Source organism: Agrobacterium larrymoorei, assembly GCF_005145045.1.
In the GTDB taxonomy this organism is placed as follows: Bacteria; Pseudomonadota; Alphaproteobacteria; order Rhizobiales; family Rhizobiaceae; genus Agrobacterium; species Agrobacterium larrymoorei.
This window is the reverse complement of sequence record NZ_CP039691.1, coordinates 484814-542484: the sequence shown is the minus strand read 5'-3', so window position 1 is coordinate 542484 and position 57671 is coordinate 484814. Positions and strand designations below refer to the sequence as shown.

Genomic DNA, 57671 nt, shown 5'->3' with positions numbered 1-57671 from the left:
CCAACAAGCTACAGATCGTCAAATCCAACGTGATTGCGGGCATCAAGGCTTACGAAGACACCAAGACGGACCCGGACAGATTGATGTCGATGGCCTTTGCCATCGCCATGAACAATGTGAAGATTTGTTCTTCCGAAACCATCCTCGAAATCATCAACCATGCGATGCTGATCTGCGGCATCATGGGTTACAAGAACGGCACGCCGTATAGCGTCGGGCGGCATCTGCGCGATGCGCATTCCGCGCAATTGATGATTTCCAACGACAGAATCTTGAGCAATTCCGCCAATCTCCTGCTGGTTCAGAAGCAGGACACGAGCCTTTTGGGATAAGACCATGGACATGCAAACATCGTTTCTCGATCGCCTGTTCGACAAGGGCCTGCTGATCGATACCGGCGTGGACGGCCTGTATGGTCGCAGCGGCCAGTTCGAAGACGTCATCACCGCTTTCGAACGCCTGATCGACAAGGTCGGCGGCGGTGACAAGGCCGAAGCCATCCGCTTCCCGCCCGGCATCAACCGCGCCTATTTCGAAAAAAGCGGCTACATGAAGAGCTTTCCGCAGCTTGCGGGCACCGTGCATTCCTTCTGCGGCTGCGAGCTCGATCATGTCAGCCTGATCAAAAGCATGGATGAAGGCACGGACTGGACGAAAGACCAGAAGATTACCGACATCGTGCTGACACCAGCCGCCTGCTATCCGCTGTATCCGACCATCGCCAAGCGCGGAAACCTGCCTGAAAATGGTGGTCTCTACGACATCCAGTCCTATTGCTTCCGCCACGAGCCTTCCAAGGACCCGGCACGCCAGCAGCTCTTCCGCATGCGCGAATATGTGCGCATGGGCACCGAGAGCGACGTGACCGAATTCCGCCAGATCTGGATGGATCGCGGCGTCGAGATGATGGAAAAGATCGGTCTCGAGGTGAAGATCGATATTGCCAACGATCCGTTCTTCGGACGCGCGGGTAGGATGCTGGTCAACAATCAGCGCGATCAGAACCTGAAATTCGAACTGCTGATTCCCGTTACCTCCACGACCAACCTGACGGCCTGCATGAGCTTCAACTACCATCAGGATTCCTTCGGTACGAAGTGGGGTCTGAACCTTGCCGATGGCGAAGTTGCCCACACGGCCTGCGTCGGCTTCGGTCTGGAACGCATCGCGCTGGCGCTCTTTGCCAAGCATGGTCTGGATGTGGATCAGTGGCCGCAATCGGTTCGCGAAACGCTCTGGGGCTGATGTTTGCATGACGGCAATATTTCCGGGCTTGAACGCTGAAAACTACACCCCTCACCCGCTCCATGCGTCTGACCGGATGTGGCCGGAAACCAATTGCTATGTCGATCTCTGGATCGAGCTTCTGGCCTCCAGCGGACTGCCGCCGGAGGCCATGCTCGGCTTCACGCTGACCCAGGATTTCGAGGGCGATCAGTTCACCTTCTTCAAGGTGCCGCTGGAAGACCTCGAAGCGCTCTATGGCATCCGCGTCACCGAACTGGCGATTTTCGACAGCATCGAAAACCACGTGGAAACCCAGCTGGAACGCGGGCGCATCTGCCTGATCGAGATGGACAGCTTCTACATGCCGGATACGCAGGGCGTCGGCTACCGCAAGGAGCATGGCAAGACGACGGTCGCCATCAACCGCATGGATAGCGAGAATCGCAAACTGGAATATTTCCACAATGCCGGTTACTTCGCGTTGGAAGGCGATGATTATGCGGGCATTTTCCAGCATCATCTGAAAGAAGACGAGCCGCCCTTCCTGCCCTATACCGAATTCGTGAAATTCGCCGAGGAGCCGGTGTCCGAAAAGCATCGCCGCGCTGTGGCAGAACGCCTGCTGACGCAACACTTCGCCAAGCGCCCGAAACAGAACCCTATCCGCGCCTTCGCAAAAGTGTTTCCAGCGCAGGTGGAGAAAGTGGCAGACCGCCCTTTCGGCTTCTTCCATAAATACGCCTTCAACACGCTGCGCCAGATGGGTGCGAATTTCGAACTGGCCGCAAGCCACCTGCAATGGCTGGGTGGCGAGCATGCCTTCAACGATGCCCCCGCACAGGCTCTGAAAATTTCCGAAGTATCCAAGACCGTGCAGTTCCAGCTTGCGCGTGCGGTAACGCGCCGCAAATTCGATGCTCTGGCAACCGTTCTCGATCCCGCTGCGGATGCCTGGGACGAGTTGATGGCAAAGCTTGGAAAAAACCTCGATAGCGCCAGCGAGGCCGCGTGATCGCGCCGGTCCACCATTCCGCCCGTCCCGGCCAGTTGCTGACGGAAGGCTGGACCCTGACGCTGACTGAGGCCGATGCCTATTCTCGTCCGTCAGATATTCCACTCGATGCCGAAGCCATCACGGCACCTGTGCCGGGAACCGTTGCCGAAGCACTCGAGGCTGTCGGAAAGTTCGATCGCTTCAATCCGAAGCCGCTCAACGGCCTTGATGCATGGTATCGGCTGACGCTGATTTCCGATGGCCCGGAACGCGCAACACTTCATTTCGACGGGCTTGCCACCATTGCCGAAATTTATCTGAATGGTGAGGTCATTGCCAGCAGCACCAGCATGTTCGAAGCGCAGGAAACGCCCGTTCAACTGACAGGCGCTGACGAGCTTGCCATCTGCTTCCGTGCGCTCGCCCCACGGCTTGAAAGAAGCGGCCCCCGCGCCCGCTGGCGCCCGCAAATGATGAATACGCAGGGCCTGCGGATGATCAGAACCACGGCACTGGGTTACATGCCCGGCTGGTGTCCTGAAATTCACGCCGCTGGCCCCTGGCGGTCGATCCGGCTGACACGAGGAAATGAAGCTACCTTCGAAATCAGGTCGTTCCGAGCGGAACTGACCACGGATGGCGCGGGCGTCATCAAACTTTCCGTCGAGGCTGCGGCCTCTACGAAACAGATCGAAGTTGAGTGTAACGGCCATAAAGCCCTTCTCTCGCCTATCGCAGATGGCCTCTTCGAAGGTGAGTTGAGACTGGACGGCATCGAGCCTTGGTGGCCAGCCACCCACGGCAAGCCGACCCTGCATGACGTCACGCTTCGGCTGGACGGGAAAAGTCACCCCATCGGCAAAACCGGCTTCCGCCGCGTCGAGATAGACCATGGCGCAGATGGCAAAGGTTTCGGCCTGAAGATCAATGGAGAGCTGATCTTCTGCCGGGGTGCGGTCTGGACCAATGCGGATATCGTACGGCTTCCCGGTAATCGCAAGGATTACGAGCCCTGGCTGCGGCTTGCGGCAGAGGCGGGCATGAACATGATCCGCATCGGCGGAACCATGGCCTACGAGACAGCCGATTTCTTTGCGCTTTGCGACGAATTCGGCCTCATGGTCTGGCAGGATATGATGCTGGCCAATTTCGATTATCCTGCCAAGGACGAGGCCTTTCTCGCCCATATCGAAACCGAAACCACGCAGCTTCTAGCAAAGACCGCGCTTTCTCCCTCTCTTGCCGTTCTGTGCGGCGGCAGCGAAATCTATCAGCAAGGCGCGATGCTCGGGCTTTCGGAAGCATTCTGGAAAGGTCCGCTGACGGAGGAGATACTGCCGAATTACGTGCAGCAGCATCGCCCGGATGTCGTCTATGTACCCAACTCCCCCTTCGGTGGCGCGCTCCCCTTCTTTCCCAATGAAAAGGTGGGGCACTATTACGGCGTAGGAGCCTATTGCCGACCGCTGGACGATGCGCGCCGCGCGGATGTCCGGTTTGCCGGAGAGTGCCTCGCCTTCGCCAATGTGCCGCAACAGAAGACCCTTGAAGCCCATCTTCCGGTCAGGGCCTTCCATGATCCGGTCTGGAAATCCCGCATTCCCCGTGACCGTGGAGCCTCATGGGATTTCGAGGATGTTCGCGATCATTACCTGAAGCTGCTCTACGATGCGGACCCGACGACGCTGCGCCGCGAAGATGGCGAGCGATATCTGGACCTCTCCCGCGCGGCTATCGCGGAGGTCATGGAGGTAACTTTTGGAGAGTGGCGGCGCAACGGCTCCTCATGCCAGGGCGCACTGATCTGGACGTTGCAGGATCTGCTGCCCGGTCCCGGCTGGGGGCTGATCGATTCCACCGGCGAGCCGAAATCGACATGGTATGCCTTGAAGCGGGCATTCCGTCCGATGCAAATCATCCTCACCGATGAGGGCACGAACGGACTGGACGTTCACCTCCTCAACGAGACCGGACAAAGCCGAAATGTGATCGTGGAACTCGCCTGCCTGCGAGATGGTTTGCAGCCTGTCGTGAGCGGCAGACGGCAGCTCGAACTTGCCCCCCGCACCAAGATGACGCTCGCCGCGACCGACCTCTTTGGCGCCTTTTTCGATACGACCTATGCCTACCGCTTCGGCCCACCTTCGCACGACGTGACCTTGGCGAGACTGCGCGACGTGGAAAGTGGCGAGGTCGTTGCGAGCGCTTATCATTTCCCGCTTGGCCGCAGCGCTGCGATACACACCGCAACGCTCACCCCCATTGTGAGCCAGAAAGACGACCGATGCTTCCTGACGATCACATCGGATCGCTTCGCCCAATCGGTCCATGTCGCTGCGGAAAACCATCGTCCTGCCGACGACTGGTTCCATCTGGCTCCGGGAGAAAGCAGGACTATCGAGCTGTTTCACACGGGCAAGCGCCGCGAGGAAGAGCCACACGGAGAAATCCGAGCGCTCGGCTCCCGACAGTTGTTCCGTTTTTGAAGAAATGCGTTATAAGTCGGCTTAATCATACCTGCCGGTGACCCACTGGCGGGCGCAAGCATTCATCCCCATTTCTACGCAATACTAACCGTTCCCACCGGTGGTTTTGACGCAATCGAAAACATCATTTACCTTCCTGCCGATCCGGCAAGGCATAGAAGTCCTACATGGAAAAAAGTTTAACCCGCTATATCTGGAATCACACGAAGCGGCAGCAGCTTTTCATTCTGCTGATTGTCGCCTTGTCGATGATACCGTATTTCCTTGCATTCGATCTTCCCAAGCAGATCGTCAACGGCCCCATTCAGGGTGACGGTTTCGAAGGCGTCAATTCCACCCAGCTGTTCATGCATCTGACGGTGGACATTCCCTATTACGGCAAGCTCACGCTTTTCCCCGGCATCGAGCTGACGCGCCTGGGAATGTTGATGGGGCTGAGCCTGACCTTTCTGGCGCTCGTCATCATCAACGGCCTCTTCAAATATTACATCAACACATACAAGGGCCGTCTGGGGGAGCGACTGCTTCGCCGCATCCGCTTCCAGCTGATAGACCGCATTCTTCTCTTCCCGCCCTCGCACTTCAAGCGGGTGAAGGGTGCGGAAATTTCCAGCATGATCAAGGACGAGGTGGAGCCACTCGGCGGCTTCACCGGTGACGCCTTCGTGCAGCCTGCCCTTCTCGGAGGGCAGGCACTATCGGCGCTCTTCTTCATTCTGGTGCAGAATTTCTGGCTGGGTCTCATTGCAGCCTTCATGGCCGCCATTCAGGTCGGCATCATTCCCAAGATGCGCCGCCGCCTGATCGAGCTTGGCCGCCAGCGGCAATTGAGTGCGCGCCAGCTGGCAGGCCGGATCGGCGAAATGGTGGAAGGCATCGGCACGATCCATGCCTACGACACCTCGAATTACGAGCGCGCGGATGCGGCCCACAGGCTCGGTGAAATCTTCAAGATCCGCTACGATCTCTACCAGTGGAAGTTCATCGTCAAGTTCATCAATAACTTCCTGGCGCAGCTGACACCTTTCTTTTTCTATGCGCTCGGCGGTTACCTTACCCTGCGTGGCAGCCTCGACGTCGGTCAGCTTGTCGCCGTCATTAACGCCTATAAGGAGCTTCCCGGCCCGCTTAAGGAACTCATCGACTGGGATCAGGCCCGTCAGGACGTTCAGGTCAAGTATGAGCAGGTTTTCGAGCAGTTCGATTCCCCAAGCATGATCGACGGTAAAATTCAGGCGCTTTCGCCGGAAGCAGCAGCCGCCATCACCGGCCCCATCGTAGTGTCCGGCCTGTCGCTGGATGACGACAGCGGCACACGCCTGCTCGATCAGGCGTCACTGACGATCAATCCGGGAGAAACCATCGCCATCGTCGGCAGCGCCGGTGGCGAGGCGCTGGCGGATGCGCTGGGGCGCACGCTCTGGCCCACTTCAGGGAAGATTTCCATTGGCGATGCCGATTTCCATGAGTTGCCGGAATCCGTTACAGGACGGCGCATCTCTTACGTATCTGCCGACACCTACTTCTTCCATGCCAGCCTCAGGGACAATCTTCTCTACGGCCTCAAGCACGCACCTTTGAAAGCCAAGGAATATGAGGGCGCCGAGCTGGAGCATCGGAAGTGGGAAATCCGCGAGGCGAAGCTTGCCGAGAACCCGAATATCGACCTGCACGGAGACTGGATCGACTACGAATCCAGCCCTGCAGGCAGCGATGATCCGGACCGCTTCCTGAAAGCCATGCTGGATGTGCTCGATACAGTTCAACTCTCGCCGGATGTGCTGGAATTTGCGCTGAGATCCTCGATCGATCCCTTGAGCGACCTGCATCTTGCAGCGCGGATCGTGGAACTGAGACAGGTTCTGCGCAGCGAACTCGAACGGGAAAATCTCAGCGGGCTGATCGTTCCCTTCGAGCCGAACAGCTACAACACGGAAGCGACCGTTGGTGAAAACATCCTGTTCGGCACCATGCGCGATGCATCCACCGGCAGCCGCAAGATCATTGAAAGCGACTACTTCCGCTCTTTGATGCGGGGAACGGGCCTATCCAACACGCTGTTCGACATGGGTTACACGATTGCGGAAAACATCGTTGAAATCTTCAGCGATCTCCCGCCGGATCACCCGTTGTTCCAGCAGATGAACTTCATGACCGCGGAAGATATTCCGAGCTACCAGCAGATGCTTCAGCGTCTCCAGGGCAAAGGCTATGGCGATGCGAGCGAGGCCGAGCGCCGCGCCATGCTGCGGCTCAGCTTCTTCTATATCGAGCCGCGTCAGCGCTTCGGTCTTCTGACCGACGATGTGATGAAGCGCATCGTGGAAGTGCGCCACATGTTCCACGAAAAGCTGCCGGACGAGTTACGCGACATCATCGAGCCTTACGATCCGAGCAAATACGCAGCCTCCACCAGCCTGCTCGACAACATCCTCTTCGGCAAGATCAGCCACCGTTATACCGACGCTTCGCGCCGCATCACCCGCATCGTAGCCGATGCGATGCGCAAGCAGGGCGTCTATGATCGCGTATTGGCCGTGGGCCTTGAGTTCAACCTCGGCGCCGGCGGAAAGAGGCTTGGACCGCTTCAGCGGCAGAAGCTCAATCTTGCGCGTGCGCTGATGCGCCGGTCGGACTTCTACGTCCTGAACCGCCCGCTTCCCGGCCTCGACCATCGATTGCAGCAGGAAATCGTCGATAACGTCATGACGTTCCTGCGGACGGACGGCGCAAATCCCGCAATCCTCTGGGTTTTATCGAACCCATCGCTTGCCCGGATGTTCGACAGAGTGATCGTCGTCAACCAGAGCGCGATCGTTGCCGATGGATCATACGAGACTCTTGCGGAAGAAAACGGTACATTCAAAGAAATGATTGCTGCATGATAGATGCAGTGCAATCATATGAGGAACACGAGGTGAGACAAGGCGATGCTTTTCAAGGATGAAATTCAGATGCTGAAGCGCGTTCCATTCTTTAGCGAGATGGAGCCGTCGAAACTCAAGCTTCTTGCTTTCGCATCGGACCGCGTGTCCTACCACGCAGGCGACGAGCTGTTTCGTCAGGGCGATCTGGGAGACGCTGCCTACGTGCTTCTCACCGGCAAGGTGGATGTGCTGATCGACTCGCCTTCCGGGCAGATCAAACTGACGGAAATGAGCGGCAACGCCATCGTCGGTGAAATCGCCATCCTGTGCGACAGCGTGCGTACCGCAACGGTTCGTGCCTCTACCCCGGTAGAAGCGCTACGCATCGGCAAGGAGCAGTTCTTCAAGCTGATGTCGGACTTTCCGGACGTGACGATCAAGGTTATGCGTGTCCTGGCCGAGCGTCTGACACAGACGACCACGGAACTGAGCAAAGCGCGCGCGCATTCGAACGCATGAACGAAATCTTCTTCCGCTGCGTTACTATGCAAAAGAAAAATAAAAGTGGTGTTGGCGTAATAAAACTGAAATGCTGCACGGAGTAAGGACACGCCAGTCAATGGCGGTAGTAACGCGGAACCCAGCGGAGGAAACGTAGAACGGGTGCCCGCGGTAAGTTGGGGTGTATCATGGTGTTGAATTCCGACGAGGAACGTCGGGGCAATAAACAGGAATTCCGGGTCAAGATTTGGGGAGCGCGGGGAACGCTTCCTGTATCAGGAGATAAATTCCGCAAATATGGTGGCAACACGATCTGCATCGAGGTTCGGTGCGGAGACCACATTCTGCTTTTCGATGCAGGCTCCGGCCTTCATCCCGCCGGACAGGCGCTGAAAGCGGAAGGTGCTGGCAATGTCGACATGTTCTTCTCCCATTGCCACTATGATCACATCGTCGGCTTTCCATACTTCAAGCCCTTCTTCAAGCGTGAGAACGATGTGCGCATCTGGTCCGGCCATCTTGCCGGGCAGAAGACCACTCGCGAAATGCTGCGTGAGTTCATGAGCCCGCCATGGTTCCCGGCCCCGCTGGATATCTGCTGCGCACATATCGTCACCAGGGATTTCACCGCCGAAGACACGCTGTCGGTCCATCCTGATCTGTCGATTCAGACGGGAATGTTGACCCACCCGGGCAATGCCATCGGCTACAGGATCGACTGGCAGGGACGAAGCCTCGCCATCATCACCGATACGGAGCACGAGCCGGGCAAGCTGGACAAGGCGGTGCTGAAGCTCATCGACGATGTGGACCTTTTCCTCTACGACGCCAGCTTCAGCGATGCGGAGATGGAGCTTTACAAGGGATACGGCCACTCGTCATGGCAGCAGGCGATCCGTCTGGCCAAATCCGCCAATGCGAAGTCCGTCGGCTTCATTCATCACGCGCCCTTCCGCACGGATGACGAGCTTGACCAGATCGATGCGGATGCGAAGAAGGAATTTTCCGGCGCTTTCGCTGCGTTCGACGGGCAGGTCATAGAGCTGTGATTTTGAAAGCAGCTTGCGTGCCGCAGGTAATGTCAAAGAAGTGATGATACCTGCGCTCGCGCCAGCATGAATGTCTTTGGCTTTTATGTTCGCCTTGCGCTATGTGCCAGCGATCGATTTGCATGACCTCCTAAATCCCTCGCAAGAGACCCCTACCAAATGGGTATTCCGCAAGAAGATAGGACGTGGAATAATTTAACCCTTTGGAAGAAGTTTGTGAGGTGCGAATGGCGCAGCTGGTGTCAGAGACGTCCCTGAGACGTGCGCGGTTGCTCTCCGGCCTCACCATGCTGGCCTTTCTCGTCTGCCACCTGTCGAACCACGCGCTTGCGCTGATCTCCATCGAGACTGCGGAATATGGGCGCATGTGGTTCAGCATCGTCTGGCTGAACCCGCTCAGCAGCATCATTCTCTATTCCGCCGTCCTCACCCATATCATTCTGGTGCTGCGTTCCATCTATCTCAAGCGGTCTCTGCGCATGCCACTGAGGGAAGGCCTGCAGATATTTCTCGGTCTGCTCATTCCATTCCTGATCATCGATCACGCCGCAGGCATACGCTTTGCCCGCATGCTTTTCGATATCGATGATGGGTATAACGACGTCATCCGACGACTTTGGATCGTCTCTCCGATGGCGGGGTTGAAGCAGAGCATAGCGCTGGTTCTGATCTGGACCCATGGCTGTCTCGGCGTCTATTTCTGGCTGCGCTATCGAAGCTGGTACAAGAGGATCGCGCCCTATCTGCTGACGGTGGCGGTTCTTCTGCCGATCCTTGCCTTGCTGGGTTTCAGCGATGCCGGTCGGCAAATGGAACTGGACGTGCCCGCCGACCATCCGCATTCCGAAGCTGCGATGCGTTCGCCGACGGAAGTATCTGCGAGAACACCAGCGCGTCAGGCCATGATAGAGCAGATCACCTTCGGTTTTCGCATGGCATTCAGCACCGCCGTTGCTCTGACCTTCGCTGCCCGCGCCTTCCGGGGCTGGCGACAGAGGTCGCGAGGCTTTGAGATTCTCTATGAGGGCGGCGGTGCCCTGCGTGCACCGGCAGGCTTCAGCGTTCTGGAGGCAAGCCGTCTTGGCGGTATTTCCCATTTCTCCGCCTGTGGCGGCAAGGGCCGATGCTCCACATGCCGGGTGAAGATCCTGGAGGCGCACGGGCCACTGCCGGAGCCGGGCGATATCGAGAAAGCGACGCTGCAACGCATCCACGCGGATTCGGATGTGCGGCTGGGCTGCCAGTTGCGCCCTTCCGGCAGGGTCAAGGTCGCGCTGCTGCTGTCGTCTCATCAGCAGAACGACATTCCGGCGAGCGGCGAACCGATCCGCCCCGGTCGCGAAGAGGAAATAGCCGTTCTCTTCTGCGACCTTCGAAACTTCACGTCTCTTTCGGAATCGCGCCTACCCTACGACATGGTGTTCCTGCTGAACCGCTACTTTACCGTGGTCGGACAATCCGTGGAGCAGGCAGGCGGGCGCATCGATAAATTCATCGGCGATGGCGCGATGGCACTGTTCGGGCTGGAAGGAAATGCAGGTGCCGCTTCTGCGGATGCCCTGAAGGCAGCCGCCTATATTCTTCGCGATATCGATAAGCTGAACGAGGAGCTCGAGAAGCAATTTGCCGTGCGCCTGCGCGTTGCCATCGGCATCCACGCAGGCCCCTCCATCGTCGGTATCATGGGCTACGGGGCGGCGAAAAATCTCACCGCCATCGGCGACACGGTGAATGTCGCCAGCCGCCTGGAAACCGCCGCCAAGGAGTTCGGCGCATCCATCGTCATATCCGAACCGGCGATGGTGCAAACTGCCCACACACTGGACGCGCTTCAGAGCAGAACCATACCCATTCGTGGGCGCAGCTCCGAAATGAAAGTGTTCCTAATCTCAGAGGAAGAAAGCAAGCGTTTCCTGTAAATCGTCGGACGCGAGTGGCGTCAGATTTTCCTGTAAAGGAAATATCTGTCTCTTGGCACCGATGGGGGAACCGGCAGTGGGTTGAGGCTCGGCTCCTGAAGCGGGAGCCCGCTGACCGCGATGCCACCGGATGCCAGCATTCCCGCCACGATCTGCGGAAGCCATGTCAGCGTCACCGCATCCTTCTCGTCATAGCCGGTGCCAATATCCGCATGAACGAGCGCCGCTCCGATACCGACCCAGTCCTTTGCCGTCTGGTCGATTTCACCGATGACGAGATTGCCATCCTCTGGCACCGAAGATGCGTGCGCTCCCATGGCCCTGTCGAAGGCAACGATACGGCGATCGGGAAACAACTCGCGCAGATGATTGAATGTGCGACCATTGCCAAGCCCGATCTCCATGACCGGCCCATCGACAGGAAGATCGAGATCACCCTGGACATGATTGAGAATATCGCGCTGGGCGCTGAGGCGGCGGATGAAACTGTCCAGTCTGCTCATGAAAATCCTGTCCTATCAAGCCTTGAGAATATGGCCCGCACTGATGTTACGGCGCGCAAAGGCGTTGCGCGTATCGATAATCAGCGGCGACCAATCGGCCAGTTGCTGGTAATCGACGTTGTCGTGATCGGTCGCAACGAGCACGGCGTCATAAGCTGAGATGCTGTCCCTGTTCCAATCCGCCGATCTCATGCCCATAAGATGGCTGTATTCGCGGGTCTTCGGAATTTCCGCCACATAAGGGTCGTGAAACGCAACCTCGCCGCCGCGCTCGAGAATGAGCTCGATCAGCTTCAGTGACGGGCTTTCACGAATATCCGGCACGTTTTTCTTGTAAGCAAGACCGAGGACAAGCACCTTGGAACGGCTGAGCGCCTTGCCCCGATGCACGTCCAACGCCTCTGCCAACCGCCCAACGACATGGCGCGGCATGCCGGTGTTGATCTGCCCGGCAAGCTCGATGAAGCGCGTCGGCAGTTCATATTCCTTGGATTTCCAGGTCAGGTAGAATGGATCGATGGGGATGCAATGTCCGCCAAGACCCGGACCCGGATAAAACGGCATATAGCCGAAAGGCTTCGTCTTGGCTGCGTCGATAACCTCCCAGATGTCGATGCCCATGGCCTCGTAAACGACCTTGAGTTCGTTGACGAGCGCGATGTTGACCGCACGAAACACGTTTTCTGTGATCTTTACCGCCTCGGCTGTGGCATTGGTCGAGACCGGAATGACGGTCTTGACCACTGAGCCATAGAAAGCAGTCATCAACTCGGCGGCATCCGGTCCATCACCCGCAACCACCTTCGGAATGGTCGAGGTCTGGAAATCCCGATTGCCGGGATCTTCGCGCTCCGGTGAGAAGCCAAGGAAGAAATCCTCAGCCGATTTCAGGCCGGTCTTTTCCAGTATCGTCTTGACGATGCCATCGGTCGTGCCGGGATAGGTCGTCGATTCCAGAACCACCAGCTGCCCGGGGCGAAGGGTCTTTGCGATCTCACGGCAGGTGTTCTCGACATAGGAAAGATCGGGATCGCGATACTTTGTCAGTGGCGTGGGAACGCATATCGCGATGACATCGCAGTCGCCAAGCCTGGAAAAATCGCAGGTCGCCTCGAAGGTACCATTCTCGCAAGCGGTGCCAAGAATATCGTCCGGCACCGCTTCAATATAACTCTTGCGCGCTTCGACAGCCTCGATCTTGGCCGGATCGATATCGAAACCCGTAACCCTGAAGCCGGAATTGGCAATCGTCATGGCCAGCGGAAGGCCCACATAACCAAGCCCGATAACACCGGCCCTAGCCTTTTTCGACTGAATGAGTTCGAGAAGTTGCTGTGCGTTTGGAGAGGAAGTCAAAGCGTTTTGCGCCCCGCGCATGAAGGAAACATGCTCATCAGTTGGGCGAGAACACCCAAGGTGTCAAGGCAGGGGCATCTTAAATTCCGGTTGACGAAGTGTTGAGCGAAGACGCACAACTCGCTGCCATGAAAATCGCCTTCTACTGCCCGCTGAAGTCACCGAACCATCCCGTGCCCTCCGGCGACCGGCTGATGGCGCGGCTGCTCATGCAGGCGATGCAGCTGTCCGGTCACGAGGTCGATGTAGTGTCGGAGCTCCGAACCTTCCTGCGTCAACCTGACGGCGAAGAGGCAGATGCGCTGGGATGCGACGCAACAGGTGAAATCGAGCGGATTTCAGCGCTGTGGAGCCAGACAGCAAAGCCGGATATCTGGTTCTGCTATCATCCCTATTACAAGGCTCTCGATCTGCTCGGACCTGAACTCTGCAAGCGTTTCGGCATCCCCTACACCACTGCGGAAGCCTCATACTCGCCGAAGCGCAATGCCTCTGGATGGGCGGATGTGCAGGCCAAGCTGCTGGGCGACCTGCGCTTTGCAGCCGTCAATATCTGCTTCACCCATCGTGATCGCGAAGGTCTTATCAAGGCCGATCCAGCCATCCGCTCCGAGATGCTGCCGCCCTTTATCGACGCCTCTCTGTTTGAACATCAGACCCCGGCACCGGCCACAGGCCGCATGGCAACGGTGGCGATGATGCGGGCGGGTGATAAGGTCAGCAGCTACGCGGCGCTGGCAAAAGCACTCGAATTGCTGCCTCAGGCGCTGGCCTGGACGCTGGAGATCATCGGCGATGGGCCTGAACGCGACGCAGTGCACAGGCTCTTCGACGGCATCGCATCTGATCGGCTGGTTTGGCACGGCGAGAAGAATCCTCAGCAGATCGCAAATATTCTCTCTCACGCATCGTTGTATGTATGGCCGGGGCACGGAGAGGCCTATGGTCTTGCCTATCTGGAGGCGCAGGCGGCAGGCCTGCCCGTGATTGCGGAACACATAGCGGGTGTGCCGGAGGTCGTTTCTGACGGGAAGACCGGCATCCTGACCCCGCCGGGGCAAAGCCAGATATTTGCGGATGCCATCGCGTCCCTGTTGACGAATGCAGAAAAACGGCAGCGGCTGGCCGATAATGCACGCCACTTCGCCACACAGGAACGCTCCCTTCAGAAAGCGGCGGCGACATTGGATAAGATTTTGCAAGCGGTTCAAGGAAACAGGGCATGACGGAAAAACGGCTTCTCGAAACGCTCGATCAGCTCGCTAACGAGGGCAGAGTTGCCGATCTCTGGCTCCGCGACGACGATGCGACGCAGCCAACCTTGGCACTTGATCGTCTGCTGGCACTTTCGCAAACCTACGCCGTTCCCATGACCCTCGCCGTCATTCCCGAGCCGACGGGTGAGGCGCTGGCAAAGAAGCTGAGTGGCACGACCGACATCCACATCGCAGTCCACGGCTGGGCGCATAAGAACCATGCGGGGCCGGATGAGAAGAAGCGCGAGCTTGGGCTGCACCGTGGCAGGGACATCGTTCTTGGTGAACTGGAAGCGGGGTTTTCAAAATTACGGGCACTCCACCCGAGCCGTTTCGTGCCCATGCTCGTTCCGCCATGGAACCGGATCGATCAGGACATCATCGATGGCCTGAATGACATTGGCTTTACAGCACTTTCGGTCTATGGGCCGGAGAAAGAAAGTCCGATAACGCTTCTAAATACCCATATCGACGTCATAGACTGGCGCGGGACGAGAGGTGGCAAAGACCACGATCTGCTCTTTGCCGAAACCGCCGAGCGTATATCCGTTGCTCAGCCCGCTGGTCGAACGGCGGGCATCCTCACCCATCATCTCGATCATGATGAAGCGGTGTGGAGTTTTCTCGAGCGCCTGTTTTCCCTGACAGCCAATCACCCCGGCTGCCGCTGGCGTTCATCGAGAGAGCTTATCGCGAACCCGTCACCATGATTTCCAGGCGATCAGAAGCCCGTCATTTTCCGCTCCCGCTTTCGCACGGGCGTCCTCTACGGCGCTGAATGGCGCGCGATCTGGAAGAGCGGCTGCGACGAAATCTGCATTGGCGAGAGAAACGGAGCCTGCGCGTGCAACGACGGTAAAGATCAGCGGCCCCGTTGCCCACCAGGCAGGTGCGCGCGGCAGGTGCTGAAGAATATCCGGCAGTGCCTGCAAAATTCGCTCGAAGACCGGATGCCCCGCAGGCGCAGCGATGAAGGAATTGGCGAACAGCACGCTTCCTCTGCCTGTCTGGCGCGGCGTATCCTCGGCAAAGGCCGTCAGGCCGATCATCGGTAGAACATCGAAAAAGCTGGCATCATCGCGCGCCGGGTAAAAATCGCAGTCGAGATAAATGCCGCCGAAGCGGGACAGGATGACATAGCGCGCCACATCCACCGCGCCGGGAAAATCCTTCTCGGAAAGCATCCGCTGAAAGACCGGATCGGTGCTGATCCCTTCACGCGCCAGATCCTCCTCCCGCCAAAGCCGGTAGGTCAGGCCGTTGGCTTTCGCATGCGCCGCCCAAGCTTCGGTCGCGGGCGGAACGTCTCTGTCGCCGATCCAGATTTGATGAATGACACGCGGCACCGCTTCGCGGTTCTTGGCGGCAATGAGCTTCCTCTCCTCGGACGAAAATCGACCATAGGGCTCGAAGGTTTCCACCGGAGGGACCAGAAGATATTGATAGCCGGCTCGGCGAAGCACATCTCCCCTCGCCTTCTCAAGCCGCAGATGAGCGGAATGGAGCTTCCGCGGCAGGCCGAGCGCCGTCTGCTCACCCATAAAGTGCTGGTCACTCTCCTCGCTTAAAAGTTGGAGACGGCTTTCGGCCTCATCGAAATTGCGCTCAGCCACCAAATGCCGGATTTCTGCAAGCTTCGCATCAAAATAAGCCTTGTCTGGCATGGAGCGTTCCTGACCTTAATAAGTCCGACATATCTTCGAAATAGATGTTGTCCTGCAAGCATAAAGAACATCTCGGATGCCTGAAATTTTCATGGTTTCAAGAGCATGGACAGAGCTTGTAGCGTGCGATAACGTGAAGGTTAATGGCCGCGAAATAAGAAACAAGGCGGCAAGGGGTTCTTGGCATGAGTGCAGACGCAGATTTGCTTCGCATCGAAAATCTGCAAGTCTCTTTTTCCATTATGGGCGGAAAAATCGACGCCGTCCGCAATGCCAGCCTCCGCATTCTGCCGGGCAAGGTCACGGCACTTGTCGGGGAATCCGGCTCGGGCAAATCCGTCATCGGCCAGACAATCATGGGCATCCAGCCCCGCACCGCGAGTGTGAACGGGCGCGTTCTCTTTTCCGACCCGAAGCGCCCCGGCGAACGCCCGACTGATCTCTTACAGCTGGAGCCGGATGGAAAGCCCATGCGCGCCATTCGTGGCAACCGCATCGGCCTCATTTTTCAGGAGCCGATGACATCGTTTTCGCCGCTCCACACGATTGGCAACCAGATCGATGAGGCATTGCGCATCCACTCCGTTCTGTCGCCGAAAGAGCGGCAGGAGAAGATAGAGGAAACGCTGGATCTCGTGGGCTTCGCCAAGCCCGCCAAGATTTGCCAGATGTACCCGTTCGAGCTTTCAGGCGGCATGCGCCAGCGCGCCATGATTGCCATGGCGCTGATCTGTCGCCCTGCCCTTCTGATTGCGGATGAGCCGACAACAGCGCTCGATGTGACCATTCAGGCGCAAATCCTGAAACTGCTGCGCGACCTGCAAAGCCGGCTCAATATGAGCATGCTGCTCATTACCCACGATCTTGGCGTCGTTGCCAATATCGCCGACGAGGTTGCTGTCATCTATCAGGGCGAGATCATGGAAGCGGGCACGGTGGATGACATTTTCCGCGCGCCTTCGCACCCCTATCTTAAGGGCCTGATGGCTGCGGTTCCGCATTTCGACATGAAGCCCGGCGAGCGGCTGAAGGCGCTGCGTGAAGTGACCATCGACAAGGAAAGCCTGATCGGCAAGAAGACAGCGACGGTGGACAAGGCGCCTGGCGTCCTTCTGCGCGTCGACAACATCAGCAAGACCTTCACCACCCGCAAATCCAGCTGGTTCACCTCCGGCAAATCAAGCGCCACAAAGGCAGTGGATGGTGTCAGCTTCGATATCATGCGCGGTGAGTGCCTCGGCCTTGTCGGGGAAAGCGGCAGCGGCAAGACCACGGTCAGCAAAATACTGATGCGCGCCGTGAAGCCGGATGAAGGTTCGATCACTTTCCACAGCAAAAACGGCGATATCGACGTTCTGAACGCCAGGGATGGCGATCTACGCGAGTTGCGCACCCGAATTCAGATGGTGTTCCAGGACCCGATCTCGTCTCTGTCGCCCCGTATGACAGTCGGCAATATCCTGAGCGAACCGCTGGAAATCCATGGTCGCGGCGATTCGAAATATCGCTCTGCCCGCGTGAAGAACCTGCTGCGCGCAATTGGCCTTGGTGACAGCGCGCTGAACCGTTATCCGCACAGCTTTTCCGGCGGGCAGCGCCAGCGTATCGGCATCGCCCGCGCCTTGATGCTCGGACCGGAACTGCTGATCTGCGATGAGCCTGTTTCCGCACTCGACGTTTCCGTTCAGGCGCAAATTCTCAATCTCCTCAAGGATTTGCAGAAGGACCTTGGCCTTACCTACCTCTTTATCTCCCACAATCTGGCCGTGGTGGATTACATGGCAGACCGGGTTGCGGTAATGTGCGAGGGCAAGATCGTGGAGCTTGCGCCGCGCGAAACGCTGATGCGCAACCCTGTTCACCCCTACACCAAGTCGCTGCTGGCAGCCGTTCCCTTCCCCGATCTCGACCGCCCGCTGGATTTCAACACGATTGGAAAAATCAGCGCGACCGGCAAGTTCGACTGGGGCAAACAGTTCCGCGATGAACAGGATGGCAGTTTGATTACGGCCGATCTGGGCGGGGGGCATCTCGTGCTTGCCAATTCCAATGCGGATGTTCGGGAGTTACGTTCGTGATTACGCGCCGCACCACACTTGCGCTTCTGGCCTCCGTCTTTGCACCCTGGAAAGCGTTTGCCGCCTATACGGATGCGGATTTCTTCAAGGAAAAACGCGACAAGGGCGAATTGCCGCCGCTGGACCAGCGACTGCCGAAGAACCCGCGCGTCATCAACCTGAAGGAAATGGGCCGCGAGCCCGGGAAGCATGGCGGCACCGTGCGGATGCTGATCGGCGGCCAGCGCGATATCCGCCTGATGCCGATCAACAGCTATGCCCGCCTCGTTGGCTATGACGAGCATTTCGACTTCCAGCCGGATATTCTCGAATCCTACACCGTCGATGAAGAGCGCATCTTCACGCTGAAGCTGCGCGAAGGCCACAAGTGGTCCGATGGCAGCGAATTCACCTCGGAAGATTTCCGTTATTTCTGGGAAGATGTGGCTCTCAATCTGGAAATTCACAAGGGCGGCCCGCCCATCGAGCTTCTGGTCTATAGCAAGCCGCCTGTGGTCGAAGTCATCGACAAGCTGACGGTGCGCTATACCTGGGACGGTCCGAACCCGGATTTTCTGGCGAAACTTGCCGGGGCTACGCCGGCGCGCGTCTTCCTGCCCGCTGCCTATATGAAGCAGTTCCACATCAAGTATCAGAGCGAAGAAAAGCTCGCCAAGCTGATGAAGAAGAACAAGGTCGATGACTGGAGCAGCCTGCACATCAAGATGTCGCGCCAACTGCGCCCGGAAAACCCGGACCTGCCGACACTCGATGCATGGCGCGTCATCAATGCGCCACCTGCGGAGCAATTCATCTTCGAGCGCAATCCCTACTATCACCGCGTCGATGAGAACGGCTTGCAGCTTCCCTATCTCGACCGTTTCCTTCTGAACGTCACCTCGTCGGAAATCATCGCGGCGAAAACCGCCTCGGGCGACAGCGATCTCCAGTTCATGGGACTGGATTTCAACGATTACACCTTCCTGAAGGATGCAGAGGATCGCTATCCGCTGACGGTCAAATTGTGGAAGCGCAGCCAGGGATCGCGCGTCTGCCTGCTGCCGAACCTCAATTGCGCCGACGAAGGCTGGCGCAATCTCTTCCGCGACGCAAACATCCGACGCGCGCTGTCGGTCGCGATCAACCGGCACGAAATCAACATGGTCTGCTTCTATGGGCTGGCCAAGGAGAGCGCCGATACCGTGCTGCCGGAAAGCCCGCTTTTCCGCCCGGAATTTGCGACGGCATGGGCGCAGTTCGATCCGGATCTGGCCAACAGGCTTCTGGACGAGGCGGGCCTCACCAACCGCAACGACAAGGGCATTCGCCTGCTTCCCGATGGCAGGCTGGCCCATATCATCGTTGAAACATCCGGCGAGAGCACGCTGGAAACCGACGTGCTGGAGCTCGTGACGGACCATTGGCGCAAGGTGGGCATTTCCCTTTCCAGCCGTCCGACGCAGCGCGATGTCTTCCGCAAGCGCGCCATGGGCGGTGAAGTGATGATGTCCGTCTGGTTCGGAATGGACAATGCAATTCCCAACGCCGACATGCTGCCCTCAGGCCTTGCTCCCACGGGTGACGACCAGTTGCAATGGCCGGTCTGGGGCATTCACTATCTTTCCGGCGGTCGCGAGGGCAAGGAGCCGGATCTGCCGGAAGCCATTCGCCTGCTGGAGCTTTTCAAGAAGTGGCGTCGCAGTATCACCGATGAAGAGCGGAAGGCCATCTGGCTGGAAATGCTGACGCTCTACACGCAGCAGGTCTTTTCCATCGGCATCGTCAACGGCGCGCTTCAGCCTATCGTTCACACGGCGAAGATGAAGAACGTGCCGGAAAAAGCGCTCTACGGTTTCGAGCCGACCTCTTATCTCGGTGTCTACATGCCGGACGCGTTCTGGTACGACGGGAGCGCATGATATGCTCAGATATATCCTAGGGCGCCTGCTCGTCATGATCCCCACGCTGATCCTGATCTCGATGCTAGTCTTCACCATCATCGAGCTTCCGCCGGGAGATTACTTCGAAAGCTATGTTGCCGAAATGCGCGCCATGGGCGAGACGGCCAACATGGCCGAAATCGAGGAACTGCGCGTCCGCTACGGCTTCGATCAGCCCGCGCCCATCCGCTATTCCAGATGGGCAACGGGCATGCTCGTCGGCGATTTCGGTTACTCCTTCGAATACCAGCTTCCCGTCAGCGAAGTGGTGGGGGAACGGCTGTGGCTAACGGTTCTGGTGTCCTTCGTGACCATCATCGTGACCTGGATTCTGGCCTTCCCCATCGGCATCTATTCCGCCACGCACAAATACAGCTGGGGCGATTATGGCCTCACCTTCGTCGGTCTGCTCGGCATCGCCATTCCGAATTTCATGCTGGCCCTGATCCTGATGTATTTCGCCAATATCTGGTTCGGCACCTCTATCGGCCACCTGATGGACCGTGAATATCTCAACCAGCCGATGAGCTGGGACAAGTTCAAGTCCATCATGGAACACCTGTGGATCCCCGTCCTGATCATCGGCACGGCGGGAACGGCAGGCATGATCCGGCGTCTACGCGCCAATCTGCTGGATGAATTGCAGAAGCAATATGTCGTCACCGCACGCGCCAAGGGCCTGCATCCTTTCAAGGTGCTGACCAAGTATCCGCTGCGCATGGCGCTGAATTTTTTCATTTCGGATATCGGCTCCATCCTGCCCGCAATCATCTCGGGCGCGGAAATCACCGCCGTCGTGCTGTCACTGGAAACGACCGGCCCGATGCTGATCCGTGCGCTTCAGAGCCAGGACATGTATCTGGCAGGCTCGTTCCTGATGTTCCTCGCGTTCCTCACCGTCATCGGCGTGCTGATTTCAGATATTGCGCTCGCCATTCTCGATCCTCGCATCCGCTTCGGAGGTGGTAACGTCAAATGACTTCGTCCATTCCGAAGCCCGGCGAGCCGCTGCCGCATTACGTCTCAACCGCCCCTTTCGATCCGTATCTGGTAGAGCCAGCCACGAGCGGCCTTGCCATGGTGGGCAGGGCATCTCAATGGAAACTGATGTGGTGGCAGTTCCGCCAGCATAAGCTTGCGCTCTATTCCGGCATCTTCCTGCTGTTTCTCTATCTCTCCATCCTGATCTGCGAATTCCTCGCGCCCTATAATCTGCATACGCGTGATGTGGAAAACATCTACGCGCCGCCGCAGAGCATCCATTTCTTCCACGATGGCCAATTCATCGGCCCGTTCGTCTATGGCCGCACGATGAGCCTCGACATGGAAAATCTGCGCCGCGTCTATGTGGACGTGCCGACAGATGTTCAGAAGATCAGGTTCTTCTGCCGGGGAGATGGCTATCGCTTCTGGGGCCTGTTCGACAGCAACGTTCATCTGGTATGCCCTGCGAAAGACGGGCAGATGTTCCTGCTTGGCACGGATCGCCTCGGTCGCGACGTGCTGTCGCGCATCATCTACGGCGCCCGCATCTCGCTCACCATCGGCCTGTTCGGCGTCGCCATGAGCTTCGTTCTCGGCATCGTGATCGGCGGTCTTGCAGGCTATCGCGGCGGCTGGTTCGATCTTGTCGTTCAGCGCATCATCGAGGTCTTGCAGTCCATTCCCAGCATTCCGCTGTGGCTTGCGCTTGCCGCCATCATGCCCGTCACATGGAGCCCAATCCTCGTCTATCTCGGCATCACCCTCATATTGGGATTGCTGGACTGGACGGGGCTGGCGCGCGCCGTGCGCTCCAAGCTTCTGGCGCTTCGCGAAGAAGATTACGTTCTTTCAGCGCAACTGATGGGCGCCAGCACCAGCCGCATCATTGGGCGGCATTTGATCCCCGGCTTCATGTCGCATCTGATCGCCTCGGCAACGCTCACCATTCCGGGCATGATTCTGGGCGAAACCGCACTCAGCTTCTTAGGCCTTGGCCTTCGCCCACCGATCACAAGTTGGGGGATTTTGCTCACAGAAGCGAGAAGCGTGAGCGTGATTGCCCTTTATCCATGGCTTCTGATACCAATTCTCCCCGTCGTTCTTGTCGTTCTCGCCTTTAATTTCCTCGGCGATGGACTACGTGATGCAGCAGACCCATTCAAATAAGTGGACTGTATGTTGAGAGATTGGCCCCAATTCCATACGCGGTTCCTGCGCGGTAAAAAGAGGTTTTGCCTGTGACAGCTCGTTTGAACGATGCCCGCATTCTCATGTACAGCCATGATTCCTTCGGGCTTGGACACCTGCGCCGGTGTCGCACCATTGCCCATGCGCTGGTGGAAGATTATCGCGGCCTCAACGTCCTCATCATCTCCGGCGCAACCATCGCCGGTGCCTTCGATTATCGCGCCCGGGTGGATTTCGTGAAAATCCCCAGCGTCATCAAGCTCAGAAACGGCGAATACACATCGATGGATCAGCATATAGATCTTCAGGAAACCCTGAAGATGCGCCGCTCCATCATCTATCATACGGCGGAAAGCTTCCAGCCGGACATATTCATCGTCGACAAGGAGCCCATGGGCCTGCGCGGCGAAGTGGAGGAGACGCTGACCTACCTCAAATCCAAAGGCACGAAGCTGGTTATCGGCCTTCGCGATGTGATGGACGCGCCCCAGCTTCTCGAAGCCGAGTGGAAGCGCAATGATGTGCTGAAGAAAATCGAACGGTTTTACGACCACGTGTGGGTCTACGGCCCGCCGGATTTCCACGATCCGCTGACCGGTCTCGAAGTGCCGCAGCCTGTGCGCGACAAGATGGATTTTGTCGGCTTCCTGCAACGCTCCAAGACTCAAGGGGATGGCCCCAACAGGCATGAAGGCGATTATATTCTGGTAACGACCGGCGGCGGTGGCGATGGTAGCGAGCTGATCGATGACGTCATCCGCGCCTACAAGTTCGACAGGTCGCTGACGCAGAAGGCACTCATCGTTCTCGGCCCCTATATGCCCGCCGAACAGCGTCAGAAGTTCGCAAGCCACGTTGCCGATATTCCGCATATGGAAATCATCGAATTCGACAACCGTATGGAAGATCTGGTGGCGGGAGCACAGGCCGTCGTTTCCATGGGCGGTTACAATACCGTGTGCGAAATTCTATCCTTCGACAAACCGGCGCTGGTGGTGCCACGCATCGTGCCGCGCGAGGAGCAGTTGATCCGCGCAAGCCGCGCTTCCGAGCTTGGGCTGTTCGACATGCTTTCGCCGGAAGAGGCGGAAGACCCGGCACTGATGGCGCAAGCGCTGAAAGCTCTGCTGAAACGCCCGCCACCCTCTGCCAATGGCCGCAATCTGAAGTTGGATGGGCTGGAAAACATTTCAAGACGCATTGCCGAATGGCTCCAGCCGGACGATACGCAGAAAGCCATCTCCGCAATTGCATGACGGGAGACATCCCAAACCGAAAGAAGGTACGGCATCGTGACCGAACCCAAGAAAATCGTGGTGCTTCTCAAAGGATATCCGCGCCTTTCCGAAACATTCATCGCGCAGGAACTGCTTGAACTGGAAAAGGCAGGGCTTGAGCTGGAGCTCATGTCCATGCGCCGCCCGACAGACAGGAAGCGCCACCCGGTGCATGACGAAATCCGCGCGGGCGTAACCTACCTGCCGGAATATCTGCACGAGGAACCGCTCCGCGTTCTGAAGGCGCTGTGGGCCTGCCGGAAGAAGCCGGGCTTCGGCAAGGCACTGCGCCGCTTCCTTAACGACCTGCGTCACGATTTTACCCGCAACCGCTTCCGCCGTTTCGGCCAGGCAGCTGTGCTGTCGCACGAGTGGCCGCAGGACGCCGGTTGGCTGCATGTCCACTTCATCCACACGCCAGCATCGGTCGCTGCCTATACGCATCTGATCAGCGGCACGCCCTGGACGATCTCCGCGCATGCCAAGGATATCTGGACATCGAGCGATGCCGATCTCTCGCACAAGCTGGGTAGCGCCCGCTGGGCCGTGACCTGCACGGCAAGCGGCTTTCGGCATCTGCAAGCACTTTCCCCCGATCCGAAGAAGGTCCACCTGAGCTATCACGGGCTCGATCTCACCCGCTTTCCGCATTTCGACGGCGTGCGTCCAGCCCGTAACGGGTCCGACCCTTCCGATCCGGTGCGCATCTTAAGCGTCGGGCGCGCGGTGAAAAAAAAGGGCATCGACATTCTGCTTCACGCGCTCGCCGCCCTGCCCGCTTCCCTACAATGGCGGTTCACCCATATTGGTGGCGGCGATGAATTGGCGGCATTGAAGGCACTCGCAGACAAGCTTGGCCTTTCAGACCGGATCGTCTGGACGGGCGCGATGGATCAGAAGCAGGTTCTGGAACATTATCGGGACGCCGATCTCTTCGCACTTGCCTGCCGCATCACCGCCGATGGCGACCGCGACGGATTGCCGAATGTTCTGGTCGAGGCCTCAAGCCAGGCGCTGACCTGCATCTCCACCAATATTTCCGGCATCCCCGAATTTTTCATCGATGGTGAAAACGGGCTTCTGACGGAACCGGAAAATCCGGCAGCTTTTTCCAGGGCTCTTGAGCAGGCGATTTCAGACCCTGCGCTCAGGATGCGGCTTGGCAATGCCGCCGAAAACCGCGTTCGCACGTCTTTCGATCACCGCAACAGCATAACCGAACTGAAAAGCCTGTTCGAACAGGAATGGGAGAAAACCCCGTGACGACTGCCCGCACGAATCCGCGCGTTTTCTTCTATGTGCAGCATCTTCTTGGCATCGGCCATATTGCCCGCGCCAGCCGCGTGGCGCATGCTCTCGTTGCCAACGGTTTCGATGTGACGATGGTGACGGGCGGCACGCCGGTTCCGGGCTTCCCGGGTGACGGCATTCACCACATCGAACTGCCGCCGATTGCCGTTGCGGACGGCAATTTCTCTGGCCTTGTCGATGCCAGTGGCGCGCCGGTGGATGATGCTTTCAAGGACGGTCGTACCAGCATGCTGCTCGGCGCCTATAATGGCGCGATGCCTGACATTGTCATCATCGAAGCCTTTCCCTTCGGTCGCAGGCAGGTGAGGTTCGAACTGCTGCCGCTCCTTTCGGCCATCGAAAAGAGCATCAAGCGCCCGCTGGTCATGACCTCGTTGCGCGACATTCTGCAGGAGCGCGCAAAGCCCGGTCGCGACGAGGAAACCATAGACCTCGTGAAGAAGCACTTCGACACCGTGCTGGTTCACGGCGATCCCGATTTCGTTCGGTTGGAAGAGACCTTCCCCCTTGCAGAGCAGATCAGCCAGCGCATCGTCTATACCGGCCTCGTTGCACCGGCAAAACCGCAAGCCCCGCAGGAGCGTTTCGACGTCGTCGTCTCTGCTGGCGGAGGAGCCGTCGGCGCTAATCTGTTGAAGGCAGCACTCGCGGCAGCGCCAGAGCTCCCGGAGTTGAAAAGCTGGTGCCTCATCACCGGACCGAACATGCCACAGGCGGATTTCGATGCGATCTCTGCGCAAGCAGGCGATACCGTCTCCGTCTTCCGCTTCCGCAAGGATTTCGCCAGCCTTCTTTCAGGCGCGAAACTCTCCATCTCGCAAGCGGGCTACAACACGGTCTGCGATATCTTGCAGGCCAAGTGCCGTTCGCTGCTCATACCCTTTGCTGCCGGTGGAGAAACGGAACAGGGCGCCCGCGCATCGCGCCTGTCGAAGCTCGGCCTCGCCCATGTACTGGAAGAAGATGCAATCTCACCGCAATCCATGGCGGAGGCAATCAGGCAAACATTGGCTCTAGCCGAGCCGGGTGAAACAACGCTCGATCTGGACGGCGCGGCAGGAACGGCTCGCGCACTGCGCAAACTCTACGCAGAACACCAGCTTGAAGACTGACGGGTCGCCCGCGATCAATACACTGGTGTTCGGTTTCAATATTCAGACATAATGCATGTATTGATTCTGCATATTCTTTCCATTTGCGGGGCTTTTGACGCAGGCGGAGGAATGGCGTTAGATATGCGTAGACACAATCGCCAAACCCACATCCGTCATCAACTCTGTTGGATTTGATCGTCTCTGAGCCTTGCATTGACGGTAATGACGATCTTTCTCATTGTTGCGGCGATAGCGACAATGGGTGGCTTTCTGTTTTCGATCAGGCGTCTGTAGAAGGATGCGAATTGGCCTTTTCCCTGTGCTGCGCACATTGCGGGCATGAAAAGGGTCTTCTTGACCTGGGGCCGTCCGCCGCGTTGTCGTCGTCGGCCTCTCGCGCTTCCGCTCTCGCTTGGATGGGGTGCCGTTCCCGCCAGGGCAGCCGCCTGACGGCGATCCAGAGTGCCTAGGCTCAGGACTCATTAATCGAGCCAGTAGCAGCAAGTTGCTGCGATGAGGATTGCGGATAGGAAGGTGTGAGCGCATCGGTCGTATCGGGTGGCGATGCGCCTCCAATCCTTGATCCTACCAAACATGTTCTCGATACGATATCTTTGCCTATAGAGGACTTTGTCGTAGTGGGCCGGGTTGCGTCGCTTCTTACGTGGTGGGATGCAGGGTGAAATGCCTTTGTCTTTCAATCCATTGCGGAACCAGTCGGCGTCGTAACCACGATCTGCCAGTAATTCCTTGGCGTTGGGTAGGCGATCAAGCAGGTGCCGGGCACCCTGATAGTCGCTGGCCTGACCCTGAGTGAGGAAAAACAGCAAGGGCCGTCCCAAGCCGTCGGTGACAGCGTGTAGCTTGGAATTCAGGCCGCCTTTCGTTCGTCCGATGCAGCGGGAAAGAGCCCCTTTTTTAGCAGGCTGGCTGCGGTGCGATGGGCTTTCAAATGGGTGGCATCGATCATCAGCCTGTCGGGTTGACCTGCCTTCCCCGCAAGTGCCTCGAAGATTCGGTTGAAGACGCCGAGCCTGCTCCAGCGGACGAACCGGTTATAAAGCGTCTTATGTGGACCGTATTCCTTCGGCGCATCCTTCCATTGAAGTCCATGTTTCAACACGTAAATGATGCCGCTCACGACCCTCAGATCATCCACGCGCTCGATGCCGTGGGCAAGAGGGAAATAGGGCCGGATGCGGTTGAACTGAGATGGCGTCAGCAAAAACAAATCACTCATGGCAAGTCCTCCTACCATGAGTGAATCAAAAGATCGTCAAATTGGAAAGGATGATTAATTAATAGGGCCTGAGCCTAGCTCTGGAATAAGAGCAAGCAGGCTTGCGGCGCTGAGAAGCCCGACGCCGCTGACGGTCGTGCAGATTTGGATACGCCGACGAAGTCTCGCGCTTTTGGCGACGAGGGCGGAGATTTGCCTTTCGATCCCGTCGATCTGGCGCTGTATGGCGCTCAGCATAGCCTTGTACGACAGGGCGACTGCCTTGGCGCCGACTGCTTTCGAACGGTTATGCTCGGTAACCCTGAGTGCCACGAGATCGGCGCGGCGGCGCACCAGCGCCTGTAATTGCGCCTCATCGGGGTCTGGCGCCTGCCATAGCGGCAGGCTTTGCCACCGCTCTCGGCCATAGGCTGCCATGTGCCTGGCATCGATGGCATCGCTCTTGCCCAGCGTACCCATGGATCGGATATAGGCCTTCAGCTTCATGATGTCGGCGCGGTGACAGGCAAGACCTGCCTTTAGGCACTCTTCCAGGAGGAGGAGTTCATAGCCGCCGGTCGCCTCGCAGATGACGAAATCGGGCTGCTTCTGTTTCAGAAACGTTCGAATGCTGCGGCGATCGTTGGTGACGGCAAAGGAAAGTCCGCCGTCACTGACGACAAGATTATCTTTGGCGACATCGATGCCGAAGCATCGACGGGGTGCGGTGTGCAAAACGTCCATGATCCTGCTATCCTTTGCAGGCTTCGGATTGTTTGCGGGCGTTCAAATGCCCAATCAACTCTCCAAGCGGTGAAGCAAAAGGCGGCAGGGAGCCTTGATGACGTGGGGTGTGGTCCCAATCCTCGGACGGTCGCCTGTCGCCGGGACTGCGGGGTTTGAGCCCGCAGTCCCGCATGAACAATAGACCGATTTCAACAAACAATCCTCGGCCTTGTGCCGAGGATCCCTCGTCATCAACGAAATCAAACGGTTGTGGATCCTCGGGTCAAGCCCGAGGATGACGCCGAGGGATGAGTGCCATCAATAAGTGATCTTCTCCCGCCGGAAGCCGAGACCGATCAGGCGACCGGCGAGATGTGCGAGAAGGGGAAAACGCATGATGGCGCGCACGAAGGCCGGCGGGCCCTTCGCTTTCTTTGCCACATCCTGATCCTTGCGGTTCTTGCTGCGCATCATCAACTGCAGCCGTTGCGTCGCTCTAGTCGGAAAGGAGCGGCGTTGTTCGATGGCCGCCAGATCGGCATCGGATATGCTGCCCTTATGACGCAGTGCAGGCACGATGACATTGGCGGCAGCCACAGCATCCTGAATGGCCAGATTGACGCCCACGCCGCCTATGGGCGACATGGCGTGTGCGGCATCGCCAATGCAGATGAAGCCCGGCTTCCACCACTGTTTCAACCGGTCGATCCGCACGGTCAGAAGATGCACATCGTCCCAATTGCCGATTTCCTGAAGTCGCTCTTTCGGAAGCGGGCAGACTTCGGCCACACGGTCACGAAACGCCTCCAGTCCCTTTTCCCTGATCTCTGCGAAAAAGCCTTTGCGCACCACGTAACCGCACTGCCAGTAATCGCCGCGGTCGATCAGAACGAGACCCTGCTGCGGACCGGCATGGCCCATCGTCTCGGTAGGATCGCCCGCCTGCTTCGATAGCCGCATCCACAAGACCTCCGTCGGCACGCCGAAGCGCTGTATTTCAAGCCCCGCCTTCTCGCGCACGACAGAGCTGCGCCCATCGGCACCCACCACGAGGTCGGCCTTGACGGTCAGCTTGCCTCGCGGGGTGGAAAGCTCAAGCCCGTGCACTCTGCCAGCGCCCTGAATAAGGTCGATCACCGGCGCATTGAGCAGCAGCCGAAAATTCTCGTATTGCCCCGCCTTGCCCGCAATAAAATTGAGAAAATCCCATTGCGGCATGAAGGCGATGAACCTGTTCTTGACCGGCAGCCAGGAGAAATCCGCTATTGTCAGCTTCTCCGTCCCGATTTCAGCGTGAAGCTTTTCCGCTTTCGTATGCGGCAGAGCCAGAAACTCCTTGATGAAACCCAGTTGCTCGATCAGTTCGAGTGTGGACGGATGGATCGTATCGCCGCGAAAATCGCGCAGGAAATCGCCGTGTTTTTCGAAAACGGTGACATCGATACCCGCGCGCGCCAGAAGCAGACCCAGCATCATGCCCGCCGGGCCACCGCCTGCTATCGCAACCGTCGTTTCAATCGTCCGGTCTTCGCCTTCAGCTTCCATGGCATTGTCCATTTCATGAGGCCTTTTCGGCAGGCGGAAGCGGTGCATTCTTGGGATGCGGCGAGCCATTGACGAAACGGAACAACCACTGCTTGCGAGCAAAGAGAAAAGCCAGCAGCATGGCGGTCCAGAGGCCGAGCAACAGCCCCGCCGCCACATCGCTTGGATAATGCGCGCCGACGATTACCCGCGAAACGCCGATGACGAGGGCAAGCAGCATGAACACATAACGAAAGCGCGGAATCAGCATCGCAAAGGCACCAAAGAAAGCGCCAGCGGCAGCGGAATGGCCGGAGGGAAAGCTCTCATAGAGATTGTCGTTGCTGAACGGCGTGAAACTGTAAGCGCCCATCTCAACGAAAAGCTCGGGCCGCGCCCGTCCAATCAGGAACTTCAGGAGATGCACGAAGATGCTGGCGCTGCCGATGGTCAGGAAAAAATAGGAAAACAACCTCAATGCGGTGCGAACCCGTGCTGAATAGGGGTTGCTCATCACGAAGCGGGCGGCGATATAGGCAAGAATTGCAAATAGGCCGGTGCTGTAGAGCATCCAGCGGAAGGTACCGAAATCCGTAATGGCCTTGTTGAAACCGACGATGGAGCCGGGAAGCGCCTGCGCCCGTTGCGACAGGCCGGGATCGAAGGGAATGAAAACGAGAACCAGAACGAAAGTGGCAATGAAAATCCAGCCACTGGAAATCACAAATCGCTTCATTCAAACCCTCTGCCTTCGCCCTTACACTATGGAAATGTCGTTTCGCTAAAACAATATGCACCGAATTGTCACTCTGCATAGTTACATCGGCGTCAGCACGGCAAAGATGGGACTAAAACATAGGGCAAAGCTTTTTCCTTGTTCTACCCGTGTTTCGCTTGTAGAGCCTAGGGTGATAGATTTGATCAGAGCCGGACATCACATGACAGACAAGCAGGGCATCACCTCGCCTGAAAAACTTACCGTACTCGGCTCCACCGGCTCTATCGGAACGAATACGCTGGATGTCATTCGCCAACTGGGCGGGCGTGAGCGCTTCGACCTTCTGGCTTTAACGGGGGCTGGCAATATCGAGCTTCTGGCACAGCAGGCACGCGGTTTCGGTGCGAAACTGGCCGTAACGGCGGAAGACGAGAATTACCAGGCACTGAAGGACGCTCTCTCCGGCAGCGGTATCTCGGTCGCATCCGGCAGAACCGGATTGCAGGAAGCGGCAAGCGCCGAGGCCGACTGGGTGATGGCTGCGATTGCCGGAACGCCCGGTCTTGAGCCGACTTTGACCGCTGCACGCCGTGGCGCGAATATCGCGCTCGCCAACAAGGAGTGCCTCGTTTCCGGCGGCGACGTGTTCATCGGCACCGTTCGTCAGGGCGGCGGCAATCTCATTCCGGTCGACAGCGAGCACAGCGCGATCTTCCAATGTCTCGAACCGGCCAACAGAAACACGGTGGAACGCATCGTTTTAACAGCATCGGGTGGCCCGTTCCGGACTTGGGCGCGTGAACAGATGGCAGGCGTCACCGCCGAAATCGCACGCGCGCACCCCAACTGGTCCATGGGCCTGAAGGTCTCCATCGGCAGCGCTTCCATGTTCAACAAGGCGCTGGAGATGATCGAAGCAAAATTCCTCTTCGATCTTGAGCCGGACCAGATCGAAGTCATCATCCATCCGCAATCCATCATCCATTCCATGGTGGGTTACACGGATGGCTCCGTGATCGCACAACTCGGCTGCCCAGACATGCGCACCGCCATTGCCTACGCCCTCACCTATCCGGCCCGCGGCGAAATCGATGTCGAGCGGCTGGATTTCGCCAAGCTCTCACGACTGGATTTCGAAGCCCCGGATGAAGCCCGTTTTCCCGCGCTACGGCTTGCACGCGTTGCACTTGAACGGGGGGGAGTGCAAGGCGCTGTTCTGAACGCAGCAGACGAGACCGCGTTCCACGCATTCGTCGATGGACGGATCGGCTTCCTGCAAATGGCGGACACAGTGGAAGCCGTGATGGAGCGGATGAACGACGGCAGAAGCGCCAACACCATTGAAGACATCCTGGCGGCGGATGCGGAAGCACGCGCACATGCGCAGGATGTGATTCTGCAAATGCAGAAAGCTGCCTGAACAGTCCCCCACGACACAGACGAGAGAGCATCCAACTCATCACGCGGCGATGCGTGGATTTCGCATGACCTGCGTTCAACCTTAGCGCTTGCCATACCCTTCCTTTATCGTTATTGCAAATTTGTAATGTTATTACATGACAGATGAGGAACATATAATGATCACTAAGCGTGCCCTCGCACTCTCCATCGGCTCACTTCTTCTTCTCTCTTCGGTCGCAGTCGCACATGACAAACCCGCTGAGGCGAAGAAGGAAGAAACGCATAGCCATTCACACGACCACTCTCATGGCTCGAAGGATGTCTATAATGGCTATTTCGAAGACAGCGCGGTCAAGCCTCGCGCACTGAGCGATTGGGAAGGGGAATGGCAATCTGTCTATCCCTACCTTCTGGACGGCACGCTTGACCCGGTGATGGAACATAAGGCTGAAGGTGGCGGCAAGAGCGCCAAGGAATTCCGCGATTATTATGACATCGGCTACAAGACCGATGTAAACCGCATTTCGATTGGCGCCGAAGATGTTACGTTCTATCGTAACGACAAGTCCACGAAAGCGAAATATGCCAGCGACGGCTTTGAAATCCTGACCTATGAGAAGGGCAATCGCGGCGTGCGCTACATCTTCAAAAAGACGACGGGAGATGAGGCAGCGCCGCAATATATCCAGTTCAGCGACCACACCATCGCGCCGGAAAAGGCAGGCCACTACCACCTCTACTGGGGTAATGACCGCAGCGCCGTCCTCAAGGAACTGACCAACTGGCCAACCTATTACCCATCCTCGCTCAGCGGTAAGCAGATCGTTCACGAAATGCTTGAGCACTAAACGAAGAAGGGGCGCAGCCAGTAAGCTGCGCCCCTTTTTTTGACATCATGTCGTTATCAGGCGACCGCGCGGGCCAGCGCGCAACGCGCCCAGAGCTGGTGTATGGCGCCGACGAGGTGCTCCAGATCGGCGTCGCTGTGAAGCGGCGTCGGCGTAATACGCAGGCGCTCCGTCTTGCGCGGCACGGTCGGATAATTGATCGGCTGAACGTAAATGCCGTGATCGTCCAGCAGAATATCGGAGATCCACTTGCACTTGGCCGCATCGCCCACCATCACTGGAACGATATGGCTGGGATTGCTCATATGCGGAATACCGCTGGCATCTAGCATGGAACGCAATGTGCGCACACGCTCCTGATGACGCGCACGCTCGAAAGGGCTTGCCTTCAGGTGCTGAATGGAAGCAACGGCACCAGCAGCCAGAGACGGCGGCAGAGCGGTTGTAAAAATGAAGCCCGATGCGAAGGAGCGGATGAAATCGCACAACGCTTCTGAAGCGGCGATATAACCGCCCATCACGCCGAAAGCCTTGCCCAGCGTGCCTTCGATGATCGTCAGGCGATCCATCATGCCTTCGCGTTCCGCAATGCCACCGCCGCGAGGACCGTACATGCCAACGGCATGGACTTCATCGAGATAGGTCATCGCGCCGTACCTGTCGGCCAGGTCGCAGATTTCCTTGATCGGGGCGATATCGCCATCCATGGAGTAGACCGATTCGAACGCGATCAGCTTCGGCGCAGCCGGATCGGCAGCCTTCAGTTTCGCTTCCAGATCCTCCAAATCGTTGTGCTTCCAGATGACCTTTTCACAGCGGCCGTACCGAATGCCTTCGATCATCGAAGCGTGGTTGAGGGCATCCGAGAATATGATGAGGCCCGGAATTTTCTGCCCGAGCGTGCCGAGCGTCGCCCAGTTCGAAACATAGCCGGAGGTGAAGATCAAAGCGGATTCCTTGCCGTGCAGATCGGCAAGCTCACGCTCAAGCATAACGTGGTGGTGGTTGGTGCCAGAAATATTCCGGGTGCCTCCCGCACCCGCGCCACAGTGATCGATGGCGGCTTTCATCGCCTCTACCACTTTTGGGTTCTGACCCATTCCGAGATAATCATTGGAGCACCACACGGTCACATCTCGCTGTTCGCCATTCGACGTGTAGCGGGTCGCCCGTGGGAAATTGCCTTTTTGCCGCTCAATATCCGCAAAGACGCGGTAGCGACCTTCCGAATGCAAGCTATCCAGTTCGGTCTTGAAATATGCCTCGAAGTCCATTCCATGCTCCAGAATTCTAGCAGTCGTTGTCGGCCCGCCTCCTTGAACCGTCAACCCCATCGACGCGGATATCGCATCCCTGCGTCAATTCGCCTCCACTTTTGAACCATTCCAAGAAACATCTATAAGAGAATTGCCAAAGCGCAAAATTGATTCATGTCAAAGCGCCAACAAAAATTGGAACCTTTACCTAAATTAGTCGTTCAGTAGGGCACAATCGATTGGCGCGGGGAGCGTGCCTCATAAGGGAAGGCTTCCATAAACACATTCGAATTGTTAAACATCTGCAGCGGTCGGAGGTAGCAGTCGCCGCAGATGTGTATGGGACGCCTACCAAGAGCCATAGAGCTCATATGTAACGTTGGAGAGAGTTCATGAAAAAGGCTGTTATTTTTGCCGTGATCGGTTTGGCGCTTGCAAGCTGCACGCAGACTGAAAAGGGTGCAGGCACAGGCGCAGTCGTAGGCGGCATCGCAGGCGCTGCAATTACCGGAAACGTACGTGGCGCAGCTGTCGGTGCAGCTCTCGGCGGCGTAACCGGTGCGCTCATTGGCCGCGCCAACGAGCCGGGCTACTGCTACTATCGCGACCAGTACGGCCAGCGCTATACCGCACGTTGCCGCTAACGCGTGACAAAATCGCATCAGGAGGCCCCGGCAATGCCCGGGGCTTTTTTGTTTGGGGATGAAGTGGCCGTTTTGGGGTGCCCCTGCTGCACCATTTATGATTAGATCGTCATGTTAACGGACGATAAACGGGCTGGGGCAATAATAAATGCTCAACCATAAAGTAGCGTATGCCGAAAAGACGGACTGACCCAAGGAAGAGTAATGCGTACTGGAGGGCAGGCACCGCCTTGGCGGTTGCGGCAGCATTGACTGTTTCTCCGGGCTTCGTGCGCGAAGCCTTCGCTCTCAAAATTTTCGGCATCACTCTGTGGGGCTCCGATGAGGAAGAGAATCAGGTTCTCGACCCCGTGACTTTTAGCGTGACGTTGAATGCGCCGGGCGCGGACAAGAAACTTCAGGATGCATTGAACAACAGTTCCCTTCTGGTTTCCGAACCGGAGAAGCCTGCATCGGGCGACCTCGGCCTTCTCATCCGTGCGCGTGACGACCGCGAGCGGCTGATCGCAGCACTTTATGAGAATGCCCGCTATGGCGGCACTGTGAAGGTCACGGTCGCCGGGCAGGACATCGATTCCATTGCGCCAAATCCCACATTCAACCGCTCAGGCCCCGTCCCCGTCCTCATAGACGTCATGCCCGGCCCGGTCTTCACGCTCGGTACCGTGAAGCTCGAAGGAGATGTGACCGGGCGGAACCTGGACGAATACGGGCTCGTGACCGGCGGCGATGCCGGATCGCTCGCCATCATTCGCGCAGGCAACAAGCTCATAGACGACCTGAAAGCCGAGGGCCGCCCGCTTGCCAAGCTGACCAGACGGGAAGCCGTGGCCAACCACGCCAACAACACCGTGGACCTGACGATGGCTGCCGAAGGCGGTCCGGTTGCACCTCTGGGTGAGGTGGCGGTCAAGGGCCAGCGCACGGTCGATCAGGATTTCATCCGCAAATATTCCCGCCTCAATGGCGGCGAGCCTTACTCTCCCGAAAAGCTTCGCAAGGCCTCTGACCGGCTGCGCAAGCTCGGCGTGTTTTCCAGCATCACCATCAAGGAAGCCAGCGCACTGGCGCCGAATGGGACGATACCGCTGACCATCGAAGTCTCGGAAGGAAAGCATCGCTATTTCGGTCTCGGCGCACAATATTCCACGACCGAAGGCGCTGGATTGCAGGGCTATTGGGGCCACCGCAATCTGTTCGGAAAAGCCGAATCGCTTCGCATCGAAGGCGCCGTTTCTCGGCTGGGCGAAGCTTCGAATGTTCAGGACATGGATTATTCGGCGGGCATCACCTTCACGAAGCCCGGCATCTTCAATCCTGAAACCACATTTACCGCCAGCCTGAAGGCCAAAACAGAGCATCCCGACACCTACGACGCGCGCTCTGTCACGGCATTCGGTGGCTTTGCCTATGAGTTCAACGACTATGATACGGCAGGCGCGGGTCTGGAAGTCGAGTGGACGGATACGGACGATGCCTTCGGCAACAACCAGTACCTGACGACGTCGATCCCGCTGGAATTCGTGCGCGACATGCGCAACGACAAGCTTAACCCGACCGAAGGCTTCCGCGCGTCGATCTCGGCAAAGCCAAGCTTCGAGGCGCTGAACGGCACCTTCTTCACCTCCTTCGAAGCATCCACCACCGGCTATAAGGGTCTTGGTTCGGACGATCAGGTCGTGTTGGCGGGCAAGATCGCGGGCGGAGTGCTGATTGGTGTGGACGCGCTTCAGGACATTCCGGCAACGCGCCGTTTTTACGCCGGCGGCGGCGGCTCGGTGCGCGGCTATAGCTACCAGGAAATTTCGCCCTATAATGCCGATAATGAGGCGACAGGCGGTCGCTCCTATATCGTCACGTCGCTCGAAGCCCGCTTCAAGGTGACCGAAACGATCGGCATCGTGCCCTTTATCGACGCCGGTATCGTTTCTTCCGATATCGCGCCGGATTTTTCGGATATTCGCGCGGGCGCGGGTATCGGGCTTCGCTACGCAACACCCTTCGGGCCGTTGCGTCTCGATGTCGCCACGCCGCTGCAAAAATATGATGGCGGCAGCAGCTTCGGGATTTACGCCGGTATCGGCCAATCCTTCTGAGGTCGCGCGGCAACGCTGGCTGAGCGGAACACGTGAAATGCGTTCGAACACAATCCGTGGCAATCGGGGAGCCGGAACTGTCACCATCAAAAAGCGAAGTGTAGATTACCGCTCATGAATATGCTGATTCGATTTCTGAAGTGGTTCGTCTACATCGCGCTCGGCTGTGTGGCTCTCCTCCTGCTTGTTGTTCTGCTCCTTGGCTTCACACCCTTCGGCGCGAAATTTGTAGCGGATGAAGTCTCGAGAATAGCATCGTCCACGGATCAGACCATCACCATATCTCCGCCGAAAGGCTTGCTGACAGGCCGCCTGCGGCTGGACAGCGTAACCCTTGCCGACCGCGAAGGAACCTATGCGCAGTTAAGCGGCGTCGAACTGGACTGGTCGCCGCTCGACCTGCTTGGGGGCACGTTCCATGCCGAGCGGCTGACGGCTGCCGATGTAACGGTCGAGCGTCCGCCTCTCCCCTCCTCCCAGCCACAGACGCAAAGCTCCTCCGGCTTCTCGCTTCCGGTGGATGTGGCAATCGACAGGCTTGCGCTGCCCAACATCGCGCTTGGCGAAAAACTTGCGGGACGCGCATTCACGCTCAGCGCCGATGGCCACGGCTACGCGACATCGGATACGATCACCGCTTCGCTTTCGGCATCCCGAAAGGATGAACAGCGCGCCTCTATCAATGCCGACTTTGCTTACGTTCCCAATGAGAATGTGCTGAAGCTCCAGGCGCTTCTGGATGAGCCGGAAGGCGGCTTGCTGGCCAATATCCTGCGTTTGCCCGGCGCGCCCGCCGTTTCGCTCAATCTTAATGGCGAAGGGCCTTTGTCCGATTGGCGCGGCAAGCTCGTCGGTTCCGTTGCCGGAAGTGAAGTCGTCACGCTCAACGGGCACCATAGCCTGAATTCCGATGGAACGAGACGTCTTGAACTGAAGGGCGGCGGTGAGCCTGATCGGTTGCTGCCGCCGCTGGTACGGCAACTCTTTACCGGCGAGACGAAAATCGATCTTGCCGCTGCGATCTCCCCGCAAGGCCGGATCAGCGTCGAAAACGGCAATCTGGAAACCGGGGCGCTGATCCTGACCGCATCCGGTAGCATCGATCCGCAAGGACAAAACGATTTGTCGGCCAATCTGATCGGCACCAACGGTCCGGTCGATGTGCGCCTGCCGCTCGCCGAAGGTGAGGTTCAGGCGCTGGTGGATGGTATCGATCTAGCGCTTCGCGGCAATGCGGATGCGGCCCGGCTGAACACGGTCGTTTCGCTTCGCTCGTTGCAGCTGCCACAGGGCCGCCTCGAAGGCGTCAACCTGACAGCCACCAGCGATGACCTGAATATTGCAAGCCAGACTGGAACAATCCGCACGACGCTTGCCGTCCAGCAATCGGCGTTCACGGCACCGGATATCGAACGTGCGGTGAAAGCCCCGTTGAAACTGGTGGCGCCCCTGCGCGTTTCTCCGCAATCCATCGCTTTCGAAGGCGCGACGCTGGAAAGCGCAAGTATCGGCGGCACGGCAAGCGGCTCTTATGATCTAACCGCAGGCAGCGTTTCGTCCAATCTGCGCCTGTTCGTCATGCCCGCCGTCCTGCCGCCGGGCCTTGCAGAAAAATTCGATACGACCATCGCTATCGACGGTTACATCAGCAGCGTCATCGGTGGAAAAACGAGCGTCGAAAACCTTGTCGTAAAATCGGGCACGCTTGAAGCAAGTGGCAACATCGCGCTGGAAAATGGCAACGTTTCTGCAAAACTCGGCGGGCGGCTGCCTGCCTTGGAAAAGCTGACGCCGCAGGCTGCAGGCGCGCTCGGCTTTGCGCTCGAAGCCAACGGCCCGATCACGGCAGCCGATTTCACCGCAACGCTCACATCCGCACGCGCCACACTTGCAGGCCGCGCGCTCGAAGCGCTGAAGGTTTCCGCCAGTGGCAAGGCTGACGTGAATGCCCCGCAGGCGAAGTTCCAGGCAACCGGCACGCTGGACCGTCAGGTTATCGATGCATCTGCGGCGCTGGTCCAGACCGATAGCGGCACGGCCATTCCCGAGCTCAACGTCAAGGTTGGCGCAAATGTGCTGACCGGCAATCTGCAACTGACCCCGCAGTTCCTGCCATCCGGCTCGCTCAACTTCGATTTCCCGGATATTTCACTGCTCGCAGCGCTCGCTGCCCAGCAGGCAAGTGGCGACCTCAAAGGCGATGTTGCGCTGAGCAATGCCGATGGCAAGATCGCCGCCACAATCCGTGCCAGCGGTAATTCCTTGCGCCAGGGAACAACGACAATTGCCGGCCTTGCCGCAGATATCAAGGTGGATGACCTGCAGGCGCTTGCCATCAACGGTAACGTGAAGGCAAAAACGATCACGGCTGGTGCCGCGAATATTTCCGATCTCGCGCTTGGCATCGACCATACCGGAAATGCCACGACCTTCGATCTCAATGCTCGCTATGATAACGCGCCTCTGGTCCTGAAAGGCCGCGCGGATATGGGTGCTGCACCCATGACCATCAATCTGGATGCCTTCTCTGCAACGCCGCGCGGCATACCCGTTCGTCTTTCAGGTCCCACAGCCATTGCCGTCAACAATGGCGCGGCGCGCATCGCGGGCCTCACCATCCAGACCGGCAATGGGCGCGTAGAGATCAACGGCACGGCGGGATCGACGCTCGATATCACGGCGGCGATCCGCTCGCTGCCCGCCAACCTCGCCAATGCCTTCTCACCCGGCCTTGACGCCGCTGGCACCATCTCCGGCACCGTAACGGCGAAAGGCCCGACTTCAGACCCTTCCGTCGATTATGATCTGACATGGTCGGACGCAGCGGTCAGCCAGACCCGTTCGGCGGGCCTTGGCGCGCTCGGCATCAAGGCCAATGGCCGCTTTTCCGGTGGAACCTTGCGCATCGACACCAATGTCACGGGGCAAGGCGGGCTCTCCCTCTCCGGCGGCGGCACGCTTGGAGTTTCCGGCAACCAGCCTCTTTCCATGGCCTTCAAGGGAAATCTGCCTTTCGGGGCTGTAGCGGCGCAGACGGCCGCGCAAGGCTTTGACGTGGCAGGGTCCGCCGCCGTCGATATTCGCATCGAAGGCACAGCTGGCGCGCCATCGGTCACGGGGACGATTACCACGGACGGGACGCGCGTGACCGATGTTCGCCGTAACCTGACGATCAACAATCTCGGCGCCACCATTACCTTCAACAGGGATGTCGCCACCGTCTCGCGTCTGACGGGCACACTTGCGGGCGGCGGAACGATTTCCGGCTCAGGCACCATCGGCATCAATCCGGGCGGCGGCTTCCCCGCCGATCTGACGATTACGCTGAACCGCGCGACCTATAATGACGGTACGCTTTTCACCACTCAGGTCAGTGGAACATTGACCCTCAAAGGCCCGGTTCTCAACTCGCCCGTACTGGGCGGAACCATCACTCTCGACAAGAGCTCGATCACCATCCCGGAACGCCTTCCCGCTTCGCTGGCGCAGCTCGATGTGAAGCACAAGAACGCGCCGCCTGCGGTGCGCCGGCAGGATGCCAAGCTGAATGCCGACAAGGGAGGCAGCGGAAGCTCTTCCACCATTGCCCTCGACCTGCAGATCAATGCACCGAGCGGTATCTTCGTTCGCGGACGCGGTATCGATGCCGAACTGACGGGCAGTCTGACAGTGCGCGGAACGGCTGCCGACCCGCAGGTTTCCGGCGGCTTCGAGATGCGCCGTGGGCGACTGGAAATCCTCACCCGCCGCCTGGATTTCACCACGGGCGATATCACCTTCGGTGGCGGTCTGGTTCCGGTGCTGAACATGGCAGCCGATTCGACCGTCGGCTCCAACACGGTCACGGTTTCGGTGACGGGCAACGCGAACGATCCGTCTTTCGCCTTCACCTCATCCCCTGCTCTTCCGCAGGATGAAGTCATGGCCCAGCTGATCTTCGGTCAGTCCATGTCTAAACTCTCGCCCTTGCAGATCGCTCGCCTTGCGGATGCTGCGGGCCAGCTGGCGGGCGGTCGCTCCACCTCGCTCTTCGATAGTCTGCGCAGCAACCTCGGCATCGATGACCTCGACGTTTCGACCGACTCGGAAGGGCGTGCCCGCGTATCGGCAGGAAAATACCTGAACGAAAAGACTTATCTCGAGCTTCAGCAAAGCGGCGATTCCGGCGCAAAGGCCATCATCAACCTCGATGTCGGCAAGGGCGTGAAACTGCGAGGGGAAGCCGGGGGGAATGGAGAAGGGGCGGCAGGCATATTCTATGAAAAGGAATACTGACCATTTTTGTACGATACCTTACAAATAACGCCTGACGTTAATCAAATGGTTAGACCCGTTCGGAATTCAGATAATTTTAAACATGATCTTGTAGATGAATTGTTGTTGCCTTGAATCATTCCTGCGCATTTGGCGTTGAGAGATCTTGTACGCGCGCAACAGCACCATTCGCGTTGACTTGATTGGTCAACGGTGACGGAGTTCATCCTACATGCTGTCTTTTCCTGGAGCGCATGCAAAAGCAATTCTCACCGCATTGGGACGTTCCCAGGCGATGATCGAATTCGACATGACCGGCAAGATCCTCTCGGCCAATGAAAACTTCTGTCGCGCCATGGGCTACAGCGCGGAACAGATCATCGGCAAACATCACAGCATGTTCTGTGAAGCGGTCTATGTGCAAAGCGACGATTACAAGCAGTTCTGGAAAAACCTTGCCGCAGGCCAGTTCGATGCGCGTCAATACAAACGCATCGGCAATGGCGGACGGGAAGTCTGGATTCAGGCCTCCTACAATCCCGTCATGCACGGCGACAAGGTCCACAGTGTCGTCAAGCTTGCAACGGTCATTACAGATACGAAGCTCAAAGCCGCCGAGGATGCCGGTAAGCTGGAGGCGATTTCCCGCGCGCAAGCCATCATCGAATTCACGCCCGCTGGCGACATCATTACCGCCAACCAGAACTTCCTCTCGGCTCTCGGCTACGGCCTTGAGGAGATAAAGGGCAAGCACCACCGCATCTTTTGTGAAGATGAATTTCGCAATAGCAGCGCCTATGGCGATTTCTGGAAGAAGCTCAGCTCCGGGGAGTTCGTCTCCGCCGAATTCAAGCGCATTACCAAAAGCGGTAAGGCGATCTGGATTCAGGCCTCCTATAACCCGATCTTCGATGAGAGCGGTCGCATCTTCAAGGTGGTGAAATTCGCAACCGACGTGACCGAACGCGTTCGTGCCGTCGATGACCTTGCCCGGAGCCTCACGGCTCTCGCGGAAGGTGACCTCACGGCAACTATCGAAGTCCCGTTCATTCCCACTCTGGAGAAAGTGCGACAGGATCTGAATTCCTCCCTCACGAAGCTGCAGGGCGCGATGCGCGACGTGGCGGAAAGTGCGGGCGGCATTGCCACCGGATCCCGCGAAGTCAGCGAAGCCTCGGATAATCTGGCACGACGCACGGAACAGCAGGCGGCGGCGGTGGAAGAAACATCTGCGGCCCTCAACGAAATCACGCGGACTGTCGGACAGAACGCAGCCCGCGCCGAACAGTCCGGCCAGTTGGTCGCCAAGACCAAGGCGGATGCTGAACATTCCGGTGAAGTCGTCAGCAAGGCGATAGAGGCGATGGGACGGATTTCACAGTCCTCCAATGAAATCGGCAACATCATCAGCGTCATTGACGATATTGCCTTCCAGACCAATCTGCTGGCACTGAACGCTGGCGTCGAGGCTGCCCGTGCCGGTGAGGCCGGCAAGGGCTTTGCCGTCGTGGCACAGGAAGTGCGCGAACTGGCGCAGCGCTCCGCCCAGGCCGCGAAGGAGATCAAGACGCTGATCAACACCTCCGCCGAGCAGGTGAAGGAAGGCGTCGATCTGGTTGGGGAAACCGGAAAGGCACTGAGCAAGATCGTCACGCAGGTCGCAGAGATCGACGCCAATGTCGTGGCGATTGTCGAGACCGCGCACGAACAGGCAAGCGGCATCAAGGAAATCAACCACGCCGTCGAAGCCATGGATACCAACACGCAGCAGAATGCGGCCATGGTGGAAGAAACGACGGCTGCCAGCCACAGCCTTGCCCACGAAGCGCATGTCCTGCACGAACTGCTGGCACAGTTCAGATTTGGTAAACAATCTTCTGTTACGAATCATCGGATGAAGCCGGAAGCAAAAGCTCCGGTTGTTCGCGCACCAGGCAGGACGCCAAAATCCGGATATGCAAGTGTCGGTGCACTTGCGCTAGCCCCGACACATAAGGATTGGGAAGAATTCTGATGGCAACGATTAATTCTACAAACTTCGGCGGCGATAGCCTGGAAATCATAGCCTTTCGTCTGCACGATCAAGAGTTCTGCGTAAAGACCACCACGATCCGCGAAATCCGCGGCTGGGCGCCGTCGACCCCGATCCCGCACGCACCGAAGGACGTGATCGGCGTGATGAACCTGCGCGGCTCCGTCATCCCGATCATCGACCTCGCTTACAAGCTTGGCATGAAGAGCACCGTTGCCAATGAGCGTAGCGCCATTGTCGTTGCGGAAGTCCACAATATGGTCATCGGCATGCTGGTGGACCGCGTTTCCGACATCCTGACCATTCCTGCCATCCAGGTTCAGCCGGTTCCGGAAGTCTCCGCCTCTTTCGACAAGTCCTTCTCCGAAGGCATCATTGCCAACGAACACGGCATGATCTGCTTCCTGAACCTTGCCAAGATGTTCAAGGGCACAGATCTGGAAGATCTGGCCGCCTGATCGGCAGCAATAGTTGAATTTCATTTCAAGCGCCGCACGGAATACTTCCGGGCGGCGTTACTATTTTTGGCTTTCATTTAAATATGAATAAAAGTGCGAATATTCGCATATGTCAACGAAAGAGAGTTTTAATATTAATTTGCTCTAATAAACCCTGCAGGAGCGCTGAGAGACCCCTTTCGCGCACCACACTCCTGCAGCACGCGACATTGAGCAAAGCACTGCCGCGGCATTTTCAGCTGACTTTGGAGGGCAATCATGCTTTGGCTGGGAAAGAACGCGGACAATAAAAACCTTCTGAATGCCTTTTCGACATCGCAGGCCATGATCGAGTTCGATCTGGATGGCAAGATACTCGACGCCAACAGAAATTTCTGTGCGGCCCTTGGTTATGAATTGAGCGAGATCGTCGGCAAGCATCATCGGCTCTTTTGCGATCAGGATTATGTAAACTCCAAGGATTACGCCGCCTTCTGGCAAGAGCTTACCTCCGGCAAATTCAGGGCCGGCGAGTTCAAGCGTATGCGCAAGGACGGGCGCGAAATCTGGATCGAGGCGTCGTATAATCCAGTGATGCGCGGCGCCACGCCCTACAAGGTCGTCAAGATTGCCACCGACATCACCGAAAAGAAGCTGAAGGCAAAAGAAGACAACGGCAAGCTGGAAGCCATTTCACGCTCGCAGGCCGTTATCGAATTCACCCCGAATGGCGAAATCATCACCGCCAACGACAATTTCTGCAACGCCCTGAACTACAATATTTCAGAAATTGCCGGACGCCACCATCGCATGTTCTGTGAGCCGGGCTACGCCGCATCGGAAGCCTATGCCAATTTTTGGAAACGGCTGGCGGCAGGAGAATTCATCTCCGACGAATTCGTTCGCTTCGGCAAGAACGGCAAGGAAATCTGGATCCAGGCGGCCTATAACCCCATCCTCAATGACAAGGGTCAGGTTGTGAAGGTGGTGAAATTCGCGACCGACGTAACGCCCCGCATGAGCGCGATCTCGACGCTCGGCCACGCGCTGCGGGCGCTGGCTGACGGTGATCTTTGTCAGAACCTGGAAAAGCCATTCGTGCCGAGCATGGAGAAGCTGAGGACCGATTTCAACGAGGTTATCGAGAAGCTGCGCACGACGATGCAGACGGTTGCCCAGAATTCCGCAACAATCGCCTCGGGCTCGGCCGAAATACGCGTCGCTGCCGACCAGCTCGCTCGCCGCACGGAACAGCAGGCTGCATCGCTGGAAGAAAGCGCCGCTGCACTGGAAGAGATCACGACAACGGTTGCGGACTCCAGCAAGCGAGCCGATGAGGCAGGCCGTCTCGTCAGCAACACCAAGCGCAGCGCCGAGCTTTCCGGCAACATCGTTCACCGCGCCATCGACGCCATGGACTCCATTTCCAAGTCTTCCGGCGAGATCACCAATATTATCGGTGTCATCGATGACATTGCCTTCCAGACCAACCTTCTGGCTCTGAATGCCGGTGTCGAAGCCGCGCGTGCCGGTGAAGCTGGTAAAGGCTTTGCCGTCGTGGCACAGGAAGTGCGTGAATTGGCCCAGCGCTCCGCAAGTGCCGCAAAGGAAATCAAACAGCTTATCAATACATCCAGCCAGCAAGTCGCCAATGGCGTCGGGCTTGTGGGTGAAACGGGGGATGCGCTGAAGCAGATTGCCGAGCAGGTGGGGCAGATCGACGCCAATGTCGCGGCAATCGTAGAAGCCTCACGCGAGCAGGCAAACGGCCTTGCCGAAATCAATGACGCCGTCAACCTGATGGACCAGGCAACGCAGAAGAATGCGGCCATGGTGGAAGAAACCACTGCTGCAAGCCATGGTCTGGCACGAGAAGCGGAAACGCTTCGCCAACTGCTGACACAGTTCAATGTCGGCTATGCCCCCGGCACGGTCGTCCAGAGCGTCCCTACCCCTGCGGAATCGCCGGTTCACAAGCTGGTTGCCACGGCAAGGGGTGGCATGGCTGCTGCTGCGACAGCAACCGCTGCCCAATGGACAGAATTCTGATCTACCATAATTCCTGATGGACATAAAAAAGGCGGCTCGATGGCCGCCTTTCTTGTTTGATACGTCGTTCGATCAGCTGAACAGAACGAAGGTCTTTTGCAGCGTGATCCAGATACCCCATACGATCGGGATACCGACGACGGCCCAGGCAATTGCAGCCTTGGCGTCGAAGCCGCCCTTGCCGATGCCGAAGGAACCGGTCGGGCCACTGTTGGCGGCAGTCGTCTTTGCCTGAAGGGCAGCGACTTCTTCATCCGACATGTACCACTTGTCAGCCAATGGCTTGACCATGAGGTTGGCGATGAGGCCGAGCACCAGCATGCCAGCGAGAATATACATGGTGAAGTCGTAGACCTGAGCGCGCGGAATGCCCGCTGCGATCTGGGCTTCACGAATGTAGTTCACCACGACAGGACCGATGATGCCAGCCGTTGCCCATGCCGTCAGCAGGCGACCGTGGATAGCACCCACGAACTGCGTACCGAAGATATCCGCAAGATAGGCCGGGATCGTCGCAAAGCCACCGCCATACATCGAAACGATGATGCAGAGCATGCCGACGAAGAGAGCCTTGTTGCCGATGCCCGCTGCCCATGGAGCAGATGCATAGAGCACGATGCCCAGCGCAAAGAAGGTGAAGTAGGTGCCTTTGCGGCCGATACGGTCGGACAGCGACGCCCAGAAGAAACGACCTGCAATGTTGAAGACCGAGAGAAGACCGGTGAAGCCCGCAGCAATTGCCGCGATCTGTGCCAGCTGCTCAGGTGTCAGATCCGCGAACTTGACCTCGGGAAGACCGAGCAGCGAGCCTGCGAAGATTTCCTGCAACATGGGCGACGCCATGCCGAGAACGCCGATACCTGCCGAAACGTTGAGGCAGAGTACGAGCCAGATCATCCAGAACTGCTTGGTCTTGTGCGCGTTGTTCAGGTGAACGTGGCGCGTCGTGATCATGGAGTTCTTGGCGGCAGGTGCCGTCCAGCCTTCAGGCTTCCAGCCTGCTGGCGGAATGCGATAGCCGAAGGCGCCAGCCATCATGAAGACGAAATAGATCGCCGCCATGACGAGGAAGGTCTGCCATACGCCGATGGAAGCATCCGTGCGGAAATGGCGCATCAGCGCATCCGCAAGCGGTGCACCGATCATGGCGCCACCACCGAAGCCCATGATGGCCATGCCGGTTGCCATGCCACGACGGTCAGGGAACCACTTGATCAGCGTGGAAACCGGGGAAATGTAGCCAAGACCGAGGCCGATACCGCCGATGACGCCAGCACCGAACCACATCAGCCACAGCTGGTGTGTCATGATGCCGACAGCGGCAATTGCCATGCCGCCGCACCAGCAGATGGCGGAAACGAAGCCAGCCTTACGCGGGCCTGCACGCTCCAGCCAGCCGCCCCAGATGGCTGCCGAGCAACCGAGCAGAACGAAGAACAGGGTGTAGATCCAGCCAAGATCGCTGACGCGCCAGTCGCAGGTCGTCGTGAACAGGGCGGAACCCAGCGTCAGGTCTGCGCAGGCAACCGACGAGGTGATGCCGATGGCCTTGGTCAGCGGCAGCCAGAATACGGAGAAGCCGTAAGCCATGCCGATGCAGAGGTGGATGGCAAGCGCTGCCGGTGGAACCAGCCAGCGGTTGAAGCCGGGCTTTGCGATAATGCGTTCACGGTCCAGAAGACCGGCACCCGCACCCCCCGGCGCGAATGCTTCATTCGTTGCAGTCATTGATGTCTCCCTCGACCCACCACAGCCAATATGGTGGACCTCGATGTTGTTATTCGCTTCGGTTTTTAGAGCGCTTCCGCGTTTCCCTGAAACACGGAAACACTCTAAGTTCTTGTTTAACGCATTGTCCGGACGCAAAACCGCTTCGCACTTTTGCTGGAAATGCTCTAAATCGTGCGCCCGCGGCTGAACGCGCGGCAGCACACCCCATCCTTCCGAAACAATGTCCCAAGCCCATGAAGTCCGATTGCTCTGGATCGCCTCTGTCGGGCGATCTTCAAATGCATCGTCAACGTGTTGCCAAGAGCTACCAGCAAATGCCGTGCCAGAATGGAAAACTGCTGATTATCAAGAGGATAGGTAATTCCACCGAACAGGATGGGACAATTTGTCCAAGCCCCCGCGACAAAATGTCCAATGGCCAGCCCGCAATTCGACACTTTCGATTATGCGGAAACGTTTTATGGCAGCCCTCGCCAACTGGCTGAAGCGCGCTTTTGGTTGATGAAGGGTTTAGATTTTAAAGAGCCTGTGGCAGCCAAATGGTGAAGGCAGTTCCTTCGCCTGCCCTGCTTTTGACGGCGATTTCCCCACCCTGACGCGCAATCAGCATCTGGCTGACGGAAAGTCCAAGGCCGGTACCTTCCTGCCTTTTGGTGGTGAAGAACGGGTCGAATATGCGCCCGACAACCTCTTCGCTCATTCCCACACCGGTATCTGCAACCTCGATCACGACACCCTTCGAGCCATGGCGTTCTTCATCCACGCAGGACAGTGTCAGCGTTCCACCTTCCGGCATGGCATGGGCAGCGTTGACGATGAGGTTGACGAGAACCTGCTGCAACTCCGTTCGGTTCATCGCGATCAGCCCTTCGGCCTCATCTCTGCGCACCACCTCTATGCCTGCGCGGCTCAGCACATGCTTCACCAGCGGCATACAATCGGACATGACCGCCACGGGGCTTTGCCGTTCTACGTAACCGGCAAACTCTTCCGGTCGCGCAAATTGCAACAGTTTGCCGACGATGCGGCTGATACGATCCACCTGCTCATCGATCAGATTGAACTCGCGCTTTGCAACATCGGCACCATCTCCAAGCGCATGGCGGGCGACTTCGAGATTGCCCTGAATAACGGCAATCGGATTGTTGATCTCATGCGCCACACCCGCAGTGATTTCGCCGATGGTGGCCAGTTTTTCCGACATGACGAGCTGCTTCGTCGTTGCCTCCAGCCGCAGATTGGCCAGTTGCAATTGCTGTGTGCGCTCTTCCACGCGCACATTCAGCTCTTCATTCCAGGCCCTCAACTCGCCTTCGCGCTGCTGAAGCCGTCCCAGCAATTCATCGAGGTGCACGGCCACCTGCCCGATCTCGTCCCCGGAGGGCGGAAGGCCAGTTCTTGCACCGAGATCTCCCCCATCCACCTTGGCGATTGTCTGCGTCATCCGCTCCAGCGGCTTGAAGATGCTGCGCGCCCAGCGCAGAAAGACGGGAATGCTGAGAATGGTAATACCGATAAAGGCAGCGATGACGGAGCCCAGTGTCTCGTACTTCGCCTGCGCAAACGGCGCTTCCAGAAAGCCGACATAGAGCATGCCGATGCGCTTGCCGTAACTATCCACCAGCGGCTCATAGGCGGAAATATACCAATCATTCACGACGAAGGCACTGTCGAGCCATGTGCGTCCGTGATCCAGCACGGCAGATCGCACGGCTTCCGACACCCGCGTTCCCAAGGCGCGGCGGTTTTCGAACAGTCGAACATTGGTGCTGACGCGCACATCATCGAGAAACAGGGTCGCCGTTCCCTGGCTTCCATCCGGCAGGCTGGCTTCGCGATAGACCAGATCGTTTATCGTATCGATGAATTGCAGGTTCTGGTTCAGCAGCTTACCGCCGACCAGAGCCATCACCCTGCCATCGGTCAGGCGCAGCGGGCTCGCCGCATGGATAACCATGCCGCGGGTTTCCAGCGTGTTCTCCCGCGCCTCCGCATTCTGTGTCGGCACGAGTTCTATTCTCGCCCGTTGCGCCAAGGCGGGAGAAAGAGCCTGCAACTCCTCCTCCGAAAAGGCGTCCATGGCATGGGAGGCCACACCGTTAAGCGCTGCCCGCCGCACCGGCCAGTCCGTGCGCGCCGTTTTCAGATCGGTACCGGCACTGGCTTCGACAATCCCGTCAGAACTCACCGCGAAGAGAAAATCGAGACCGAGCCTCGCGCGATCTTCCTCGAGCAGGCCCGCAATACCCTGCGGAGATGATGTGGCCAAGACTGACTGCAAGCGCGCGGAGCCAGCAATGGCATCCAGACGTTCACCGGTATTTTCGAGTATGGTCGCCATATATTGGTGAGCCACCGTCAAGTCGCTGTTGACCTTTGTAATCAGCAGCGCATCGAACTTGTTGCTCCACCGAACCATGGTAACGCCAAGCAGCAGCGGCAGAATGACGAGCGTCGGCAACAGCGCAATCGCTAGCAGGCGGAAGCGAACCGACCGCAGCGGATTGATGGAGGCGGAAAGAGCCGCGTTCTTAGCCATGCCAGCTGGACATCTTGCGATCGATGGTTTTTCGCGAAATGCCAAGCTTGCGCGCGGCCTCATCGCGGTTGCCACCAGCATCGTTCAAAACCGCCAGAATATGCCTTCGCTCCACCTCTTCCAGCGTACCGGGCACGGCAGGCGCGACATTGCCGCCCTTAAGATCGAGCGGAAAGCGCCCGAGGATCAGGCTGCGTTCGATGAGATTGCGAAGTTCACGAACATTGCCCGGCCAATGATAGCCAAGCAGCATGGCACGCACAGCGTCATCCATGGCCACTTGCGGCATTCCCAACTGCTGCGAAAGCTTCTGCATGAACAGTGCGGAAAGTTCCAGCACATCCTTTTCACGGTCGCGAAGCGGAGCAAGATAAATCTGCATCACATTGATGCGGTAAAAAAGATCGGCCCGGAAGCGCCCCTTTTCCACATCCAGCGCCAGATCGGCATTGGTCGCAAACACGAAACGAATATCGATCGGCACTTCCCTCTCCGCCCCGACGGGCCGCACCTTACGATCTTCGATCACCCGCAAAAGCTTGCTCTGCAAGGCAAGCGGCATTTCACCGATCTCATCCAGAAACAGCGTGCCGCCTTGAGCGTGCAGGAACAGGCCCTCTCTCCGGCTATCCGCACCGGTAAAAGCGCCCTTCACATGGCCGAAAAGTTCCGTTTCCAGCATATCGGCGGGAATGGCGGCGCAATTGACAGGCACGAATGGCTTCTCGGCACGGTCCGACAACTCGTGAATGGAGCGCGCCAGCACTTCCTTGCCGGTCCCTGATTCTCCCGTCAGCAACACGGAAGTTGGCAAGGGCGCAACGCGGCTGATCATATCGCGGGTCTGCTGAATGGTTGCAGAACTGCCGACCAGCCGATCCCTGAGGTAAATATGGTCGGAAGCACCTCTCAGCTCGTATTTGAGCGCAAGGTTTTCCCTTTGCAGATTGACCCTGTCCAGCGAGCGCGAAATGGCATTCAGAATCTGGTTGGAACGAAACGGTTTCAGCACGAAATCAGCAGCACCGGCGCGGATGGCCTGGATTGCGGTGTCGAGATCGGCATAGGCCGTCATCAGGATTGCTTCGGCGTAAAAACCGATGGCCCGCTGCTCGGCCAGCCATTCCAGCCCTGTCTTTTTCGGCATGATATTATCGAGAATGACCACATCGAAATGCCGCTCATCCAGCTTGCGCGTTGCCTCAGCCGTGTCCGCCGCCTCATCCACGAAAGCGCAACGTGTTTCCAGCGTGCGCATGAGGAAATTGCGCATTCCCGGCTCATCATCGATGATGAGAATGGATGCCTTGGCAAGCCACGGTCCGAAATCGGTCTCCGGTGCGCTGACCCGCGTTTTGGCAATGACTTCGTGCTGCATCATAGTCTCCAGAAGCCATGGCTCAAGCGCCACAGCCGGATCTCGTCCAGAAGCGGATCGAATATATCGTTGGCACCGAACAGGCCAAATGCCTCGCGCCCATCATTGACGATTATCAAAGCTGGCAGCAAATGGGAACCGAAGCATTCCTTTCAGCCTGCACAAAGTCCCGGAATACAGCAAGCGAAACGCTGGAATCGCTATAATCCAAGGGTTGCCAGCCATCGGACGTGTTACGCCCCTTCAAAAGTCACGCGGTCGGTTCTTGTGAACACTTCGAGGTCATCGCCACGCACCAGCGCAATAATCGTCAATCCTGCCTTTTCGGCGGTTTCTATCGCAAGCGCCGTCGGCGCGGAAACCGCGGCGAGAACCGGACTGCCAAGGATCGCCGCCTTCTGAACCATTTCGACCGATACACGGCTCGTGACGACGACAATGCCATCCGCACCCTTGCGACCGGCCCGCAGAACCGAGCCTGCAAGCTTATCGAGGGCATTGTGGCGCCCGACATCTTCCCGAACCGAAATCAGCCCCTCGCCGGGGATGTAGAAGCCAGCACCGTGAACGGCGCGCGTTTCGCGGTTCAGCGATTGAGCATCCGTCAGCGCATTCATCGCAATCGCGATTTCATGCGCATTAACGGCCATTTCAATGGACGACACGTCAGGGACGGGGCGAACGGCCTGCTCGATGGATTCGATGCCGCAGAGGCCGCATCCAACCGGTCCCGCCATATGCCGTCTTCTGGACCGCAGCGCATCCGCCTGCTCATCGAGCAAGGTCACCTGAACATCGAAACCCTGTTCGGTATCGAGAACATCCACCGCCTCGACTTGATCAGCGCCTGCGATAATCCCCTCGGTCAGGCTGAACCCGTAAGCGAAATCCTCCAGATCGGCAGGTGTTGCCATCATCACCGCGTGCGTGGAGCCACCATAGGAAAACGCTATCGGCACCTCATCCGGTGCAGAGCGGGTTCCTTCGCTCACCGAACCGTCGCGCAACGAAATGCGCTTGACGGATCGATAAGCGGAGCGCGCTGGCTTGACCGTTTCATCCATGGGCAGCTTCCTTGTTTCACGCTCGATAAGGTAGACGGTGAGAATGAGAGCTCAATCACATCTCTGACAGAGATAGGGCACGCGGCTTTAGAAACCAAATCGCACGCTCTTCGCGCGGCACTCGCAGCCGTCGAAACGGAACCGCGCTACGCACCTTCGGCCCAACTGGATGCTTGATCGCCTGAACGTGGCGTCCAGACACAACCAGTTCCGGCATGGGCACCCATCAAACAAAAAGCGGCCCGTTCCGGCCGCTTCGTGTCTTGTCATTCCTGTGGACAGTCATCCTTGCGGACCCGCCCGGTGCTTTCAAGCAGCGACGAGAACCTCATGCAGGTTCGTCAGTTCGTAGAGGTGCTTTTCCAGCTTCGTCAGATGCTCGTGGTGATGATTGCCTTCATCGATCTCGGAGCGGGCATTGTCGATGCGCTTCTGCAGATCGTCAGGGCTCAGATCGTCTGCCGAAACAGCGGATTCAGCAAGCAGCGTGCAACCGGTCGGCAGGATGTCGGCAAAGCCGCCGAAGACGACGTATTTGTGCGTTTCGCCGGAAGCGAACTTCACGGTGACGACGCCCGGCTTGATCGTGGTCATGACCGGCGCATGGTTTGCCAGAACCGTCATTTCGCCAAGGGTCGCCGGAATGACGACTTCGCTGACCGTTTCGGAGACCAGCAGACGCTCGGGAGAAACAAGTTCAAATTTGAAAGTGTCGGCCATGGCTATTCACTTCTTCTGTTTACGCGAATTTGGATTACGCGAGGAGCAAAGGGGCGCGGCCATTACCGCGCACCCGTTTTATCACATTAAGCGGCTTCGCCAGCCAGCTTCTTTGCCTTTTCGATCGCTTCTTCCATGGAGCCAACCATGTAGAATGCAGCTTCCGGCAGGTGGTCGTACTCGCCGTTGACGAGACCCTTGAAGCCCTTGATCGTGTCTTCGAGAGCAACGAGCTTGCCCGGAGAACCGGTGAAGACTTCGGCGACGAAGAACGGCTGGGACAGGAAGCGTTCGATCTTACGAGCGCGCGCAACGGCCAGACGGTCTTCTTCCGACAGTTCGTCCATGCCGAGGATGGCGATGATGTCCTGAAGAGCCTTGTAGCGCTGCAGGGTCGACTGAACCTTACGGGCCACTTCGTAATGCTCTTCGCCAACGATCATCGGGTCGAGCATGCGCGACGTGGAGTCGAGCGGGTCAACAGCCGGGTAGATACCCTTTTCAGCGATCGAGCGCGACAGAACCGTCGTTGCGTCCAAGTGGGCGAACGAGGTTGCCGGTGCCGGGTCGGTCAAGTCGTCGGCAGGCACGTAAATGGCCTGAACCGAGGTGATCGAACCCTTGGTCGTCGTGGTGATGCGTTCCTGCATCTGGCCCATGTCGGTTGCCAGCGTCGGCTGATAACCCACAGCGGAAGGAATACGGCCCAAGAGAGCCGACACTTCGGAACCAGCTTGCGTGAAGCGGAAGATGTTGTCCACGAAGAACAGAACGTCCTGTCCCTTGTCGCGGAAGTCTTCAGCAATCGTCAGACCCGTCAGAGCAACACGAGCGCGCGCACCCGGCGGTTCGTTCATCTGGCCGTAAACGAGCGCAGCCTTGGAGCCTTCGCCGCCACCCAGCTTGTTCACGCCGGATTCGATCATTTCGTGGTAAAGGTCGTTGCCTTCGCGTGTACGCTCACCCACGCCAGCAAACACCGAGTAACCACCATGCGCCTTGGCGACGTTGTTGATCAGTTCCATGATCAGAACGGTCTTGCCAACGCCAGCACCGCCGAAGAGGCCGATTTTACCACCCTTTGCGTAAGGTGCGAGAAGGTCGACGACCTTGATGCCGGTGACGAGGATCTGGCCTTCGGTCGACTGGTCGACGTAGGAAGGTGCTTCCTGGTGAATGGCGCGCTTGCCGGAAGTGACCAGGGGGCCAGCTTCGTCAACCGGCTCGCCGATGACGTTCATGATACGACCGAGCGTCTCAGGACCAACCGGAACGGTGATCGGAGCGCCGGTATCCGTAACGGCCTGACCGCGAACCAGACCTTCGGTCGAGTCCATGGCGATCGTGCGAACGACGTTTTCGCCCAGATGCTGCGCAACTTCGAGAACCAGACGGTTGCCGTTATTGTCAGTTTCGACGGCGTTCAGGATCGCAGGCAGGGCGCCTTCGAATGCCACGTCGACAACAGCGCCGATAACCTGCGTAACCTTGCCGGTCGCGCCAGTGATCGCTGCGGTTTTCTTGGGGGTAGCTGCCTTAGCCATTATCCTTACCCTCTTTCCTTAACCTCAGAGCGCTTCCGCGCCCGAAATGATTTCAATCAGTTCCTTGGTGATCTGAGCCTGACGCTGACGGTTATAGGACAGCGTCAGCTTGTGGATCATTTCACCGGCGTTGCGCGTGGCGTTGTCCATCGCGCTCATCTTGGCACCCATTTCGCCAGCGACGTTTTCGAGCAGAGCCCGGAAAACCTGGACGGAAATGTTGCGCGGAATAAGGTCTTCCAGAATGGAAGCCGCATCCGGCTCGTATTCGTAAATCGCTGTCGTTGCAGACTGCTCAGCCTCGACCGCAGGTGCCGCAGCAGGAATGAGCTGCAGACCCGTCGGCACCTGGCTGATCACCGACTTGAACTCGGAATAGATCAGTGTGCAAACGTCGAATTCACCGGCGTTGAAACGCGCAATGATCTCCTTGGCGATGTTGTCGGCATTCTCGAATCCGACGCGCTTCACGTCACGCAGTTCGATGCGCTCGATGATCTTGTCGGAAAATTCGCGACGCAGGCTGTCGTAGCCCTTCTTGCCAACGGTCATGATCTTGACCGTCTTGCCTTCCGCGATCAGCTTGCGGGCACGCTCACGGGCAAAACGGGAAATCTGGCTGTTGAAACCGCCGCAAAGACCACGCTCTGCGGTGCAGACGACGAGCAGATGCACGTCGTCCTTGCCCGTACCGGTCATCAGAACCGGAGCAACGTCCGCCTCTACCGCCTGAGCGATATTGGCAAGAACGGCGCCCATGCGCTGCGAGTAAGGCCGGGCGGCCTCCGCAGCTTCCTGGGCGCGCCGAAGCTTCGCCGCGGCGACCATTTTCATCGCCTTGGTAATCTTCTGCGTCGCCTTTACGGAGGCAATGCGGTTTTTCAGATCCTTTAGTGAAGGCATCCGTTATCCGTCCCAGTCACGAGGCTAATCAGGAGAAAGACTTGGCGAAGTTTTCAAGAGCAGTCTTCAGCTTGCCCTTGGTGTCATCGCTAACAGCCTTTTCCGTGCGGATGGTGTCGAGAATGCCCTTGCCTTCCGAACGAAGGTAGGACAGCAGACCCTGCTCGAACCTGCCGACATCGGCAACAGCAACCTTGTCGAGGTAACCGTTTACGCCAGCAAAGATCACCGCAACCTGTTCTTCCGTCTTGAGCGGAGAGAACTGTGGCTGCTTGAGCAGCTCGGTCAGACGTGCACCACGGTTCAGCAGGCGCTGCGTGGAGGCATCAAGGTCGGAACCGAACTGGGCAAACGCTGCCATTTCACGATACTGGGCAAGCTCGCCCTTGATCGAACCGGCAACCTGCTTCATGGCCTTGATCTGCGCGGCAGAACCAACGCGGGAAACCGACAGACCGACGTTAACGGCCGGACGGATACCCTGATAGAACAGGTCGGTTTCGAGGAAGATCTGGCCGTCGGTGATCGAGATCACGTTGGTCGGAATGAACGCGGAAACGTCGTTGCCCTGCGTTTCGATGACTGGCAGAGCCGTCAGCGAACCCGCACCGGCTTCGTCACCCATCTTGGCGGCGCGCTCGAGCAGACGGGAATGCAGGTAGAAAACGTCGCCAGGATAGGCTTCGCGGCCCGGAGGACGACGCAGAAGAAGCGACATCTGACGGTAGGCAACAGCCTGCTTGGAAAGGTCGTCGTAACCGATCAGCGCATGCTGGCCGTTGTCACGGAAGTACTCGCCCATGGCGCAACCGGCAAACGGTGCCAGATACTGCATCGGAGCAGGATCGGAAGCCGTTGCAGCGATGATGATGGAGTACTGAAGAGCGCCACGCTCTTCGAGAACCTTCACGAACTGAGCAACCGTGGAACGCTTCTGGCCGATGGCCACGTAAACGCAGTACAGCTTTTCGCTGTCCGGGCCATTGTCGTGAATGGCCTTCTGGTTGAGGATCGTGTCGAGAATGATGGCGGTCTTGCCGGTCTGGCGGTCGCCGATGACGAGCTCGCGCTGGCCACGGCCAACCGGGATCAGAGCATCGATGGCCTTAAGGCCGGTCGACATTGGCTCATGAACCGACTTGCGCGGAATGATGCCGGGAGCCTTGACGTCGACGCGCGAACGGCGCGTTGCGTTGATCGGGCCCTTGCCGTCGATCGGGTTGCCGAGAGCGTCAACGACGCGGCCAAGCAGCTCAGGACCGACAGGAACGTCAACGATAGCGCCGGTGCGCTTGACGGTGTCGCCTTCCTTGATGTCACGGTCGGAACCGAAAATAACAACACCGACGTTGTCGTTTTCAAGGTTCAGGGCCATGCCGCGGATGCCGCCTGGGAACTCGACCATTTCACCAGCCTGAACATTGTCGAGGCCGTAAACGCGGGCGATGCCGTCACCGACGGACAATACCTGGCCGACTTCCGAGACTTCTGCCTCGTTGCCGAAATTTTTGATCTGGTCTTTAAGAATTGCGGAAATTTCCGCGGCGCGGATATCCATCAGCCAACCTCTTTCAGTGCAAGCTTAAGGGTGGAAAGTTTGGTGCGAAGAGACGTATCGATCTGGCGTGAACCGACCTTGACGATGAGACCGCCGAGGATGGAGGGATCGACCGTGAGGGCGATCGTCACTTCCTTGCCGGTCACGCTCTTCAGCGCCGCTTTCAGTTCAGTTTCCTGCGCTTCGTCGAGCGCATGAGCCGAAGTAACTTCGGCAACGACTTCGCCGCGGTGAGCGGCAGCAATGGTACGATAGGCAGCAATCATGCCCGGAACAGCAAAGAGGCGGCGGTTATTGGCCACGACCTTGAGGAAATTGCCAGCGAGGCTTACGATACCGGCCTTGGCCACGATTGCCGCAACAGCCTTGGACTGATCCTCGGCAGAAAAGACAGGGCTCGCAACCAGACGCTTCAAATCGTCGCTTTCGTCGAGCAAAGCCTGAAACTTGTCGAGATCGGCACCGACCGCTTCAACGACACCCGCTTCCAAAGCAAGCTCGAAAAGCGAGGACGCATACCTATCCGCCACACCGGATGTTCCATGGGAGGTATCTGCCACGGGCAATTTTTCCCTGCTATTCATCCAAGAAACCGGAGCTGATCGCTCAGCTTCGTCAAATTCTTGAATTCGTTTCAATTTCCCCGAAAAAGGCCGGAATTCCCCCCTGCCTTATATCGATTTCGCGGTCCGTCTAGCATAGGACGCCGGGACTCGCAACACGCGTAATAGCGGAAACCTTCTTTTGAACAAGGGGTAAACCGGTTTAATTTTCTGAATTACGCGTTCGTGACACCAATGCCGGGCTTAAATGCATCAAAGCGTATGTTAAACCAGACCAAAGACGTATGCCAAAGGCAGGGCGGACAGAATCAGATGCACAACCAGAAGTAATAAATTCCGCATCGTTGCGCCTCCGTCCGACAGGATGGACAGGACCGCGCCGAACACCGCCAGAGCAAATGAGGCACCGAAGGCCAGGTAGACCATGGGCTGGGCAAGGAGCAGTGCAGTGGTACCGAAACCGAGATAGAAGCCGGCAAGGGACGAGCGGATCAGGACCAGCCCATCGCGGCGATCTCCCAGCTGCAAGCCGAACAGGCGGAATGTGATCATGGGCGCAAACATGATCACCAGGCCCATCAGCGACGAAAACACCGCCGCGCCGAACGCCAGTTGCTCACCCAGTTCGGTTGGAAAGTAAAACTCCATCGATCATCCCCAAAATTGCGAATCCCCTGCCCGCCTTATGGCATGGCGTGGCGCGTGCCGGAAGATGGTTAACGCCGATCCCGTCAATCGAAGCTTCGCTGGGAGGGCGTGGCACTGGATTTTAAAGGAAGCTTTGCGGATCGATG

General features: G+C 57.9%; 45 protein-coding genes (2 of these 45 running past the window's edge). 25 read left to right on the top strand and 20 right to left on the bottom strand.

Annotated elements, in window-relative coordinates; genetic code table 11:
* The 8 genes from CFBP5473_RS02485 to CFBP5473_RS02450 form a co-directional block, all read left to right on the top strand.
* Positions 1-332, top strand: partial view of an acyl-CoA dehydrogenase family protein gene (locus tag CFBP5473_RS02485; RefSeq protein WP_027676732.1) — the 3' portion only. It extends 850 nt beyond the left edge of the window; the window shows 332 of its 1182 coding nt (coding positions 851-1182); its start codon lies off the left edge, out of view; it ends in the stop codon at positions 330-332.
* 4 nt (positions 333-336) lie between these two features.
* Positions 337-1245, top strand: coding sequence for an amino acid--[acyl-carrier-protein] ligase (locus tag CFBP5473_RS02480; RefSeq protein WP_027676731.1), 909 nt, complete (start codon positions 337-339; stop codon positions 1243-1245).
* 7 nt (positions 1246-1252) lie between these two features.
* Positions 1253-2239: a DUF1839 family protein gene (locus tag CFBP5473_RS02475; RefSeq protein WP_027676730.1), complete on the top strand. Its 987-nt coding sequence runs from the start codon at positions 1253-1255 to the stop codon at positions 2237-2239.
* Positions 2236-4707 (top strand): glycoside hydrolase family 2 protein, encoded by a 2472-nt coding sequence (locus CFBP5473_RS02470; RefSeq protein ID WP_234881771.1) that lies wholly within the window; start codon positions 2236-2238, stop codon positions 4705-4707. Before CFBP5473_RS02475 ends, CFBP5473_RS02470 begins: the two co-directional genes overlap by 4 nt.
* A 167-nt stretch (positions 4708-4874) precedes the next feature.
* Entirely contained in the window at positions 4875-7592 is a 2718-nt protein-coding gene (locus tag CFBP5473_RS02465) for an ABC transporter ATP-binding protein (protein WP_027676728.1), read from the top strand.
* A 45-nt stretch (positions 7593-7637) separates the two neighbouring features.
* Complete coding sequence (locus CFBP5473_RS02460) at positions 7638-8093, top strand: cyclic nucleotide-binding domain-containing protein (RefSeq protein ID WP_027676727.1); 456 nt, start codon at positions 7638-7640, stop codon at positions 8091-8093.
* Between the two features lie 170 nt (positions 8094-8263).
* Positions 8264-9124 (top strand): MBL fold metallo-hydrolase, encoded by an 861-nt coding sequence (locus CFBP5473_RS02455; protein ID WP_027676726.1) that lies wholly within the window; start codon positions 8264-8266, stop codon positions 9122-9124.
* Positions 9125-9351: 227 nt separating this feature from the next.
* On the top strand, positions 9352-11043 hold the full coding sequence (locus CFBP5473_RS02450) for an adenylate/guanylate cyclase domain-containing protein (RefSeq protein ID WP_027676725.1): 1692 nt from the start codon (positions 9352-9354) through the stop codon (positions 11041-11043).
* Between the two features lie 20 nt (positions 11044-11063).
* Here the strand turns inward: CFBP5473_RS02450 and CFBP5473_RS02445 are convergent, their stop codons facing one another.
* Together CFBP5473_RS02445 and CFBP5473_RS02440 are read right to left on the bottom strand one after the other, a co-directional pair.
* Positions 11064-11546 (bottom strand): class I SAM-dependent methyltransferase, encoded by a 483-nt coding sequence (locus CFBP5473_RS02445; RefSeq protein ID WP_027676724.1) that lies wholly within the window; start codon positions 11544-11546, stop codon positions 11064-11066.
* A 15-nt stretch (positions 11547-11561) separates the two neighbouring features.
* Positions 11562-12923 (bottom strand): nucleotide sugar dehydrogenase, encoded by a 1362-nt coding sequence (locus tag CFBP5473_RS02440; protein WP_106389460.1) that lies wholly within the window; start codon positions 12921-12923, stop codon positions 11562-11564.
* A gap of 107 nt (positions 12924-13030) precedes the next feature.
* On the opposite strand from CFBP5473_RS02440, the gene CFBP5473_RS02435 reads away from it, so the two are divergent.
* Complete coding sequence (locus CFBP5473_RS02435) at positions 13031-14128, top strand: glycosyltransferase family 4 protein (RefSeq protein WP_027676722.1); 1098 nt, start codon at positions 13031-13033, stop codon at positions 14126-14128.
* Entirely contained in the window at positions 14125-14868 is a 744-nt protein-coding gene (locus CFBP5473_RS02430; protein WP_027676721.1) for a polysaccharide deacetylase family protein, read from the top strand. The genes CFBP5473_RS02435 and CFBP5473_RS02430 overlap by 4 nt, the downstream gene beginning before the upstream one ends.
* On the opposite strand, the gene CFBP5473_RS02425 is transcribed toward CFBP5473_RS02430, so the two are convergent.
* On the bottom strand, positions 14860-15822 hold the full coding sequence (locus CFBP5473_RS02425) for a glycosyltransferase family 32 protein (RefSeq protein WP_027676720.1): 963 nt from the start codon (positions 15820-15822) through the stop codon (positions 14860-14862). The two genes, CFBP5473_RS02430 and CFBP5473_RS02425, sit on opposite strands and share 9 nt — an antisense overlap.
* A 185-nt stretch (positions 15823-16007) precedes the next feature.
* Between CFBP5473_RS02425 and CFBP5473_RS02420 the strand changes: the two genes are divergently transcribed.
* The 7 genes from CFBP5473_RS02420 (at position 16008) to CFBP5473_RS02390 (ending at position 25691) form a co-directional block, all read left to right on the top strand.
* The gene (locus CFBP5473_RS02420; RefSeq protein WP_027676719.1) at positions 16008-17900 is read left to right on the top strand and encodes an ABC transporter ATP-binding protein; all 1893 of its coding nucleotides are present in this window, start codon (positions 16008-16010) and stop codon (positions 17898-17900) included.
* A complete protein-coding gene (locus tag CFBP5473_RS02415; protein ID WP_027676718.1) occupies positions 17897-19798 on the top strand; it encodes an ABC transporter substrate-binding protein in 1902 nt (633 codons plus the stop codon). Before CFBP5473_RS02420 ends, CFBP5473_RS02415 begins: the two co-directional genes overlap by 4 nt.
* Before the next feature lies 1 nt (position 19799).
* Positions 19800-20798 (top strand): ABC transporter permease, encoded by a 999-nt coding sequence (locus tag CFBP5473_RS02410; protein WP_027676717.1) that lies wholly within the window; start codon positions 19800-19802, stop codon positions 20796-20798.
* Positions 20795-21970, top strand: coding sequence for an ABC transporter permease (locus CFBP5473_RS02405; RefSeq protein WP_027676716.1), 1176 nt, complete (start codon positions 20795-20797; stop codon positions 21968-21970). The genes CFBP5473_RS02410 and CFBP5473_RS02405 overlap by 4 nt, the downstream gene beginning before the upstream one ends.
* A 71-nt stretch (positions 21971-22041) precedes the next feature.
* Positions 22042-23247, top strand: a complete 1206-nt coding sequence (locus CFBP5473_RS02400; RefSeq protein WP_027676715.1) for a glycosyltransferase family protein — start codon at positions 22042-22044, stop codon at positions 23245-23247.
* A 36-nt stretch (positions 23248-23283) separates the two neighbouring features.
* Complete coding sequence (locus CFBP5473_RS02395; protein WP_027676714.1) at positions 23284-24531, top strand: glycosyltransferase; 1248 nt, start codon at positions 23284-23286, stop codon at positions 24529-24531.
* Positions 24513-25691, top strand: coding sequence for a glycosyltransferase family protein (locus CFBP5473_RS02390; RefSeq protein WP_051441392.1), 1179 nt, complete (start codon positions 24513-24515; stop codon positions 25689-25691). The genes CFBP5473_RS02395 and CFBP5473_RS02390 overlap by 19 nt, the downstream gene beginning before the upstream one ends.
* A 158-nt stretch (positions 25692-25849) precedes the next feature.
* Here the strand turns inward: CFBP5473_RS02390 and CFBP5473_RS02385 are convergent, their stop codons facing one another.
* The 5 genes from CFBP5473_RS02385 to CFBP5473_RS02365 form a co-directional block, all read right to left on the bottom strand.
* Positions 25850-26110 carry a transposase gene (locus CFBP5473_RS02385; RefSeq protein WP_234881794.1) on the bottom strand — a complete coding sequence of 87 codons (261 nt, stop codon included), beginning with the start codon at positions 26108-26110 and terminating at the stop codon, positions 25850-25852.
* Between the two features lie 45 nt (positions 26111-26155).
* Positions 26156-26913 (bottom strand): IS5 family transposase gene (locus CFBP5473_RS02380; RefSeq protein ID WP_137394051.1). Its coding sequence is split into 2 segments (ribosomal slippage): positions 26156-26580 and positions 26580-26913, totalling 759 coding nucleotides; the frame shifts between segments, so codons are not numbered across the junction.
* Between the two features lie 54 nt (positions 26914-26967).
* Positions 26968-27636 carry an IS110 family transposase gene (locus CFBP5473_RS02375; protein WP_234881770.1) on the bottom strand — a complete coding sequence of 223 codons (669 nt, stop codon included), beginning with the start codon at positions 27634-27636 and terminating at the stop codon, positions 26968-26970.
* 300 nt (positions 27637-27936) lie between these two features.
* Positions 27937-29163 carry an FAD-dependent oxidoreductase gene (locus CFBP5473_RS02370; RefSeq protein WP_234881769.1) on the bottom strand — a complete coding sequence of 409 codons (1227 nt, stop codon included), beginning with the start codon at positions 29161-29163 and terminating at the stop codon, positions 27937-27939.
* 13 nt (positions 29164-29176) lie between these two features.
* Positions 29177-29878, bottom strand: a complete 702-nt coding sequence (locus CFBP5473_RS02365) for a phosphatase PAP2 family protein (protein WP_027673710.1) — start codon at positions 29876-29878, stop codon at positions 29177-29179.
* Positions 29879-30080: 202 nt separating this feature from the next.
* Here CFBP5473_RS02365 and dxr point away from each other — a divergent pair, with 202 nt between their 5' ends.
* Positions 30081-31280, top strand: a complete 1200-nt coding sequence (gene dxr, locus CFBP5473_RS02360) for a 1-deoxy-D-xylulose-5-phosphate reductoisomerase (protein WP_027673709.1) — start codon at positions 30081-30083, stop codon at positions 31278-31280.
* A 157-nt stretch (positions 31281-31437) separates the two neighbouring features.
* A complete protein-coding gene (locus CFBP5473_RS02355) occupies positions 31438-32109 on the top strand; it encodes a metal-binding protein ZinT (RefSeq protein ID WP_037170655.1) in 672 nt (223 codons plus the stop codon).
* A gap of 56 nt (positions 32110-32165) precedes the next feature.
* On the opposite strand, the gene hemA is transcribed toward CFBP5473_RS02355, so the two are convergent.
* Positions 32166-33383, bottom strand: a complete 1218-nt coding sequence (hemA, locus tag CFBP5473_RS02350; RefSeq protein ID WP_027673707.1) for a 5-aminolevulinate synthase — start codon at positions 33381-33383, stop codon at positions 32166-32168.
* A gap of 374 nt (positions 33384-33757) precedes the next feature.
* On the opposite strand from hemA, the gene CFBP5473_RS02345 reads away from it, so the two are divergent.
* The 6 genes from CFBP5473_RS02345 to CFBP5473_RS02320 all read left to right on the top strand — a co-directional run bounded on the left by CFBP5473_RS02345 (position 33758) and on the right by CFBP5473_RS02320 (position 44877).
* The gene (locus CFBP5473_RS02345; protein ID WP_027673706.1) at positions 33758-34009 is read left to right on the top strand and encodes a YMGG-like glycine zipper-containing protein; all 252 of its coding nucleotides are present in this window, start codon (positions 33758-33760) and stop codon (positions 34007-34009) included.
* A 170-nt stretch (positions 34010-34179) separates the two neighbouring features.
* The gene (locus CFBP5473_RS02340) at positions 34180-36105 is read left to right on the top strand and encodes an autotransporter assembly complex protein TamA (protein WP_027673705.1); all 1926 of its coding nucleotides are present in this window, start codon (positions 34180-34182) and stop codon (positions 36103-36105) included.
* Positions 36106-36219: 114 nt separating this feature from the next.
* Positions 36220-40380 carry a translocation/assembly module TamB domain-containing protein gene (locus tag CFBP5473_RS02335; protein WP_027673704.1) on the top strand — a complete coding sequence of 1387 codons (4161 nt, stop codon included), beginning with the start codon at positions 36220-36222 and terminating at the stop codon, positions 40378-40380.
* Positions 40381-40591: 211 nt separating this feature from the next.
* Positions 40592-42373, top strand: a complete 1782-nt coding sequence (locus tag CFBP5473_RS02330; protein ID WP_027673703.1) for a methyl-accepting chemotaxis protein — start codon at positions 40592-40594, stop codon at positions 42371-42373.
* Positions 42373-42849 carry a chemotaxis protein CheW gene (locus tag CFBP5473_RS02325; protein ID WP_027673702.1) on the top strand — a complete coding sequence of 159 codons (477 nt, stop codon included), beginning with the start codon at positions 42373-42375 and terminating at the stop codon, positions 42847-42849. Before CFBP5473_RS02330 ends, CFBP5473_RS02325 begins: the two co-directional genes overlap by 1 nt.
* A 258-nt stretch (positions 42850-43107) precedes the next feature.
* The gene (locus CFBP5473_RS02320; protein WP_084631428.1) at positions 43108-44877 is read left to right on the top strand and encodes a methyl-accepting chemotaxis protein; all 1770 of its coding nucleotides are present in this window, start codon (positions 43108-43110) and stop codon (positions 44875-44877) included.
* A 72-nt stretch (positions 44878-44949) separates the two neighbouring features.
* Here CFBP5473_RS02320 and CFBP5473_RS02315 read toward each other — a convergent pair whose 3' ends face one another.
* The 11 genes from CFBP5473_RS02315 to CFBP5473_RS02265 all read right to left on the bottom strand — a co-directional run.
* Positions 44950-46605, bottom strand: coding sequence for an OFA family MFS transporter (locus CFBP5473_RS02315; RefSeq protein WP_027673701.1), 1656 nt, complete (start codon positions 46603-46605; stop codon positions 44950-44952).
* A gap of 520 nt (positions 46606-47125) precedes the next feature.
* Entirely contained in the window at positions 47126-49147 is a 2022-nt protein-coding gene (locus tag CFBP5473_RS02310) for a sensor histidine kinase (RefSeq protein ID WP_027673700.1), read from the bottom strand.
* Positions 49140-50525, bottom strand: coding sequence for a sigma-54-dependent transcriptional regulator (locus CFBP5473_RS02305; RefSeq protein WP_234881793.1), 1386 nt, complete (start codon positions 50523-50525; stop codon positions 49140-49142). The genes CFBP5473_RS02310 and CFBP5473_RS02305 overlap by 8 nt, the downstream gene beginning before the upstream one ends.
* 233 nt (positions 50526-50758) lie before the next feature.
* The gene (fdhD, locus tag CFBP5473_RS02300) at positions 50759-51589 is read right to left on the bottom strand and encodes a formate dehydrogenase accessory sulfurtransferase FdhD (protein ID WP_037170653.1); all 831 of its coding nucleotides are present in this window, start codon (positions 51587-51589) and stop codon (positions 50759-50761) included.
* Positions 51590-51898: 309 nt separating this feature from the next.
* Complete coding sequence (locus tag CFBP5473_RS02295; protein WP_027673696.1) at positions 51899-52309, bottom strand: F0F1 ATP synthase subunit epsilon; 411 nt, start codon at positions 52307-52309, stop codon at positions 51899-51901.
* An 86-nt stretch (positions 52310-52395) separates the two neighbouring features.
* On the bottom strand, positions 52396-53853 hold the full coding sequence (gene atpD, locus CFBP5473_RS02290; protein ID WP_027673695.1) for a F0F1 ATP synthase subunit beta: 1458 nt from the start codon (positions 53851-53853) through the stop codon (positions 52396-52398).
* Positions 53854-53877: 24 nt separating this feature from the next.
* Positions 53878-54756 (bottom strand): F0F1 ATP synthase subunit gamma, encoded by an 879-nt coding sequence (locus CFBP5473_RS02285; protein WP_027673694.1) that lies wholly within the window; start codon positions 54754-54756, stop codon positions 53878-53880.
* Positions 54757-54784: 28 nt separating this feature from the next.
* Positions 54785-56314, bottom strand: coding sequence for a F0F1 ATP synthase subunit alpha (gene atpA / locus CFBP5473_RS02280; protein ID WP_027673693.1), 1530 nt, complete (start codon positions 56312-56314; stop codon positions 54785-54787).
* Complete coding sequence (locus CFBP5473_RS02275) at positions 56314-56880, bottom strand: F0F1 ATP synthase subunit delta (RefSeq protein WP_027673692.1); 567 nt, start codon at positions 56878-56880, stop codon at positions 56314-56316. Before CFBP5473_RS02275 ends, atpA begins: the two co-directional genes overlap by 1 nt.
* 261 nt (positions 56881-57141) lie before the next feature.
* Positions 57142-57525, bottom strand: coding sequence for an AGROH133_08824 family phage infection protein (locus CFBP5473_RS02270; RefSeq protein ID WP_027673691.1), 384 nt, complete (start codon positions 57523-57525; stop codon positions 57142-57144).
* A 121-nt stretch (positions 57526-57646) separates the two neighbouring features.
* Positions 57647-57671, bottom strand: partial view of a primosomal protein N' gene (locus tag CFBP5473_RS02265; protein ID WP_027673690.1) — the 3' portion only. 2219 nt of this gene lie beyond the right edge of the window; only the last 25 of its 2244 coding nucleotides appear in the window; its start codon lies beyond the right edge, outside the window — the gene reads right to left on this strand; its stop codon occupies positions 57647-57649.

Coding starts and splice junctions, on each gene's coding strand:
- atpA (WP_027673693.1), bottom strand. CDS start 56,314: ATGGATATCCGCGCCGCGGAAATTTCCGCAATTCTTAAAGACCAGATC.
- CFBP5473_RS02370 (WP_234881769.1), bottom strand. CDS start 29,163: ATGGAAGCTGAAGGCGAAGACCGGACGATTGAAACGACGGTTGCGATA.
- CFBP5473_RS02310 (WP_027673700.1), bottom strand. CDS start 49,147: ATGGCTAAGAACGCGGCTCTTTCCGCCTCCATCAATCCGCTGCGGTCG.
- CFBP5473_RS02425 (WP_027676720.1), bottom strand. CDS start 15,822: ATGCCAGACAAGGCTTATTTTGATGCGAAGCTTGCAGAAATCCGGCAT.
- CFBP5473_RS02390 (WP_051441392.1), top strand. CDS start 24,513: ATGGGAGAAAACCCCGTGACGACTGCCCGCACGAATCCGCGCGTTTTC.
- CFBP5473_RS02295 (WP_027673696.1), bottom strand. CDS start 52,309: ATGGCCGACACTTTCAAATTTGAACTTGTTTCTCCCGAGCGTCTGCTG.
- CFBP5473_RS02405 (WP_027676716.1), top strand. CDS start 20,795: ATGACTTCGTCCATTCCGAAGCCCGGCGAGCCGCTGCCGCATTACGTC.
- CFBP5473_RS02285 (WP_027673694.1), bottom strand. CDS start 54,756: ATGCCTTCACTAAAGGATCTGAAAAACCGCATTGCCTCCGTAAAGGCG.
- CFBP5473_RS02325 (WP_027673702.1), top strand. CDS start 42,373: ATGGCAACGATTAATTCTACAAACTTCGGCGGCGATAGCCTGGAAATC.
- CFBP5473_RS02475 (WP_027676730.1), top strand. CDS start 1,253: ATGACGGCAATATTTCCGGGCTTGAACGCTGAAAACTACACCCCTCAC.
- CFBP5473_RS02320 (WP_084631428.1), top strand. CDS start 43,108: ATGCTTTGGCTGGGAAAGAACGCGGACAATAAAAACCTTCTGAATGCC.
- CFBP5473_RS02270 (WP_027673691.1), bottom strand. CDS start 57,525: ATGGAGTTTTACTTTCCAACCGAACTGGGTGAGCAACTGGCGTTCGGC.
- CFBP5473_RS02355 (WP_037170655.1), top strand. CDS start 31,438: ATGATCACTAAGCGTGCCCTCGCACTCTCCATCGGCTCACTTCTTCTT.
- CFBP5473_RS02445 (WP_027676724.1), bottom strand. CDS start 11,546: ATGAGCAGACTGGACAGTTTCATCCGCCGCCTCAGCGCCCAGCGCGAT.
- CFBP5473_RS02315 (WP_027673701.1), bottom strand. CDS start 46,605: ATGACTGCAACGAATGAAGCATTCGCGCCGGGGGGTGCGGGTGCCGGT.
- CFBP5473_RS02330 (WP_027673703.1), top strand. CDS start 40,592: ATGCTGTCTTTTCCTGGAGCGCATGCAAAAGCAATTCTCACCGCATTG.
- CFBP5473_RS02410 (WP_027676717.1), top strand. CDS start 19,800: ATGCTCAGATATATCCTAGGGCGCCTGCTCGTCATGATCCCCACGCTG.
- dxr (WP_027673709.1), top strand. CDS start 30,081: ATGACAGACAAGCAGGGCATCACCTCGCCTGAAAAACTTACCGTACTC.
- hemA (WP_027673707.1), bottom strand. CDS start 33,383: ATGGACTTCGAGGCATATTTCAAGACCGAACTGGATAGCTTGCATTCG.
- CFBP5473_RS02430 (WP_027676721.1), top strand. CDS start 14,125: ATGACGGAAAAACGGCTTCTCGAAACGCTCGATCAGCTCGCTAACGAG.
- CFBP5473_RS02460 (WP_027676727.1), top strand. CDS start 7,638: ATGCTTTTCAAGGATGAAATTCAGATGCTGAAGCGCGTTCCATTCTTT.
- CFBP5473_RS02450 (WP_027676725.1), top strand. CDS start 9,352: ATGGCGCAGCTGGTGTCAGAGACGTCCCTGAGACGTGCGCGGTTGCTC.
- atpD (WP_027673695.1), bottom strand. CDS start 53,853: ATGGCTAAGGCAGCTACCCCCAAGAAAACCGCAGCGATCACTGGCGCG.
- fdhD (WP_037170653.1), bottom strand. CDS start 51,589: ATGGATGAAACGGTCAAGCCAGCGCGCTCCGCTTATCGATCCGTCAAG.
- CFBP5473_RS02345 (WP_027673706.1), top strand. CDS start 33,758: ATGAAAAAGGCTGTTATTTTTGCCGTGATCGGTTTGGCGCTTGCAAGC.
- CFBP5473_RS02455 (WP_027676726.1), top strand. CDS start 8,264: ATGGTGTTGAATTCCGACGAGGAACGTCGGGGCAATAAACAGGAATTC.
- CFBP5473_RS02420 (WP_027676719.1), top strand. CDS start 16,008: ATGAGTGCAGACGCAGATTTGCTTCGCATCGAAAATCTGCAAGTCTCT.
- CFBP5473_RS02435 (WP_027676722.1), top strand. CDS start 13,031: ATGAAAATCGCCTTCTACTGCCCGCTGAAGTCACCGAACCATCCCGTG.
- CFBP5473_RS02335 (WP_027673704.1), top strand. CDS start 36,220: ATGAATATGCTGATTCGATTTCTGAAGTGGTTCGTCTACATCGCGCTC.
- CFBP5473_RS02375 (WP_234881770.1), bottom strand. CDS start 27,636: ATGGACGTTTTGCACACCGCACCCCGTCGATGCTTCGGCATCGATGTC.
- CFBP5473_RS02465 (WP_027676728.1), top strand. CDS start 4,875: ATGGAAAAAAGTTTAACCCGCTATATCTGGAATCACACGAAGCGGCAG.
- CFBP5473_RS02340 (WP_027673705.1), top strand. CDS start 34,180: ATGCCGAAAAGACGGACTGACCCAAGGAAGAGTAATGCGTACTGGAGG.
- CFBP5473_RS02480 (WP_027676731.1), top strand. CDS start 337: ATGGACATGCAAACATCGTTTCTCGATCGCCTGTTCGACAAGGGCCTG.
- CFBP5473_RS02365 (WP_027673710.1), bottom strand. CDS start 29,878: ATGAAGCGATTTGTGATTTCCAGTGGCTGGATTTTCATTGCCACTTTC.
- CFBP5473_RS02305 (WP_234881793.1), bottom strand. CDS start 50,525: ATGCAGCACGAAGTCATTGCCAAAACGCGGGTCAGCGCACCGGAGACC.
- CFBP5473_RS02440 (WP_106389460.1), bottom strand. CDS start 12,923: ATGCGCGGGGCGCAAAACGCTTTGACTTCCTCTCCAAACGCACAGCAA.